The organism is Pseudomonas sp. GM48 (assembly GCF_000282335.1).
Taxonomy (GTDB): domain Bacteria; phylum Pseudomonadota; class Gammaproteobacteria; order Pseudomonadales; family Pseudomonadaceae; genus Aquipseudomonas.
Genome location: NZ_AKJM01000120.1, coordinates 1 through 57,671, shown reverse-complemented (window position 1 = coordinate 57,671; position 57,671 = coordinate 1). Strand labels below are relative to the sequence as shown.

47 protein-coding genes and 1 pseudogene (1 of these 48 running past the window's edge) are annotated in these 57,671 nt (G+C 60.9%); 18 read left to right on the top strand and 30 right to left on the bottom strand.

Annotated features, from left to right (window positions below; all coding sequences use genetic code 11):
• Positions 1 to 995, top strand: partial view of a molybdopterin molybdotransferase MoeA gene (locus tag PMI28_RS06755; protein WP_007990180.1) — the 3' portion only. The gene continues 232 nt to the left of window position 1, outside the view; the window shows 995 of its 1,227 coding nt (coding positions 233-1,227); the start codon falls outside the window, past its left edge; its stop codon occupies positions 993 to 995.
• Between the two features lie 64 nt (positions 996 to 1,059).
• Here the strand turns inward: PMI28_RS06755 and PMI28_RS31210 are convergent, their stop codons facing one another.
• Complete coding sequence (locus tag PMI28_RS31210) at positions 1,060 to 1,374, bottom strand: hypothetical protein (RefSeq protein ID WP_033063545.1); 315 nt, start codon at positions 1,372 to 1,374, stop codon at positions 1,060 to 1,062.
• A 184-nt stretch (positions 1,375 to 1,558) separates the two neighbouring features.
• Between PMI28_RS31210 and PMI28_RS31205 the strand changes: the two are divergent.
• Positions 1,559 to 1,789, top strand: a pseudogene (locus PMI28_RS31205) (lipid kinase YegS); the annotation flags it as partial.
• Here PMI28_RS31205 and PMI28_RS06760 read toward each other — a convergent pair.
• The 3 genes from PMI28_RS06760 to PMI28_RS06770 all read right to left on the bottom strand — a co-directional run bounded on the left by PMI28_RS06760 (position 1,773) and on the right by PMI28_RS06770 (position 4,282).
• A complete protein-coding gene (locus tag PMI28_RS06760) occupies positions 1,773 to 2,432 on the bottom strand; it encodes a response regulator (RefSeq protein WP_007990177.1) in 660 nt (219 codons plus the stop codon). The pseudogene PMI28_RS31205 and the gene PMI28_RS06760 overlap by 17 nt on opposite strands.
• The gene (locus PMI28_RS06765; RefSeq protein WP_007990174.1) at positions 2,429 to 3,322 is read right to left on the bottom strand and encodes a sensor histidine kinase; all 894 of its coding nucleotides are present in this window, start codon (positions 3,320 to 3,322) and stop codon (positions 2,429 to 2,431) included. The genes PMI28_RS06760 and PMI28_RS06765 overlap by 4 nt, the downstream gene beginning before the upstream one ends.
• A gap of 489 nt (positions 3,323 to 3,811) precedes the next feature.
• Positions 3,812 to 4,282, bottom strand: coding sequence for a hypothetical protein (locus PMI28_RS06770; RefSeq protein ID WP_007990172.1), 471 nt, complete (start codon positions 4,280 to 4,282; stop codon positions 3,812 to 3,814).
• A 463-nt stretch (positions 4,283 to 4,745) separates the two neighbouring features.
• On the opposite strand from PMI28_RS06770, the gene PMI28_RS06775 reads away from it, so the two are divergent.
• Together PMI28_RS06775 and PMI28_RS06780 are read left to right on the top strand one after the other, a co-directional pair.
• Positions 4,746 to 5,681 (top strand): chemotaxis protein CheV, encoded by a 936-nt coding sequence (locus tag PMI28_RS06775; protein WP_007990170.1) that lies wholly within the window; start codon positions 4,746 to 4,748, stop codon positions 5,679 to 5,681.
• A 191-nt stretch (positions 5,682 to 5,872) separates the two neighbouring features.
• The gene (locus tag PMI28_RS06780) at positions 5,873 to 6,679 is read left to right on the top strand and encodes an MOSC domain-containing protein (protein WP_007990169.1); all 807 of its coding nucleotides are present in this window, start codon (positions 5,873 to 5,875) and stop codon (positions 6,677 to 6,679) included.
• 85 nt (positions 6,680 to 6,764) lie between these two features.
• Here the strand turns inward: PMI28_RS06780 and ppnP are convergent, their stop codons facing one another.
• The 8 genes from ppnP to PMI28_RS06820 form a co-directional block, all read right to left on the bottom strand.
• Entirely contained in the window at positions 6,765 to 7,049 is a 285-nt protein-coding gene (ppnP, locus tag PMI28_RS06785; RefSeq protein ID WP_007940055.1) for a pyrimidine/purine nucleoside phosphorylase, read from the bottom strand.
• 69 nt (positions 7,050 to 7,118) lie between these two features.
• Positions 7,119 to 7,661: an exonuclease domain-containing protein gene (locus PMI28_RS06790; RefSeq protein ID WP_007990167.1), complete on the bottom strand. Its 543-nt coding sequence runs from the start codon at positions 7,659 to 7,661 to the stop codon at positions 7,119 to 7,121.
• A 71-nt stretch (positions 7,662 to 7,732) separates the two neighbouring features.
• The gene (locus PMI28_RS06795; protein WP_007990164.1) at positions 7,733 to 9,694 is read right to left on the bottom strand and encodes an acetyl/propionyl/methylcrotonyl-CoA carboxylase subunit alpha; all 1,962 of its coding nucleotides are present in this window, start codon (positions 9,692 to 9,694) and stop codon (positions 7,733 to 7,735) included.
• A gap of 117 nt (positions 9,695 to 9,811) precedes the next feature.
• Complete coding sequence (locus tag PMI28_RS06800; protein ID WP_007990162.1) at positions 9,812 to 10,609, bottom strand: enoyl-CoA hydratase/isomerase family protein; 798 nt, start codon at positions 10,607 to 10,609, stop codon at positions 9,812 to 9,814.
• Positions 10,606 to 11,763, bottom strand: a complete 1,158-nt coding sequence (atuD, locus tag PMI28_RS06805; RefSeq protein ID WP_007990160.1) for a citronellyl-CoA dehydrogenase — start codon at positions 11,761 to 11,763, stop codon at positions 10,606 to 10,608. Before atuD ends, PMI28_RS06800 begins: the two co-directional genes overlap by 4 nt.
• Before the next feature lie 24 nt (positions 11,764 to 11,787).
• The gene (gene atuC / locus PMI28_RS06810) at positions 11,788 to 13,404 is read right to left on the bottom strand and encodes a geranyl-CoA carboxylase subunit beta (RefSeq protein WP_007990158.1); all 1,617 of its coding nucleotides are present in this window, start codon (positions 13,402 to 13,404) and stop codon (positions 11,788 to 11,790) included.
• A 3-nt stretch (positions 13,405 to 13,407) separates the two neighbouring features.
• Complete coding sequence (locus PMI28_RS06815) at positions 13,408 to 14,277, bottom strand: SDR family oxidoreductase (RefSeq protein ID WP_007990156.1); 870 nt, start codon at positions 14,275 to 14,277, stop codon at positions 13,408 to 13,410.
• A 12-nt stretch (positions 14,278 to 14,289) separates the two neighbouring features.
• Complete coding sequence (locus PMI28_RS06820; RefSeq protein ID WP_007990155.1) at positions 14,290 to 16,092, bottom strand: acyclic terpene utilization AtuA family protein; 1,803 nt, start codon at positions 16,090 to 16,092, stop codon at positions 14,290 to 14,292.
• A 178-nt stretch (positions 16,093 to 16,270) separates the two neighbouring features.
• Between PMI28_RS06820 and PMI28_RS06825 the strand changes: the two genes are divergently transcribed.
• From PMI28_RS06825 to PMI28_RS06835, 3 genes are all read left to right on the top strand, one after another.
• Positions 16,271 to 16,897, top strand: coding sequence for a TetR/AcrR family transcriptional regulator (locus tag PMI28_RS06825; protein WP_007990153.1), 627 nt, complete (start codon positions 16,271 to 16,273; stop codon positions 16,895 to 16,897).
• A 93-nt stretch (positions 16,898 to 16,990) separates the two neighbouring features.
• The gene (locus tag PMI28_RS06830) at positions 16,991 to 17,809 is read left to right on the top strand and encodes a substrate-binding periplasmic protein (protein ID WP_033063544.1); all 819 of its coding nucleotides are present in this window, start codon (positions 16,991 to 16,993) and stop codon (positions 17,807 to 17,809) included.
• Positions 17,810 to 17,884: 75 nt separating this feature from the next.
• Positions 17,885 to 18,898: a GNAT family N-acetyltransferase gene (locus PMI28_RS06835; RefSeq protein ID WP_007990149.1), complete on the top strand. Its 1,014-nt coding sequence runs from the start codon at positions 17,885 to 17,887 to the stop codon at positions 18,896 to 18,898.
• A gap of 126 nt (positions 18,899 to 19,024) precedes the next feature.
• On the opposite strand, the gene PMI28_RS06840 is transcribed toward PMI28_RS06835, so the two are convergent.
• On the bottom strand, positions 19,025 to 19,573 hold the full coding sequence (locus tag PMI28_RS06840) for an RNA polymerase factor sigma-70 (protein WP_007990147.1): 549 nt from the start codon (positions 19,571 to 19,573) through the stop codon (positions 19,025 to 19,027).
• 380 nt (positions 19,574 to 19,953) lie between these two features.
• Here PMI28_RS06840 and PMI28_RS06845 point away from each other — a divergent pair, with 380 nt between their 5' ends.
• Entirely contained in the window at positions 19,954 to 32,952 is a 12,999-nt protein-coding gene (locus PMI28_RS06845) for a non-ribosomal peptide synthetase (RefSeq protein ID WP_007990145.1), read from the top strand.
• A gap of 151 nt (positions 32,953 to 33,103) precedes the next feature.
• Here PMI28_RS06845 and dsbG read toward each other — a convergent pair whose 3' ends face one another.
• From dsbG to PMI28_RS06865, 4 genes are all read right to left on the bottom strand, one after another.
• A complete protein-coding gene (gene dsbG / locus PMI28_RS06850) occupies positions 33,104 to 33,871 on the bottom strand; it encodes a thiol:disulfide interchange protein DsbG (protein ID WP_007990144.1) in 768 nt (255 codons plus the stop codon).
• Positions 33,847 to 34,701 carry a TlpA disulfide reductase family protein gene (locus PMI28_RS06855; RefSeq protein WP_007990142.1) on the bottom strand — a complete coding sequence of 285 codons (855 nt, stop codon included), beginning with the start codon at positions 34,699 to 34,701 and terminating at the stop codon, positions 33,847 to 33,849. Before PMI28_RS06855 ends, dsbG begins: the two co-directional genes overlap by 25 nt.
• Positions 34,701 to 36,443, bottom strand: coding sequence for a protein-disulfide reductase DsbD (dsbD, locus tag PMI28_RS06860; RefSeq protein ID WP_007990140.1), 1,743 nt, complete (start codon positions 36,441 to 36,443; stop codon positions 34,701 to 34,703). Before dsbD ends, PMI28_RS06855 begins: the two co-directional genes overlap by 1 nt.
• Before the next feature lie 139 nt (positions 36,444 to 36,582).
• Complete coding sequence (locus PMI28_RS06865) at positions 36,583 to 37,551, bottom strand: tetratricopeptide repeat protein (RefSeq protein WP_007990138.1); 969 nt, start codon at positions 37,549 to 37,551, stop codon at positions 36,583 to 36,585.
• Between the two features lie 197 nt (positions 37,552 to 37,748).
• Between PMI28_RS06865 and PMI28_RS06870 the strand changes: the two genes are divergently transcribed.
• The 4 genes from PMI28_RS06870 to PMI28_RS06885 all read left to right on the top strand — a co-directional run bounded on the left by PMI28_RS06870 (position 37,749) and on the right by PMI28_RS06885 (position 41,734).
• Positions 37,749 to 38,429: a response regulator gene (locus PMI28_RS06870; RefSeq protein WP_007990136.1), complete on the top strand. Its 681-nt coding sequence runs from the start codon at positions 37,749 to 37,751 to the stop codon at positions 38,427 to 38,429.
• Positions 38,426 to 39,751: an ATP-binding protein gene (locus tag PMI28_RS06875; protein ID WP_007990134.1), complete on the top strand. Its 1,326-nt coding sequence runs from the start codon at positions 38,426 to 38,428 to the stop codon at positions 39,749 to 39,751. Before PMI28_RS06870 ends, PMI28_RS06875 begins: the two co-directional genes overlap by 4 nt.
• 273 nt (positions 39,752 to 40,024) lie before the next feature.
• A complete protein-coding gene (locus PMI28_RS06880) occupies positions 40,025 to 41,425 on the top strand; it encodes an aspartate aminotransferase family protein (RefSeq protein WP_007990132.1) in 1,401 nt (466 codons plus the stop codon).
• A gap of 81 nt (positions 41,426 to 41,506) precedes the next feature.
• Positions 41,507 to 41,734 carry an MbtH family protein gene (locus PMI28_RS06885; protein WP_007990131.1) on the top strand — a complete coding sequence of 76 codons (228 nt, stop codon included), beginning with the start codon at positions 41,507 to 41,509 and terminating at the stop codon, positions 41,732 to 41,734.
• Positions 41,735 to 41,910: 176 nt separating this feature from the next.
• Here the strand turns inward: PMI28_RS06885 and PMI28_RS06890 are convergent, their stop codons facing one another.
• The 9 genes from PMI28_RS06890 to PMI28_RS06930 all read right to left on the bottom strand — a co-directional run bounded on the left by PMI28_RS06890 (position 41,911) and on the right by PMI28_RS06930 (position 49,013).
• On the bottom strand, positions 41,911 to 42,813 hold the full coding sequence (locus tag PMI28_RS06890; RefSeq protein WP_007990129.1) for a metal ABC transporter substrate-binding protein: 903 nt from the start codon (positions 42,811 to 42,813) through the stop codon (positions 41,911 to 41,913).
• Entirely contained in the window at positions 42,814 to 43,713 is a 900-nt protein-coding gene (locus PMI28_RS06895; protein WP_007990128.1) for a metal ABC transporter permease, read from the bottom strand. It abuts the gene before it with no gap.
• On the bottom strand, positions 43,713 to 44,561 hold the full coding sequence (locus PMI28_RS06900; protein ID WP_007990127.1) for a metal ABC transporter ATP-binding protein: 849 nt from the start codon (positions 44,559 to 44,561) through the stop codon (positions 43,713 to 43,715). Before PMI28_RS06900 ends, PMI28_RS06895 begins: the two co-directional genes overlap by 1 nt.
• A complete protein-coding gene (locus tag PMI28_RS06905) occupies positions 44,558 to 45,484 on the bottom strand; it encodes a metal ABC transporter substrate-binding protein (protein ID WP_007990126.1) in 927 nt (308 codons plus the stop codon). Before PMI28_RS06905 ends, PMI28_RS06900 begins: the two co-directional genes overlap by 4 nt.
• 35 nt (positions 45,485 to 45,519) lie before the next feature.
• Complete coding sequence (locus PMI28_RS06910) at positions 45,520 to 46,095, bottom strand: DUF6162 family protein (protein WP_007990125.1); 576 nt, start codon at positions 46,093 to 46,095, stop codon at positions 45,520 to 45,522.
• Entirely contained in the window at positions 46,092 to 46,418 is a 327-nt protein-coding gene (locus PMI28_RS06915) for a hypothetical protein (protein WP_007990124.1), read from the bottom strand. The genes PMI28_RS06910 and PMI28_RS06915 overlap by 4 nt, the downstream gene beginning before the upstream one ends.
• Positions 46,415 to 46,957 carry a hypothetical protein gene (locus PMI28_RS06920; protein ID WP_007990122.1) on the bottom strand — a complete coding sequence of 181 codons (543 nt, stop codon included), beginning with the start codon at positions 46,955 to 46,957 and terminating at the stop codon, positions 46,415 to 46,417. Before PMI28_RS06920 ends, PMI28_RS06915 begins: the two co-directional genes overlap by 4 nt.
• Positions 46,954 to 48,156, bottom strand: coding sequence for a PepSY-associated TM helix domain-containing protein (locus PMI28_RS06925; protein WP_007990121.1), 1,203 nt, complete (start codon positions 48,154 to 48,156; stop codon positions 46,954 to 46,956). Before PMI28_RS06925 ends, PMI28_RS06920 begins: the two co-directional genes overlap by 4 nt.
• 398 nt (positions 48,157 to 48,554) lie before the next feature.
• Positions 48,555 to 49,013 carry a VOC family protein gene (locus PMI28_RS06930; RefSeq protein WP_007990120.1) on the bottom strand — a complete coding sequence of 153 codons (459 nt, stop codon included), beginning with the start codon at positions 49,011 to 49,013 and terminating at the stop codon, positions 48,555 to 48,557.
• A 290-nt stretch (positions 49,014 to 49,303) separates the two neighbouring features.
• Between PMI28_RS06930 and PMI28_RS06935 the strand changes: the two genes are divergently transcribed.
• The 5 genes from PMI28_RS06935 (at position 49,304) to PMI28_RS29915 (ending at position 53,809) form a co-directional block, all read left to right on the top strand.
• Positions 49,304 to 49,573: a hypothetical protein gene (locus PMI28_RS06935; RefSeq protein ID WP_007990119.1), complete on the top strand. Its 270-nt coding sequence runs from the start codon at positions 49,304 to 49,306 to the stop codon at positions 49,571 to 49,573.
• 101 nt (positions 49,574 to 49,674) lie between these two features.
• The gene (locus PMI28_RS06940; protein WP_007990118.1) at positions 49,675 to 50,289 is read left to right on the top strand and encodes a LysE family translocator; all 615 of its coding nucleotides are present in this window, start codon (positions 49,675 to 49,677) and stop codon (positions 50,287 to 50,289) included.
• 206 nt (positions 50,290 to 50,495) lie between these two features.
• A complete protein-coding gene (locus PMI28_RS06945) occupies positions 50,496 to 51,653 on the top strand; it encodes a cysteine desulfurase family protein (RefSeq protein WP_007990117.1) in 1,158 nt (385 codons plus the stop codon).
• Between the two features lie 65 nt (positions 51,654 to 51,718).
• Positions 51,719 to 53,527 carry an aminopeptidase P family protein gene (locus tag PMI28_RS06950; protein ID WP_007990116.1) on the top strand — a complete coding sequence of 603 codons (1,809 nt, stop codon included), beginning with the start codon at positions 51,719 to 51,721 and terminating at the stop codon, positions 53,525 to 53,527.
• A 156-nt stretch (positions 53,528 to 53,683) separates the two neighbouring features.
• The gene (locus PMI28_RS29915) at positions 53,684 to 53,809 is read left to right on the top strand and encodes a hypothetical protein (RefSeq protein ID WP_274517544.1); all 126 of its coding nucleotides are present in this window, start codon (positions 53,684 to 53,686) and stop codon (positions 53,807 to 53,809) included.
• Here the strand turns inward: PMI28_RS29915 and PMI28_RS06955 are convergent.
• Both PMI28_RS06955 and PMI28_RS06960 read right to left on the bottom strand, forming a co-directional pair.
• Positions 53,806 to 54,396, bottom strand: a complete 591-nt coding sequence (locus PMI28_RS06955; protein WP_007990115.1) for a 2-hydroxychromene-2-carboxylate isomerase — start codon at positions 54,394 to 54,396, stop codon at positions 53,806 to 53,808. The two genes, PMI28_RS29915 and PMI28_RS06955, sit on opposite strands and share 4 nt — an antisense overlap.
• Before the next feature lie 36 nt (positions 54,397 to 54,432).
• Entirely contained in the window at positions 54,433 to 55,161 is a 729-nt protein-coding gene (locus PMI28_RS06960) for an SDR family oxidoreductase (RefSeq protein WP_007990114.1), read from the bottom strand.
• Positions 55,162 to 55,253: 92 nt separating this feature from the next.
• Here PMI28_RS06960 and PMI28_RS06965 point away from each other — a divergent pair, with 92 nt between their 5' ends.
• Positions 55,254 to 55,814, top strand: coding sequence for a TetR/AcrR family transcriptional regulator (locus PMI28_RS06965; protein ID WP_007990113.1), 561 nt, complete (start codon positions 55,254 to 55,256; stop codon positions 55,812 to 55,814).
• A 14-nt stretch (positions 55,815 to 55,828) separates the two neighbouring features.
• On the opposite strand, the gene PMI28_RS06970 is transcribed toward PMI28_RS06965, so the two are convergent.
• Together PMI28_RS06970 and rhtA are read right to left on the bottom strand one after the other, a co-directional pair.
• On the bottom strand, positions 55,829 to 56,110 hold the full coding sequence (locus PMI28_RS06970) for a hypothetical protein (protein ID WP_007990112.1): 282 nt from the start codon (positions 56,108 to 56,110) through the stop codon (positions 55,829 to 55,831).
• Between the two features lie 169 nt (positions 56,111 to 56,279).
• Positions 56,280 to 57,167, bottom strand: a complete 888-nt coding sequence (gene rhtA, locus PMI28_RS06975) for a threonine/homoserine exporter RhtA (RefSeq protein ID WP_007990111.1) — start codon at positions 57,165 to 57,167, stop codon at positions 56,280 to 56,282.
• Between the last annotated feature and the right edge of the window lie 504 nt (positions 57,168 to 57,671).

The following is a 57,671-nucleotide window of genomic DNA, read 5'->3' as shown; positions in this document are numbered from 1 at the left end:
GAGAGCCGTTGGTGGTCAGTCAGAAGGTGTTTGCCGGCCAGGCCCCCGATCCGTTGCAGCCAGGAACCTGTGCGCGCATTTTCACCGGGGCGCCCGTTCCCGCAGGTGCCGACTGCGTCGAGATGCAGGAAAACGCCGAGGTCCAGGCGGATGAGCGAGTGCGCTTCACCGAAACCATGACCCTAGGCCAGAACATTCGTCCGCAAGGCCAGGAAACGACCGTCGGCGAGTTGATTCTGCCGGCAGGTACGCGGCTGGGCCCGATCGAGCAAGGATTGGCTGCCTCCTTGGGGTGCGCCGAGCTGGAAGTGGTTCGCAGGGTGCGCGTGGCGGTGCTGTCTACCGGCGACGAATTGATTGAGCCCGGGCAGACGCTGGGGCCGGGACAGATCTACAACAGCAACCGGGTGTTGTTGTGTAGCTGGTTGCAGCGTTTGGGGTGTGAGGTCGTCGACGCGGGAATTCTTCCGGACAATCTGGAAACCACTCGCTCCCGATTGGGTGAGTTGAAGGATGTCGACCTGATCCTCTCGACCGGTGGCGTATCGGTAGGAGAAGCCGATTTTCTGGGCATCGCCTTGCGCGAAGAGGGCGAGTTGACCTTGTGGAAACTTGCCATCAAGCCTGGAAAACCGCTGACGTTCGGGCATTTTCGCGGCGTGCCGGTGATCGGCTTGCCGGGCAATCCGGCGTCGACCCTCGTGACCTTTGCATTGTTGACCAGGCCCTATCTCTTGCGTCGTCAGGGTGTGCAAGACGTTGAGCCACTGAAGGTGCAGGTGCCGGCAGGGTTTGACTGGCTTCAACCTGGCAATCGGCGTGAATATTTGCGCGGACGGCTGGAAAGCGGCAGGGCGACGATTTACAAAAACCAGAGTTCCGGTGTGCTGCGCAGCGCTGCCTGGGCTGATGGACTGGTAGAAGTCCTGGAAGGTCGTACGCTGGTACAGGGCGACAGTGTTTTCTTCATTCCGTTGAGCGAAGTCCTGAGCTGATGGCTCCAGCGGCTTTTTCACACAAGACCCGGTTGATTGAACCGGGTCTTGTGTTGATGGCCGTTCAATGCGCCAGAAGCAATGAAATAACCTGCTCGAAACGGCTATTGGCGATCCAGCCAAGCAAACCGAGGATCACGGCTGTTCCGCCGGCGGAATAGGCAAGCCTGTGCCTGATGGATTTGACGTCACCCCGGACTTCTTCCATGTCCCTGCGTATGTACTTGAGGTGTGTTTCCAGCTCGGTGACGCGAGGTTCCATATCAACTTCTCCCGTGGCTTTTATGCTGTTGCTGCATTCGGTTCGGTGGCCTGCACTTTTAATATCTGTGAGCGGCAAGGCTGAAATAGCGGGTGATGCGAGGTTTTGGGTTTGCATGGCACGTCCTTGTGATGTCCTGCTGCAGCCCAAGGTCTACCAATTCAGAATTCTGGTCAATTGAGCCGATTCCTCATGTTTTGTAAGAAAAATCCTGCCGTGTCTTTCTGTCAGGAAATAATTCATTTTCTTGCGACTTTTAACGGAGGCTTCGAGGTCAACGAGACGGGCAGGAGGTGGACGGACGTTGAAAATCCTGCTGGCCGAAGGCTTCGGCAACGACAGTAAATTTGTCCGTGCGCGCCTGCGTTGAGGAGAGATCAAGGTCTCGGAAGGGCTTTACATCAATCTGTACGGTGAGCCGCTGGAAGGGGACAACCTGCGTTTTTCAGATCGCCCAGTGGCGCTGCTCGTGCATTTGCCAGAGGATCCGCCGCGGGTGAATGCCAGTGAGGTGCCTAGTCATCGAGGCTGATGATTTGTTCTCGCACGGCAAATAGCACCAGGCCGGCTACATCGTAGATCTGCAAGCGCTTCATGATCTGCGAGCGGTGGGTTTCGACGGTCTTGACGCTCAGCCCCAGGCCGTTGGCGATCTCTCGGGTGGATTTTCCGCGAACGATCAACCGCAGGATTTCCAGCTGACGAGCCGTCAGGTTGTGCGAGTCGGCAGGTTCGGGCTGGTGTTTCTGGTTTCGGGTCAATGCCTGATTGATCACCGTGTGGGCAATGGCCGGGCTCAGATAGCGCTCGTTGTTGCGCAAGGCCTCCAGCGCGTGTTCGAGTTCGGTCGCCGTGGTGTCCTTGAGCAGGTAGCCATGGGCTCCGGACTCCAGCGCCTGCATGATGAGGGCCGGGTCGGTGTGCATCGAGAGGATCAGGACCTTGCTCTGCGGGCGTACGCGCTTTAGCTGCTGCAAGGCTTCGAGGCCGCCGGTGTGACGCATCGAAATATCCAGCAGGACAATATCCGGGGACAGATGCCCGACCATTTCGAGCAACTGCGAGCCGTCATTGGCCTCACCGATGACGGCATAGCCCGGCAGGTCCATTACCAGGGCGCGCACGCCAGCCCTGATCAGCGAGTGGTCATCCACCAGTAGTAAATTACAAGTCAATGCATAACCTTATTCGAACTGGCCCGTTCGAGCGCTCGGGGCGCCCAGGGAAAAAGAGCTTCGATTTGAGTGCCTTTGCCCGGCTCGCTGGTAACGGTCAATGTGCCGCCCAGTTGGTCGATCCGCTCCGACATCCCGGCCATACCGCGTTGCCCTTCACGACCTGGGTCTGTTGCGGGCGCGAAGCCCTGGCCATCATCGCGGATCTGCAGCATCAGGCCTTGTGGCAGGCGCTGCAGGCACACCAGCAGGTTCTTGGCGTGGGCATGTCGCAGGATGTTGGTGACCGCTTCCTGGGTGATACGGAAAGCGGCCACGGCCATTTCCTCCGGTATGCCGGTCAGGCGCTGTTGGCATTCCAGGCTCCAGTGTACCGGGGTGTTGGCCAGGGTCTTGAGCAGGTGCGCCCGCAGACTGGCTTCCAGCCCAAGGCTGGTCAACTGCCGGGGATTTAGAATGGCGGATACATCACGAACCTTGGCCAGGGTTTCTTCCAGCGTGTCGCAGAGGACCGAGCATTGCCCCTGAAGCTCTTCGGGCATCCGGCGTTTGAGCCAGTCACTTTGAAGTTTTGCAGCGGTCAGTAATTGACCGATATCGTCATGCAGCTCCCGGCTCAACCGGTGACGCTCGTTTTCCTGAACCTGCAACAGCCGGTCGGCCAGTTCCTGAGGCTGGAATTTGATGGATTTGCGCGAGAGGCGGTACTGCACCGCAACACTGGTCAGCGCCGCAACATTGAGCACCAGCAATGCCAGGGGCAACGGAATGGACAAGCCATAGGCCAGTGCACTGCCGAGCGTCGAGCAGGCACATAGCAACAGCGTGAATGTGCGTGCAATTTCTCGGGACGGTGGCCACATGGCGATTGACTTGAGGCTGGCGTGCATAGCGGATGGAGCCAATGGATGTTCGCTGTGGGCAGACCGGTCATGCTGGCTGACAGGCCCCTGTTTTTTAATGTGGAGCGTCGACTTCAACGGGATGCACTATTTTGTTGGAGAAATCAGCCCCAAACTGTCCGGCCGCAATCACACTGCCATTAATTGGCGCCAACTAACAGGCGGCATAGTAGCACTTAAGATACCGTTGGTCGCGTTTGTATACATGTCCGAAAAGTCAGGAATCCAGACATTTGGACAGTGGTTCCATAATGGAACAAGTTGGCTGTTGCCGTCGCAAGATGACGATTGTCCCTGGATTTTGTTGATGCCCAGGCAATACCCTGGTCAAGACAGGCACGCAACTGTCGATGGGCATTCGTGTTTGTGACACGGTGTCGTTTATAGCTATGAAATATTTATTTGCGACATGTGCGCACTCAAGTTACAGCGCGGTATTGATAACCAAAACACGCCATACGGCATAGTTTGGCAAGTTCAGGCCTGTCGCTCCGAATAGGACACGAGGGTGAACGGCCTGGAATTGACCGGTGGTTGAAACCGGCTTTGCCCGACCTGAAAGGCAAAAGCTTCGATAAGGGTGACCTGCTCGCTGTCGTCGAGACTGAGTTGCCCGGTGGTCTGGTCGATGAGTTCGAGTTGCCAGGCAATCAGGGTCAGGCAGTCTTTCAAGGCACCCAGCGCCTCGTCGTGCAGGCTCATCGTGTTCTGTGCGTGATTCAGCAGGCCATGAATATGCAGAGAGAATTCAGACACGGCCGCCAACGCCAGGGCATCGGCCTTGTTGGCCAGCTTGAGCAGGGTGCTGAGCATGCAGTCGATGGCGTCCTTGTCATTGCTGATCAACTGCAGATGACTCAGGCATTCCTCGGTTTTAGCCAGGAGTGTTTCAGCCTCGACGAGAAACTCCGGGAGCCGCCGGGCCCACTCTTTACGATCGTTCGGCATACTTATCTCCACAACGTCATGTCAAATGAGGGGATATCGTGTGTGTCGACGAGGGCAGTCGGGACCCCGGCATCGCCGAGTCGTCGAGTGAACGAACTGCGGCTGGCCTGGAGGCAGGCTGGGGAACACGAGAGGGTGGTTGGCCACTTACTTGCGATCGCACACAAAAGCCTGACTCCGTTCATGCAATGAGAATGGCGTCACATTAATGGCTATTGGATATTGCGAATATCAGGTTGCACCTGATTGTTGGTAGGGGAAACCCTTACGCAGAGGAACTTACCGCGTGAACTATGGTCGCGTGGCGCAGGCGGGCAGCAGATGTATTCACGGCGCCAGTAAAGCATGATGTTAATGTGACATCAATGCTCGGGCGTGGCATTTTAGAGAGGGTCAAGCTTCGGCAAAAACAGCCGATAAACTTCTTTAAGTGAATTCATCCGAACAAGACCAGGAGTCATTGATGGCCGGCATTCTCGACACGGTAGACCAACGCACGCAACTGGTGGGTGAGAATCGCCTGGAAATTCTCATGTTCCGGCTTGCCGGGCGGCAATTGTTCGCGATCAACGTCTTTAAAGTACAGGAAGTGTTGCAGCTGCCAAAGTTAACGCTGATGCCGCAGCGCCATCCTTTTGTGTGCGGCGTGGTCAACCTGCGTGGCCAGACCCTGCCGGTGATCGACCTGTCCCAGGCCATCGGCATGCGCCCGTTGGTACCGGGGCCAGGCAGCACGATTATTGTCACCGAGTACAACCGTTCGGTGCAGGCCTTCCTGGTCGGTGGTGTGGACCGGATCGTCAACATGAATTGGGAAGCCATCCTGCCACCTCCGAGCAGCGCCGGCCGCCAGCACTACCTGACGGCCATCAGCAAGGTCGATGATCAACTGGTGGAAATCATCGACGTCGAAAAGGTCCTGGCCGAAATCGTCCCGTACAACGCCAAAGTCTCCCGCGACAAGCTCGCAGATCCGGTGCTGGAACGTGCCCGTGGCCGTGAGGTGCTGCTGGTGGATGACTCGAACGTGGCCCTGGCGCAATTGCGCGATACCCTGGGACAGTTGGGGGTGAAGATGCACATCGCCAGCGACGGTCTGAAAGCCTTGAACATGCTCAAGGCGTGGGCCGATACCGGCGTACACATGACCGACAAACTGTTGATGGTCTTCACCGATGCGGAAATGCCGGAAATGGATGGTTATCGCCTGACGACCGAAATCCGCAATGACCCGCGCCTGCGTGGCTTGTACGTGGTTCTGCACACCTCGCTGTCCGGCAGCTTCAACGACTCGATGGTGAAAAAGGTCGGCTGCGACAATTTCCTCTCCAAATTCCAGCCGGACAAACTCGTCGATGTGGTGCGCCAGCGCCTGATGCTTGACGAAGTGCCGGCCTAAGCGGGGCCTGCACAACCTGTGGGAGCGGGCTTGCTCGCGAAGGCGGTGTGACAGTTGGCATTGTTATCGACTGACACACCGCCTTCGCGAGCAAGCCCGCTCCCACATGGGACGCGGTGTGTGATCGTCAGTCTTTGATTCGGCCTTCAAGCTCGTATAGGGTGGCGTTTTTGCCTACCAGGGAGCTGGCCATGTTGCGTCTGAGTGCGCTGTATCGTTATCCGTTGAAATCCGCCAAGGGCGAGACGCTGCAACAAATCGGTCTCGATAAACTTGGATTGGACGGCGATCGACGCTGGATGCTGGTGGATGAGGCCAGTGGACGCTTCCTGACCCAGCGTGCAGTGGCGCAGATGAGCCAGCTGTCGGCGTTGTGGAATGCCGAGGGTGGCTTGACCCTCAGCGCGCCGGGCCATTCGCCGATTGACATTGCCTTGCCTGGTAGCGATGCAGAATTGCGTGGCGTGACGATCTGGCGCGATACCTTGCGAGTCCCCGATGCCGGCGATGAAGCAGGAGCCTGGGTCAGCGAGTTTATTGGTAAACCGACCCGTCTGGTGCAAGTGCCGCTGGATCGGGCGCGGATGACGGAGGCCGGCTACGGCAAGGAGGACGATCAGGTGGCGTTCGCCGATGGTTACCCGTTGTTGCTGATTGGCCAGGCCTCCCTCGAGGACTTGTCGCAACGGGTCGGGCGTCCATTGGAGATGCTGCGTTTTCGGCCAAACCTGGTGGTTGAAGGCAGTGAAGCGTTCGCCGAAGACGGCTGGAAGCGTATCCGCATCGGCGAGGTCGAGTTCCGCGTGGTCAAGTCCTGTTCACGCTGCATCCTGACCACCATCGACCCGCAAACCGGGGAGCGCAGCGACGACCGCGAACCTTTGGCAACCTTGCAGAAATACCGTTCGCAGGCCGACGGAGCAATGTTCGGCCAGAACCTGGTCAACGATGGCAACGGTCGGCTTGAAGTCGGCATGCCGGTAGAGATCCTCGAATAATTTCCCGCAGAATAAAAAATGCCCGTGTCAAAAAACACGGGCATTTTTTATTTCGGTGACTTCTCTTTTGCTGAAGTCCGCGGGTTTAGCCGCGGTATTCGCACAGGTAAGCCGTGTCGACGGCCACTTTCAGCTGGAACTTGCTGTTGGCCGGCACGTTGAACTGGCTGCCGGCGGCGAAGGTTTCCCAGTCGCTGCTGTCCGGCAGTTTGACGGTCAGTGCGCCGCTGACCACGTGCATGATTTCACGCTGGCTGGTGCCGAATTCGTACTCGCCCGGAGCCATGACGCCGATGGTCGCTGGACCTTCTGCGGTGCCAAAGGCGATCGACTTGACGGTGCCGTCGAAGTACTCGTTGACTTTAAACATGGGCGATTCCTCGAAAAGGGCTAAAAAGGGCCGGCCAGTATGCACAAGGCCCTGGGTGTCGTCACCTGTCTAAAGCGGAAGAACCAGTGGCAGCAGTCGTGCGGTATTGCGTGCATCTTCCAGCGCCCGGTGTTGCTGGCCGGTGAACTGCAGGCCAGCCAGTTGCAGAGCGCCGTTGAGCCCCAGCGGACGTTCCAGTCGCCGGGCCTTGGCAAAGCGCTGCTTGAGGTTCATGTGCGGCACGTTGGCCAGCGCACTGGTTAGCCCCAGCCGCTGCCATTCCTGAAGCAGTTGTTTGCGATCGTAATCGCCCCAGCTGACCCAGCCTTCAAGTCGCGTGTGGTGTTGGCCGAGCCAGCGTTCAAACGCCGGCCAGACTTCGCCCAGCGGTTGCGCGGCATCGATGTTGGCTTGGGTGATGTGCGTGAGTTCGCGGCAAAACGGTGTCAGCAACGGCCGCCGCAAGGGGCGGACGAAGCGCTGGAAGTGGTCCAGTTCGCGTCCCTTGCGGTCCACCAGGGTGGCACCGATTTCAATGATTTCCATATCCGTTACGGGCCAACCACCCTCATCGGTGGTGGCCTCCAGATCAATGACCAGCCAGTGAGGCATTGCAGGGTTCCTGGTATCCGCGGCCTGTTAGGGTTTGAGCGTAGCCAAACCCGGCGGTTCCGCCTAGCCGCTTATTCGACCTCCAACAGAATCTGCCGGTTTTTCACCTGATCCCCTACTTTCACTTGCAAGCGCTTGAGAACACCGTCAATGCCCGATTTCAACGGGTGCTCCATTTTCATCGCCTCCAGTACCACCAGCAGTTGGCCCTTGGTCACCGGGCTGCCTTCATTGACCAGGACGTCGATAATCGCCCCATCCATCGGGGCCTTGAGGGTGCCGGAGCTGACACTGGCCCGGCCGCAGGCCTGAGCTTGAGTGCGATCCACGAACTGCAGGCTGCCCGGACGGGTAAACAGCCAGAGATGCCCGGTTTCCAGGTGGTAAGCGTGGCGTTGGCGAACGCCTTCGATTTCCAGAGTGGCCCAGCGTCCGTCGCTGTGGATGATCTTCAGCTCGAGGCTGCGCCCGGCGACCTGAATGCGCAACGGCTCGCCCGGGATCGCCTGCAACGCTACCGGCCAGTCCTGATCGTCAAGGCCAATGCGATAGTGCAGCGGCACACTGGCGTTGTTGCGCCAACCAGACAGCGGTGCCGGATGAGCCTGCGCCGACGCCTGATAGAACAGGGCGGCTGCGATGGCCAGGTGTTGCGCGTTTGGGATGTGAGGATGCAGGCAGGCATGCTCGGAAAAATGCTGCGGGATGAACCCGGTACTGAAATCACCGCGGGCGAACTGCGGGTGTTCCAGCAGGCTGGCCAGCAGGCGTTGATTGCTTTGCAGACCCAGCAGCACGCTGTCTTGTACCGCCCGCAGCAATTTGCGTCGGGCTTCTTCGCGGGTGGCGCCATGGGCGATGAGCTTGCCGAGCATCGGGTCGTAGAAGGGACTGATGAGTTGACCTTCGATCAGGCCGTGGTCGATCCGTACGCCGTCCCGTAACTCCGGTTCCCAGGCCACGACGCGCCCGGTTTGTGGCAGGAAACCCCGGGCAGGATCTTCGGCATACAAGCGCACTTCCATGGCATGGCCCTTGAGTTGCACCTGCTCCTGGCGCAGCGGCAATGCTTGCCCCTCGGCAATGTTGAGTTGCCAGGCCACCAGGTCCAGCCCGGTGACCAGTTCGGTCACCGGGTGTTCCACTTGCAGCCGGGTGTTCATCTCCAGGAAGTAAAACTGCCCGCGCGCATCCAGCAAAAACTCAACGGTGCCCGCGCCGACGTACTGCACCGCTCGCCCGGCCTTGAGCGCCGCTTCGCCCATGGCCTGCCGCAAATCAGGAGTCATCACCGGGCAGGGCGCCTCTTCGATGACTTTCTGATGCCGGCGCTGGACCGAGCAATCGCGCTCACCGAGGTAGATCAGGTTGCCATGCCGGTCACCGAACAGCTGAACCTCGACGTGACGTGGTTCGACCAGTGCCTGTTCAAGGATCAGTTCGCCGCTGCCAAAACCGTTCAGGGCTTCGGAGCGCGCGGTGCGAATCTGCTCCAGCAAATCGCCGGCGTCGTGCACCAGGCGCATGCCGCGTCCACCGCCGCCAGCGCTGGCCTTGATCATCAACGGATAGCCAATGCGCTCGGCTTCGCGGCTCAGGGTGGCGTCGTCCTGCTCGGCACCTTGATAGCCATTGATGCAGGGCACGCCTGCTTCGATCATGGCGATCTTCGACAGGCGCTTGCTGCCCATCAGTTCGATGGCCTCGGGGCTGGGACCGATGAAGGTGATGCCGGCGTCCCGGCAGGCGAGGGCAAACCCGGCGTTTTCCGAGAGGAAACCGTAGCCAGGATGGATCGCATCCGCGCCCGTGCGCCGGGCCGCGTCAAGGATCGCCGGGATGTTCAGGTAAGATTGTTGCACCGGGGCCGGGCCGATGTTGACCGCTTCGTCGGCCATCTGCACGTGCAGGGCATCGGCGTCGGCGTCGCTGAATACGGCGACCGTGCGATAGCCCAGCGCCTGGGCCGTGCGCTGGATTCGGCAGGCGATCTCACCGCGGTTGGCGATGAGGATTTTTTTCAGTCCGGGCATGGGTTGGCTCTCTTGTATTTGCGGTGTCTGTTCGGGCCTCTTCGCGAGCAAGCCCGCTCCCACATTGGATTTGTGTCGTTCATAACCCCTGTGGGAGCGGGCTTGCTCGCGAAGCTTTTAAATGGCCCACCCCGGTTTGCGTTTTTGCATGAAGGCCAGCGTTCCCTCGACGCCTTCTGCCCCGGTCACCGCTTCGCTGAACCATTCGGCAGCCTGATCCAGCATGGCATCCGACGGCTGGCTGGTACTCGCCAGCAACAGTTTCTTGGTCATCGCATTTGCCTCTGGCGCACAACACAACACATGGGCCAGGACCTCATCGAGACGTTCGGCCAAGGCTTGCGGATCATGTTCGACAAAATGCACCAGCCCCATGCGCCGTGCCTGGTGACCATCAAAACGGGCTGCGGTCAGGGTCAGGCGCCGGGCCTCGGTCAGGCCGATGCGCTGAACCACGAATGGCGCGATTTGCGCCGGCAGCAGACCCAGACTGGTTTCCGGCAGGCCGAATTGCGCCTGGTGATCGGCCAGGGCGATATCGCTGACACAGGCCAGGCCGAAACCACCGCCGAGCACCGCGCCTTGCAGCACCGTGATCACCACTTGCGGGGCGTGTTGCATCTCTTGCAGCAGCGCACCGAACAGCCGGTTCAGGTCGCGGTGCGCACTGGCACCTTGAGCGCGGGCGTTGGTCATGTCCTTGAGGTCGCCGCCGGCACAGAAGTGGCCGCCGGCACCGCCGATCACCAGAGCGCGCACCCCTCGGTCATCGCGCACGGCTGTCAGCACCGAGCGCAACTCGGTGACCATCTGCAAGCTCATCGCATTGCGGCATTCCGGGCGATTGAGGGTGATATGCAGCACGCCGTTGTGCAGTTCCAGCAGCAAGGTCTGGCAAACCGGCAGGCTGCTCATTTCTTTTTCCCCGGCAGAATGCCCATCAACTTGCAGATGATCCCCAGCATGATTTCGTCGGCGCCGCCGCCAATCGATACCAGCCGTACATCGCGGTAAGCCCGGGCCACCGGGTTGTCCCACATGAAGCCCATGCCGCCCCAATATTGCAGGCAACTGTCGCTGACTTCGCGGCCCAGCCGGCCGGCCTTGAGCTTGGCCATGGAGGCCAGGCGCGTGACGTCCTGGCCTTTGACGTATTGCTCGGTGGCCTGATAGACCAGCGCCCGCAGGCATTCGATTTCGGTTTGCAGTTCGGCCAGGCGGAAGTGGATCACCTGATTGTCGATCAGCGCATTGCCGAAGGTTTTGCGTTCCTTGCAGTATTCGATGGTGCTGTTGACGCAGTACTCCAGGCCCTTGATCATGTTGGCTGCGCCGAACAGGCGTTCCTCCTGGAACTGCAGCATCTGCATCATGAACCCCGCGCCTTCATGACCGATGCGATTGCGCTGCGGTACGCGCACATTGTCGAAAAACACCTGGGCGGTTTCCGAACTGCGCATGCCGAGTTTGTCCAGGTGCGAGCTCAAGCTGATGCCCGGTGTGTTCATCGGCACCATGATCAGCGACTTGTTGATGTGCGGTTTGTCGTCCGAGGTGTTGGCCAACAGGCAGATGAAGTCGGCGCTCGGCGAGTTGGTGATCCACATCTTGCTGCCATTGATCACGTAATCGTCGCCATCCTTGCGCGCAGTGGTTTTCAGCCCGGCAACGTCGGAGCCGGCGCCGACTTCGGAGACGCCGATGCAACCGACCTGCTCGCCGCTGATGGCGGGGCGCAGGAACTCGTCGCGCAGTTCATCGGAACCGAAACGTGCCAGCGCTGGCGTGCACATGTCGGTCTGCACGCCGATGGACATCGGGATACCGCCGCAATGAATGGTGCCGAACTCCTCGGCGGCAACGATCGAATAGCTGTAGTCGAGCCCCATGCCACCGAATTTTTCCGGTTTGGAAATGCCCAGCAGGCCGAGGTCGCCGGCCTTGCGGAAGATTTCGTGGATGGGGAAGCGCCCGGCCTTTTCCCACTCTTCGACGTGCGGGTTGATCTCGTGCTCGACGAATTGGCGCACGGTGCGGCGCAGTGCTTCGTGTTCCTGGGTGAAGATCATTTTTATTGTTCTCCTTGAGCCGGCCTAGAACCGGGCTACGCCAAAACTGTTGGCTTGCAATGGCCGCACCTCGGCCTCGTGACAGATATCCAGCAGATAACCCAGCAAGGTCCGGGTATCGCGCGGGTCGATCAAGCCGTCGTCCCACAGGTTGGCACTGCCGTAGAGCGCCGTGGACTGGCTGTCGAGTTTCTGCGCGGTGACCTGTTCCAGCATGTCGAGCATTTTCGGATCGGGCACCAGACCGTCCTTGGCCTGTTTGGCCTCGGTGACGATGCGCAGCACTTTGCCCGCTTGCGCGCCACCCATCACGGCGGTGCGGCTGTTGGGCCAGGCGAAGATGAAACGCGGGTCGAGGCCGCGCCCGCACATTGCATAGTTGCCCGCGCCGTAGGAGCCACCGACGACGATGGTCAGCTTCGGCACCCGGGCGTTGGCCACCGCTTGAATCATCTTCGCGCCGTGTTTGATCACGCCTTGTTGCTCCGATTCGGTGCCAACCATGAACCCGGTGGTGTTGTGGAAAAACAGCAGCGGCGTCTGGCTCTGGTCGCACAACTGGATGAACTGGGCGGCCTTGCTCGCACCCTTGGGCGTGATCGGGCCGTTGTTGCCGATGAAGCCACAGGCGCGGCCCTGGATTTTCAGGTGGCCGCACACGGTCTGCTGATCGAACTCGCCTTTGAATTCAAGGAAGTTCGAAGCGTCGGCGAGACGGGCGATGATTTCGCGTACGTCGTAAGGTTTTTTCGGGTCATCCGGGATCAGGCCCAGCAATTCGTCGATGGGGTAGAGCGGCTCTTCCCAATGCCGTTCGGGCAGGTGAGGCAATTGCTGGTTCCACGGCAACAGGCTGACGATCTCGCGCACCTGGCGCACGCCGTCGGCATCGCTCTCCGCCAGGTATTCGGCGGTGCCGGCGGTTTGTGCGTGCATCTCGGCGCCGCCCAGTTCTTCATCGGTCGCGACTTCACCGGTGGCAGCCTTGAGCAGTGGCGGGCCGGCGAGAAACAGCTTGGCCTTGCCGCGCACCACCACCACGTAATCGGACAACCCCGGCTGATAGGCACCGCCCGCCGTGGCCGAGCCGTGCACCACGGTGACCTGCGGCAACCCCATGGCCGACATCCGCGCCTGATTGGCAAAGCTGCGTGCGCCTTCGACGAAAATCTCCGCCGCGTAATTGAGGTTGGCGCCGCCGCTTTCGGCGAGGGTGATCACCGGCAGTTTGTTTTCCATGGCGATCTGTTGCAGGCGCAGGGATTTTTTCAAACCGGCGGGGGAAATGGTCCCGCCCCTGATTGCGCTGTTGTTCGCCACCACCAGCACGCGCACGCCGCAGACATAGCCAATGCCAGCGATCAAGCCGCCTCCGGCGGAGCTGCCATCCTTGTCGTCGTGCAGCTTATAGCCGGCCAGGCTGGCCAGTTCGAGAAACGGCGCGCCGGGGTCCAGCAGCAGATTGAGGCGCTCGCGGGGCAGCAGTTGGCCGCGCTTTTCGAATCTGGGCTTGGCTTCGGCAGCCTTGTTCAGCAGGTTCTGTTCGAGCGCGCGGACTTGCTCGATGGCGTTCAGCATCGCCGCACGGTTCTGGGCGAACGGCTCGCTGTGGGGGTCGAGTTGCGACTGAATCACCGGCATGGGTTATTCCTTGTCCTTCAACACGTCTGGCAAGTAGGCGCGGTGGAAACCGTTGTACGACTCGCTGTTGGTCGCTTTGTGAATCGGCCAGGCACGGCCACCGAGGCTGGCGGCGCCGTCGATGCGCAAGGTGCTGCCGCTGACGAACGCCGCTGCCGGGCTGAGCAGAAAAACAATCGCCGCGCTGACTTCCGATTCGGTGCCGATGCGCTTGAGCGGCACGTGTTCGCGCAAAGTCGGAATCGCAGCCTTGAATGCGCCTTCGTAAGTGTCCATGCCGCTGGAGGCAATCCAGCCCGGCGCCACGGCGTTGACCCGCACCCCGGCATAACCCCATTCGTACGCGGCGGTCTTGGTCAGGTTGTCCATGCCCGAACGTGCCGCGCCGGAGTGCCCCATGCCGGGCATGCCGCCCCACATGTCGGCGAGCATGTTGACGATGGCGCCGCCGTGCTTGCTCATGGACTGGTTGAACACTTCCCGGGCCATCAGGAAACCACCCACCAGATTGGTGCGCATCACGGTTTCGAAGCCCTTCTGATTGATCGAGGCCAGGGGCGACGGGTACTGCCCGCCCGCATTATTGACCAGGCCATGAATGGGGCCATGTTTGCGGATCAATTCGCTGACCAGGTGCTGCACCGGTTCTTCCTCGCGGATGTCGCAAACCGCCCAATCGGCCTTGCCGCCGTCTTCGGCGATCTCCGCCGCAACGGTTTTCAGCTTGTCGGCCTTGCGCCCGACCAGCAGCACATGGGCGCCGAGGGCTGCCAGTTCGTGGGCGGTGCAGCGGCCGATGCCACTGCCGCCCCCGGTGACGATGATGTTTTGGCCGGCAAACAAATCGGCTTTGAAAATCGAATCGTAGGCCATGGCGGCAATCCTCTAGTTGAGCTGGTCGGCGATGCGCTGGGGCACCGGAATCTGGATTTCCAGCAGTTGCTGGGCGAAGGCCTTGCCTTGCGGATCGATTCGCAGGCTGGCGACACCGCCGCCGCCGAGGGCGTTTTCCAGCAGGAAATTCAGGCTGTGGCTGGCGGGCAAGTACCAGCGTTCAACCCGCCCGTGGATTGGATCGAGGACGTGGCCCATCCAGTCGACGATCACTTCCGGCGTCAGGGCTTCGGCAATCCATGGCAGATATTCGGGAGCGCGGGCCATGACCCCGATGTTGCTGTGGTTGCCCTTGTCACCGGAACGGGCGACCGCCAGTTTGACCAGGGCCACGCTGGCGTCGGCCTGGCCAATCGGTTTCGGCGCGGCGAGCGGGACTGGCAGGTCCAGCGGGTCGAGCACATCGAGGGCGGGCAGGGCACACCGGTGGCGCCGGCCCATGAAATCAATGTCCAGCGTGCAGGCGGTTTTGTCGATGAGGAACGAGAACAGCCGGATCAGCGGATACACCGTCGGCCGCCCACCGACAATCCCGGTCAGCCCCGGCGCCATGCCGGTGGCGGCCTGGGCGATTTCCCGGGAGAACACGATCAAGGCCTGCTTGTCCGGATGGCGCACGGCGAGTTTGATCACCACTTCGCGGCTGTCCTGACGCTGGCCGTGAGGGCCGTAGGTGGCCTCGCTGCCCAGTAACTCGATATTCACATCGCTGTACGGCGCCCAGCCGCGCTGGCGGAACATTTCCGAAGTCTTGTTGATGATCGCATCGCTGACGCGCCGTGCCTTGTCGACGGCATCGATGCCGGCAATCAGGCAACTGGCGGTGCAGCGAAAACCATCGGGGTACGTCGCGCTGACCTTGTATTGAGCCGTCGGTGGCAGGCCTTTGGCACCGTGCACCTGCACTGCGTTCTTGCCTTGTTGCAGCAGTTTGACCTGAGTGAAATCGCACACCACATCGGGCAGCAGATACGCACGCGGGTCCCCGATTTCGTACAACATCTGTTCGCCCACCGTCAGCGGTGTGACCAGCCCGCCGGTACCTTCGGGTTTGCTGACGATGAACTGGCTGTCGGCGCTGACTTCGACGATGGGAAAGCCGATATGTTCGTAGTCGGGGACGTCGCGCCAATCAGTGAAGTTGCCGCCCGTGCACTGGGCGCCGCATTCGATGATGTGCCCGGCCAATGCTGCCTGGGCGAGCTTGTCGTAGTCGTGCCACGACCAGTCGAACTCATGCACCAGCGCAGCGCTGACCACGGCACTGTCGACCACGCGCCCGGTGATTACGATGTCCGCCCCCAGACGCAAGGCTTCGACGATGCCGGGTGCACCGAGGTAGGCATTGGTCGAGACGCACATCGATGGCAGGGGCGCGCCGCTGAACATTTCATGAATGCCCAGGTTGCCCAGCTGTTTGAATTGCGGTTGCAGGTCGTCACCCAGCAGCACGGCGATCTTCAGGGCCACCCCGGCCTTGTCGCAGGCCGCTTGCAGGGCGGCGGCGCAGGCTTGGGGATTGACCCCGCCGGCATTGCTGATGACCCGGATATTGTGTTCCGCGAGCTGCGGCAACAAGGGCGCGAGGACTTCGATGAAGTCGCCTGCGTAACCGGCCTGGGGATCTTTCATCCGCGCACCTGCCATGATCGACAGGGTGATCTCGGCCAGGTAATCAAAGACCAGATAATCCAGATGCCCGTGATTGACCAGTTGCGCGGCAGCGGTCGAGGTATCGCCCCAGAAGGCGCTGGCGCAGCCGATGCGAATTGTTTTTGGCGCAGTCCATTCCATAGCCATCTCCAACCGAAGTGCGTCGACATTACCAAGCAAGCGCTTGGTTTGTAAATGACTTGATTATCTTCTGCCCAAGCGCTTGCTTGGTTGCATCCATGAGCTTAAATTGCCCGCGCAATCCCGCTGTTTTCGGGGGGATCGGCGTTATTGATTGATCGACTGTAGGAGAGAACGGGTGGACGAGCAAAAAGCCCTGAGGGTCATGCGCGAATTGGTGGACAGCGGCCAATTGACCGACCCGGACAGCGCCCGTGGCAAGCTGCTGCAAGTGGCGGCCCACCTGTTCCGCAATAAAGGCTATGAACGCACGACCGTGCGCGATCTGGCCGGCGCCGTGGGCATTCAGTCCGGGAGTATTTTCCATCACTTCAAAAGCAAGGACGAAATCCTGCGCGCCGTGATGGAAGAAACCATACGCTACAACACCGCGTTGATGCGTGCGGCCATCGCCGAGGCCGGCAATGTGCGCGAGCGGGTGCTGGCGCTGATCCGGTGTGAATTGCAGTCGATCATGGGCGGCAGCGGCGAGGCCATGGCCGTGCTGGTCTACGAATGGCGCTCGTTGTCTGAAGACGGCCAGGCCAAGGTCCTGGCGCTGCGGGACATCTACGAAGACATCTGGCTGCAAGTACTGGGTGAAGCCAAGGCCGCCGGGTTTATCCGCGGTGATGTGTTCATCACCCGAAGGTTCCTGACCGGCGCATTGTCCTGGACCACGACGTGGTTTCGCGCCGATGGCAGCATGAGCCTCGATCAGTTGGCCGATGAGGCATTGATTCTGGTGCTGGAAGAGCGGCAATAAGCTAGTGTTGGCCAACATTAAACTGGCTATTCGGACGAAACCGCCTAGCTTGAATGCATTGATGCCGTTTTATTGGGGAGTGGGGTCGTTTTGATGGGTTTGCCAATTCGGACAGCCTCGCAGCTTTTGCTGGCGATGCTTGCAGCGTCAACGGTGATACCGTCCCAGGCTGCGCAACAGGTGCGCATTGGTGCCGCGCACTTTCCGCCCTACACCGTGCGCCCGGAATCCGGGGCCGATACCGGGTTGCTACCGCAACTGGTCGAGGCGCTGAACGCATCGCAAAGTGACTACCAGTTTGTCCTGGTACCCACTTCCATTCCCCGACGCTTCGGTGACTTCAAGCAGGACCGGGTCGACATGGCCATCTTCGAAAATCCCGCCTGGGGTTGGGAGGATATTCCTCACACGGCCGTCGACATGGGGCTGGAGGACGCCGAGATTTTTGTCGCGCAACGCCTGCCCGATCGACAGCAAAGCTATTTTGCCGACCTGAACGGCAAGCGTCTGGCATTGTTCAGTGGCTATCACTACGAATTCGCCAATTTCAATGCCGACCCCCAGTACCTCGCGAAAAACTACAACGCCACGCTGACCTATTCCCATGACAGCAATCTGCTGATGGTATTACGCGACCGGGCCGACATTGCCCTGGTCACGCGCTCTTACCTGAACGACTATTTTTTGCGCAATCCGGATGTCGCCAAGAAGTTGTTGGCGTCCGATCGCATCGATCAGGTCTATCACCACTACGCAATTCTGCGTCCGACTGCGCCCATCAGCGGCGAGGCCTTCGGCAAGTTGTTGCAAGGCTTGCGGGACAACGGCCAGATGCTGAGGATTTTCGATCCGTACAAGATTGCGATTGTGCCGATCCCGCACAACGAACCGGCTCAACAGGTCGCGAAGTGATGGTCTTTTCCTAAATTTCCCGCCGTGGCTCACGTCACCTCGTTGAACTGTCGACGATTATCGTGAGCCTGATCCATGCCCAATCTGAATGACCTGACTGCCCTGTGTCTGCCGACAGGCAGTCGTCTTGCCGCTGATGAAACGCCAAGTCGCCTGAGTCTCAGCCTGGAGGGGCAACCGTTGCTCACCCTGCGGCTGATGCGTGGCCCCGAATTGCACGTGCAACTGCAAGAGCGTTTCGGTCGCCCTGAAGGGCAGGCGTTGTGGGCGGCCTGTTACTGGCTGTTCGCCCGCGACCCCGACTGTCAGCGCCTGGTCTGGCAACTGCAAGACGTGCCGAACGAAGCCGTGTTCAGCGGCTTGCTGATTCCGACCTCCATCAGCGGCCAGTATCACTGCGAGCGCACCTTGTTCTGGCAGTTGCCGCAGCCGTGGCTGAGGCATTCACTGACCGGCAGCTATCCGCAGCAAATGCTCATGAGCGACGGCAAGCGTCATCCACGGCGGCCGGTCAAACCCCGTGGTGAAGTGTATCGACGCTTCGATGCGCGGCTAGGCACCTGGGTTTCCCTGCGCACGCTGGAAATCGAGCAAGACCTGGCACGCTTCAACCGTTGGCAGAACAGCCCGCGCGTCGCCAGTTTCTGGCAGGAGGAGGGCAGCCTCGAACAGCATCGCGAATACCTGAACAAACTCGAGGCCGACCCGCACACGTTAACGCTCATCGGTAGTTTCGACGATCAGCCGTTTGCTTATTTCGAGGCTTATTGGGCCAGGGAAGATCGCATCGCGCCGTTCTATGAGGTCAACGACTACGACCGTGGCATTCACATGCTGGTGGGTGAGGAAAATCATCGCGGTCCGCACAAGGTGGCGAGCTGGTTATCGGCGCTGGTGCATTACCTGTTTCTCGATGATCCGCGCACGCAGCGCGTGGTTGCCGAGCCTCGTGCCGATAACGCGAAGATGATCGGGTACATGCAAAACCAGTGCTTTCACTGCGAGAAAGAGTTCGACTTCCCGCACAAGCGCGCGGCCTTGATGGTGTTGGGGCGGGAGCGGTTTTTTGATCGCTGCGCACTGGCTTGATGCTTGAGGCTCAAGATTCGTTGCGGTCTTGAGTCAGCCTTCGCGAGCAAGCCCGCTCCCACAGGTTCAGCGCACACCCTGTGGGAGCGGGCTTGCTCGCGAAGGGCGCGACGCAGATTTCAGATCTTATTGGCGGGAAGCCGCATCGCCACGCTTGCCCGACACCTTGCGGCAGTGCACCAGCGCATCACGAATCATGAAGTTCACCAGGGTCGGCGAGACGCCGAGTTCCCTGGCGATGTCTTTTTGCGGTACGCCGTGCAGGCGATACATCTCGAAGGCGTAGCGGGTGCGGCTCGGCAACTCCGTCAACGCATCGGCAATGTGCTCCAGCGTCGAGAAATTGATGTGCGAAGTTTCCGGTGACGCACCCTGGATCACCACATTCAGACCTTCCTCTTCAGGGCCGGAATACTTCTGTTCCAGCGCCTGCTTGCGGTAATGGTCGATCGCCAGGTTGCGCACGATCTGGAACAGGTAGCTGAGCTGGGCCTTGATCGAACTGGTGATGGGCGGGGCCGATTGCAGCCGGAAGAATGCGTCCTGCACAACATCTTCGGCACGTGAGCGGCAACCGGTAATTCGGGCGGCAATCTTCACCAGAATCAATCGATTGTCGACGAATGCCTGAAGTAGCGGTGTATCGCACCTGCTTGTGGATACTGGTTCCATCATGGAAATCACCCTGCTGCCAAAAGGTTGGTGGGACGGCGAATAAACCGGGGGGGCCGTCCTACACATCGAGCGACAAATTAGGCGTAATGATAATGATTGTCAAATGAGAAGAAGAACTAGTGCGCTACAAAGATGCAGAGCGAGAACTGCGACACGCTGACTCACTTCAGTCCGCTTTGTGTTCCGGTCTGGCGACTAATTAATTCAAGACGTCATCCGTTCTCATTGGTGAATGGAACAGCGCAATTCTCATAACCCTGTAGGAGCGAGCTCGCTCGCGATGGTCGTCAACGATGGCGATGGGCGCCTGACACTCCGCGGCGTTCTCCTTTTTTCGCGAGCAAGCTCGCTCCTACAGCCGAAATCAGGCAGGAAACCTCATGACCGACGCGTTCGAACTCCCCAGCACAATGGTCCAGGCCCTTCAGCGCCGTGCGGCACTGACACCGGATCGGGTGGCCTTGCGTTTTCTCGCCGAGACTCCGGAACAAATGGTGGTGCTCAGCTATCGCGAACTGGATCAGCGGGCGCGAACGATAGCCGGCGCGTTGCAGGCTCAAGCGGATGTTGGCGACCGCGCCGTGTTGCTGTTCCCCAGCGGCCCGGATTACGTCGCGGCGTTTTTCGGTTGCCTGTACGCCGGGGTGATTGCAGTGCCGGCCTATCCGCCGGAGTCGACGCGGCGTCATCACCAGGAACGCCTGTTGTCGATCATCGACGATGCCCAACCGCGCCTGCTGCTGACCAGTGCCGGACTGCGCGATGCATTGCAGCCAATCGACGGGGCGCCGCCGTTGCTGTGTGTCGATACCCTCGACGGTGCACTGGCCGAGCGCTGGGTCGCGGCGGATTTGCAGGACGATCACATTGCTTTTCTGCAATACACCTCCGGCTCCACCGCATTGCCCAAAGGCGTGCAAGTCAGCCACGGCAATCTGGTGGCCAACGAACTGCTGATTCGCCACGGTTTCGGCATTGACCTGAACCCCGATGACGTTATCGTCAGCTGGCTGCCGCTGTATCACGACATGGGTCTGATCGGCGGCCTGTTGCAGCCGATTTTCAGCGGCGTGCCTTGCGTGTTGATGTCCCCGGCGTACTTCCTTGGCCGGCCGTTGCGCTGGCTGGAAGCGATCAGCGAGTACGGCGGCACCATCAGCGGCGGGCCGGATTTTGCCTATCGCTTGTGCAGCGAACGGGTCAGCGAGACGGCTCTGGAGCGGCTCGATCTGAGTGGCTGGCGCGTGGCGTATTCCGGTTCCGAACCGATTCGCCTCGACACCCTGGAACGCTTCACGGAGAAGTTCGCGACCTGCGGCTTCACCGCAGACAGTTTCATGGCCTCCTATGGTCTGGCCGAAGCCACATTGTTCGTGGCCGGCACAACGCGTGGCCAAGGCATCGGCAACCTGCGGGTGGACGATCAGGCCCTGGCGCAGAACCGTGTCGAAGCGGGCGAGGGCAGCCCGATCATGAGTTGCGGTATCAGCCAACCGGCGCACGCCGTGCTGATCATCGACCCGGTCACGCTCACCGAACAGACCGACAACGCCGTCGGTGAAGTCTGGGCCAGCGGGCCGAGCATCGCCCTCGGCTACTGGCGCAACCCCGAGGCGTCCGCCAGGACCTTCGTCCGGCACGCCGGCCAGACCTGGCTGCGAACCGGTGACCTGGGCTTCATGCGCAACGGCGAGCTGTTCATCACCGGGCGCCTGAAAGACCTGCTGATCGTGCGCGGGCACAACCTGTACCCGCAAGACATCGAGCAGACCGTCGAGCGCGAAGTGGAAGTGGTGCGCAAGGGGCGGGTTGCCGCCTTCGCTGTCTCGATCGAGGGTCAGGAAGGCATCGGCATCGCCGCCGAAATCAGCCGCAGCGTGCAGAAAATCCTGCCACCCGAGTCCTTGATCAAAGCCATTCGCCAGGCCGTCGCCGAGGCGTATCAGGAAGCACCGAGCGTGGTGGTGCTGCTCAATCCGGGCGCGCTGCCCAAGACATCCAGCGGCAAAGTGCAACGCTCGGCGTGCCGCAGCCGCCTGGCGGACGGCAATCTCGACAGCTACGCGGTGTTCCCGTCGGCCAACACCGAGAGCGCAGGCCAGATCGAGTCGGGCTCCGAGCTGCAAAGCCTGATCGGTCGCATCTGGTGTGAGCAGTTGCAGGTCGGGCGGGTGGACGCCGACGATCATTTTTTCCTGCTCGGCGGCAACTCCATTGCGGCGACGCAAGTGGTGGCGCGCCTGCGCGAAGAACTCGGTCTGGAGTTGAACCTGCGCCTGCTGTTCGAAGCGCCGACCCTCGGCGCATTCGCCGATGTCGTGGCCAATCTGCAACAGGACGGTGGCCTGGCCCAGGGTGCGATCACCGCGCTGTCGCGCCTGCAACCGATGCCGCAATCCCTGGCACAAAACCGCCTGTGGATCACCTGGCAACTCGACCCCCAAAGCAGCGCCTACAACATTCCCGGTGCCTTGCACCTGCGCGGCGAGCTGGATGAGGACGCCTTGCGCAGCAGTTTCCAGCAGTTGATCGAGCGCCACGAATCCCTGCGCACGCGATTCTTCGAGCGTGATGGCGTGGCGCTGCAACAGGTCGATGCGGCTGGCCAGTTCAATTTGCACATGATCGACATCAGCGACCGGCCTGCTGCCGAGCGTGAATCCCGCGCGCAGCAAATCCGCGAGGATGAAGCGCGTACCCGGTTCGATCTGGAGAAAGGCCCGCTGCTGCGGGTGACGCTGGTACGCCTCGACGACGAAGATCATCAGTTGTTGGTGACGATGCACCACATCATCGCTGACGGCTGGTCGCTGAATGTGCTGATCGACGAGTTCTCGCGCCTGTATGCGGCCGCCTGCCAGGGGCAGCAAGCGGTGCTGGCGCCGTTGCCGACGCAGTACGCCGATTACGCCAGCTGGCAGCGCCAATGGCTGGCGCAAGGGGAGAGCGAGCGGCAACTGGCTTACTGGAAAGCACAGTTGGGCGAGGAGCATCCAGCGTTGAGCCTGGCCACCGATCATCCGCGCTTGGCGCAGCAACTGCGTAGCGCTGCACGACACACGGTGCGTCTGGGCGCCCCCCTCAGCGAAGCCATTCGCCAGACCGCCCAGGCCCATGAATCCACACCGTTCATGCTGCTGCTTGCAGTGTTCCAGAGCCTGTTGCACCGCTACAGCGGCCAACGGGACATCCGCATCGGCGTGCCCAATGCCAACCGCCCGCGCCTGGAAACCCAAGGGCTGATTGGCTTCTTCATCAATACCCAGGTGTTGCGCGCCGAGGTGGATTCGCGCCTGCCATTCGTTGAGCTGCTGGCGCAAACCCGACACGCCGCATTGGGCGCCCAGGCCCATCAGGACCTGCCATTCGAGCAACTGCTGGAAGCCTTCCCGCAGGCCCGCGAGCAGGGCCTGTTCCAGGTCATGTTCAACCATCAGCAACGGGACTTGAGCGCCTTGCGCCGGCTGCCGGGATTGTTGGCCGAAGAGCTGCCGTGGCACAGCCGCGAAGCCAAGTTCGATTTGCAGTTGCACAGTGAAGAAGACCGCAATGGTCGCCTGACCTTGTCCTTTGACTACGCCAGCGAGTTGTTCGACGTCACGACCATCGAGCGCCTGGCCGAACACTTCAGCAACCTGTTGCGGGCGGTCTGCGAGCAACCGAAAACTGCCATTGGCGACCTGCAACTGATGACGGTTACCGAGCAGCAGCAACAATCGGGGTGGGCCATCGCACCGTGCACAGCAGCCAGTCAATGGCTGCCCGAATGGCTCAATGAGCAAGCGCGCCAGACGCCGCAGCACACCGCGCTGGTGTGGGACGGCGGCAGCCTGGACTTCGCCGAACTGCACGCTCAGGCCAACCGTCTGGCCCATTACCTGCGCGACAAAGGCGTCGGCCCGGACGTCTGCGTGGCCATCGCCTGCGAACGTTCGCCGCAACTGCTGATCGGCCTGCTGGCGATCATCAAGGCTGGCGGTGCTTATGTACCGCTGGACCCGGATTACCCGGCCGAGCGCCTGGCCTACATGCTCAGTGACAGCAGCGTTGAATTGCTGCTGACGCAAACCCGATTGCTCGAGCGCTTGCCGGCCTGCGAGGGCGTCAGCGTGATCGCCATGGACACCTTGCATCTGGACCGCTGGCCAAGCCACGCGCCGGGGTTGCGCCTGCAGGGCGACAACCTCGTCTACGTGATTTACACCTCGGGATCCACCGGCCAGCCCAAAGGCGTCGGTAACACCCACGCGGCGCTGGCCGAGCGCCTGCAATGGATGCAGGACACGTATCACCTGAACGAAACCGACGTGCTGATGCAAAAGGCGCCGATCAGTTTCGACGTGTCGGTGTGGGAGTGCTTCTGGCCGCTGATCACCGGCAGCAAGCTGTTGATCACCGGCCCCGGTGAACACCGCGATCCGTATCGCATCGCGCAGCTTGTGCAAGAACACGGCGTGACCACGTTGCACTTCGTGCCGCCGCTGCTTTCGTTGTTCATCGATGAACCGCTCAGCGCTGAATGCACTAGCCTGCGTCGGCTGTTCTCCGGAGGCGAAGCCTTGCCTGCGGAGCTGCGCAATCGTGTGCTGGCACAACTGCCGGCGGTGCAACTGCACAACCGCTACGGACCGACTGAAACCGCGATCAACGTCACGCATTGGCAGTGCTCCAGCGCCGACGGCGAACGCTCGCCGATTGGCCGGCCGCTGGGTAATGTGATCTGCCGCGTGCTCGACGGCGATCTCAACCCCGTTCCGGCCGGCGTGGCGGGTGAGCTGTGCATCGGCGGCATTGGTTTAGCCCGTGGTTACCTCGGTCGCCCGGCATTGACCGCTGAACGATTCGTGGTCGACCCATTGGGCGAGCCGGGCACGCGCCTGTACCGCACCGGTGACCGGGCGCGCTGGACGGCGGACGGCGTGATCGAATACCTCGGCCGTCTCGATCAGCAGGTCAAACTGCGCGGGTTCCGGGTCGAACCAGAGGAAATCGAAGCGCGCCTGCTGGCCCGGGAGGGGGTTGCGCAAGCCGTGGTGCTGGTGCGCGAAACCGTGGCCGGTGCGCAGCTGATCGGTTACTACACCGCTGCGGACAATGCCGGGGACGAAGCCGACCAATCTGCGCGCCTGAAAAGCGCATTGGCCGCCGAACTGCCGGAATACATGGTACCGGCGCAACTGATGCGCCTGGACGAAATGCCCCTCAGCCCGAGCGGCAAACTCGACCGTCGCGCCTTGCCGGAACCGCAGTGGCAGGTTCGCGAACACGTTGAACCCGTGACGGAGCTGGAACAACACATCGCCGGTATCTGGCGCGAAGTGCTGGGTTTGACACAAGTCGGCCTGCGCGATGAATTCTTTGCACTCGGTGGCCACTCATTGCTGGCCACGCAAATCATCTCCCGCACCCGCCAGGCCTGCGACGTCGAGTTGCCGCTGCGGGTGCTGTTCGAACACAGCGAACTCGCTGCGTTTGCCGAACAGGTTCGCCTGAACCAGGCCAGCGGCCGCACCAATAAACAGTTGCCGATTGAACAAGTCGACCGCCGCCAAGCGGTGCCGCTGTCCTATTCCCAGCAACGCATGTGGTTTCTCTGGCAGCTGGAGCCGGACAGCCCGGCGTACAACGTCGGCGGCATGGCGCGGCTGCGCGGCGTGCTCGACGTCGCATGTTTCGAAGCCGCGCTGCAAGCCCTGATTCTGCGCCACGAAACCCTGCGCACCACGTTCCCGAGCATTGACGGCGTCGCCCGCCAACACGTGCACGCGCAATCCGGCGTGCACATGGCGTGGAAGGATCTCACCGCGCTGGATGCCGAAAGCCGCGAGTGGCAGGTTCAGCAACTGGCCGACGACGAAGCGCACCAGCCGTTCGATCTGGAAACCGGACCGTTGCTGCGCGCCTGCCTGGTCAAGACCACCGAACAGGAACACTACTTCGTTCTGACCCTGCACCACATCGTCACCGAAGGCTGGGCGATGGACATTTTTGCCCGGGAACTCAGCGCGCTGTACGAAGCGTTCGTCGATGATCGTGAATCACCACTGGCGCCGTTGCCAGTGCAGTACCTGGATTACAGCGTGTGGCAACGTCAGTGGCTGGAGTCCGGCGAGCGTCAGCGCCAGCTCGATTACTGGACCACGCAGCTGGGCCGCGAACACCCGTTGCTGGAGTTGCCGGCCGACCGTCCGCGTCCGCCGGTGCAAAGCCATCAGGGGGAGTTGTACCGGTTCGACCTGAGCGACGACCTCGCGGCACGGGTCCGCGCCTTCAACGCACAACACGGCCTGACTCTGTTCATGACCATGACCACCGCCCTGGCGACGCTGCTGTACCGCTACAGCGGCCAGACCGATTTGCGCATCGGCGCCCCGGTAGCCAACCGCATTCGTCCGGAAAGCGAAGGGCTGATCGGCGCGTTCCTCAATACTCAAGTGCTGCGTTGCCAGCTCGACGGGCAGATGTCCGTGGGCGAGCTGTTCGAGCAGGTCCGGCACACGGTGATCGAAGGCCAGTCCCATCAGGACCTGCCATTCGATCATTTGGTGGAAGCCTTGCAACCACCGCGTAGCGCGGCCTACAACCCGTTGTTCCAGGTGATGTGCAACGTGCAGCGCTGGGAGTTCCAGCAAAGCCGAACCCTGGCCGGTATGACGGTCGAGTACCTGGTCAACGATGCCCGCGCAACCAAGTTCGACCTCAACCTGGAAGTCACTGACCTCGACCATCGCCTGGGTTGCTGTCTGACCTACAGCACCGATCTGTTCGACGAACCGCGCATCGCCCGCATGGCCGGGCATTGGCGCAATCTGCTGGAGGCACTGATTGCCGATCCGCAACAGCGCTTGAGCGAGCTGCCGCTGCTGGACGCCGGGGAACAACAACATCTGCTCGACAGTCTTGGCATCGAACCGGGTGAGCATCGACTCGATCAGTGCATTCATCATCTATTCAGCGAACAGGCCCAGGCGCGTCCGGATGCTCCGGCGCTGACCTTCGCCGGACAAACCCTTAGCTACGCCGAACTCGACCGCCGCGCCAATCGCCTCGCGTGGATGCTGCGCGAGCGCGGCGTCGGACCGCAGGTTCGTGTGGGCCTGGCACTTGAGCGCTCGCTGGAAATGGTCGTCGGCCTGCTGGCGATCCTCAAGGCCGGCGGCGCTTATGTGCCGCTGGATCCGGAATACCCGCTGGAACGCCTGCACTACATGATCGAAGACAGCGGCATCGGTCTGCTGCTCAGCGATGCGACGATGTTCAAGGCCCTGGGCGAGTTGCCGGCGAGCGTCGGTCGCTGCTGTCTTGAAGAGGACGCCGCTGCACTGGCCGGCTATCCGGCCACCGAGTTGCCATTGACCAGCCTGCCGCAGCATCAGGCCTACCTGATTTACACCTCGGGCTCGACCGGCAAGCCGAAAGGCGTAGTGGTGTCCCACGGCGAAATCGCCATGCATTGCCGCGCCGTGATCGAGCGTTTCAGCATGCGCCCCGACGACTGCGAGCTGCACTTCTATTCGATCAACTTCGACGCCGCCACCGAACGTTTGCTGGTGCCGCTGCTCAGCGGTGCGCAAGTGGTACTGCGGGCTCAAGGGCAGTGGGATGCGGAAGAAATCTGTGGCCTGATCCGTCGTCATCACATCAACGTCCTCGGTTTCACGCCGAGCTACGGCAGCCAGTTGGCGCAATGGCTGGCAACGCAAAATGAAACCCTGCCGGTGCGGATGATCATCACCGGCGGCGAAGCGCTGACCGGTGAACACCTGGCGCGGATTCGCGCAGCGTTCCAGCCGAGCCAGTTCTTCAACGCCTACGGCCCAACCGAAACCGTGGTCATGCCGCTGGCCAGCCGCGCCCCTGAAGTGCTGGAAGAGGGCGCCGGCAGCGTGCCGATCGGCAGCGTGATCGGTAACCGCGTGGCCTATATTCTCGACGCCGATCTGGCGTTGCTGCCGCAAGGTGCGACGGGTGAGTTGTACGTCGGCGGCGCGGGTCTGGCCCAGGGGTATCACCAGCGTCCGGGGATGACCGCGGAGCGGTTCGTGGCCGATCCGTTTGCCGCCAGCGGCGGGCGTATCTACCGCACCGGCGACCTGGTGCGTCAGCGGGCCGACGGCCTGGTGGAATACCTCGGGCGGATCGACCACCAGGTGAAGATTCGTGGTTTCCGTATCGAATTGGGCGAGATCGAAACCCGTCTGCTGGAGCATGCGTCGATTCGCGAGGCCGTGGTGCTGGCACTCGATGCACCGAGCGGCAAGCAACTGGTCGGCTATCTGGTAACGGATTTCGCTGAGCAAGACGAAGCGCAGCAAACCGCTTTGCGTGAATCGCTCAAGGCCCGTTTGAAAGCGCAACTGCCGGATTACATGGTGCCCACGCACCTGATCCTGTTGGCCAGCATGCCGCTGACCGCCAACGGCAAACTCGACCGCCGCGCACTGCCGGCGCCGGATCCGGAGCTCAATCGCCAACACTACGTGGCGCCCGGCAACGAGCTCGAAATCACGCTCGCGCAGATCTGGTGCGAAGTGCTCAACGTCGGTCAGGTTGGCCTCAACGACAACTTCTTCGAACTGGGCGGTGACTCGATTCTGTCGATCCAGGTGGTCAGCCGGGCACGGCAGCAGGGCATTCACTTCAGCCCGCGTGAGCTGTTCCAGCACCAGACCGTGCAGACCCTTGCCGCCGTGGCCACCCGCAGCGAGCAGGTCAGCGCCGAGCAAGGCTTGATCATCGGCGAGTCGCGTCTGACGCCGATCCAGCACTGGTTCTTCGACAGCGATATCCCGCAACACCAACACTGGAACCAGGCGTTGGTGATGCAACCGGCCGTGACGCTGGAACCCCATCGTCTGGAGCAAGCGATGCTGGCGGTGATCGAGCAGCACGACGCCTTGCGCCTGCGATTCAGCAACCTTGCCGGCCAATGGCAGGCCATGCACCCATCTGTTTTCGATGCACCGGTACTGTGGCAGGTGCGCGTTTCGTCCATGGACAAATGCGCGGCGTTGTTCGCCGATGCCCAGCGCAGCCTCGACCTGGAAGAGGGGCCGTTGCTGCGCGTGTTGCTGGTCGATGGTCCCGCAGGTCAGCAACGCTTGTTCATCGCTATCCACCACTTGGTGGTGGACGGTGTGTCGTGGCGGGTGCTGCTGGATGACCTGCAAACCGTGTATCGCCAACTGGACGCGCAACAGTCGGTGAAACTGCCGGCGAAAACCAGTGCCTTCAAGGATTGGGCCGCACGCTTGCAGGCCTACGCCGGTAGCGAATCCCTGCGTGAAGAACTGGGCTGGTGGCAAGCGCAACTGGCCGGGCCAAGTGCCGAATTGCCGTGTGATCGTCCCGAGGGCGCACGGCAGAACCGGCATGCGCAAACCGTCAGCGTGCGCCTCGACAGCGAGCGCACCCGGCAACTGCTGCAACAGGCGCCGAGTGCCTATCGCACCCAGGTCAACGACCTGCTGCTGACCGCGTTGGCCCGCGTGCTGTGCCGCTGGAGCGGTCAGCCATCGGCGCTGATTCAACTGGAAGGCCACGGCCGCGAAGTGCTGTTCGACGACATCGACCTGACCCGCACCGTCGGCTGGTTTACCAGCGCCTATCCGCTGCGCCTGACGCCGTCGAACATTGAAGAAGCCGCCGGGCAAGGCGCGTCGATCAAGGCGATCAAGGAACAACTGCGTGCCGTCCCGCACAAGGGCCTGGGTTATGGCGTGCTGCGCTATCTCGCCGATGATCAGAGTCGCCACAGCATGGCGGCGTTGCCGGTGGCGCTGATTACTTTCAACTACCTCGGCCAGTTCGACCAGAGCTTCGGGGCGGACGCGCTGTTCCATCCGCTGGATGAAGCCATCGGCGCGGCCCATGATGCCAATGCACTATTGCCCAATGAGCTGAGCGTCGACAGTCAGGTGTATGGCGGTGAACTGGTGCTGCGCTGGACCTTCAGCGCTGAACGCTTTGACCCGCAGACGATCAACGAGTTGGCTGACGCGTACCTCGGCGAACTGCAAAGCCTGATCGGGCATTGCCTGCGCGACGATGCCGGTGGCCTGACACCGTCGGACTTCCCGCTGGCGCAGCTCAATCAGACACAACTGGATGCGCTGCCGGTCCCGGCCGCCGTCATCGAAGACGTCTACCCGTTGACCCCGATGCAGGAAGGCATGCTGTTGCACACTTTGCTGGAACCGGGCACCGGCCTGTATTACATGCAGGACCGTTACCGCATCAACAGCGAACTCGACCCGCAGCGTTTCGCCCAGGCCTGGCAAGCGGTGATCGCCCGCCATGAAGCATTGCGCGCCTCGTTCTGCTGGAACGTCGGTGAAGCCATGTTGCAAGTGATCCACAAACCGGGCAGCACGCCGATCGAATACCTCGACTGGAGCGATCTCGCCGAAGCCGAGCAAGAGTCGAAATTGCAAACCTTGCTCAAGACCGAACGCGAGGCCGGGTTCGATCTGCTCAACCAGGCACCGTTCCACTTGCGTCTGATCCGGGTCGGCGCGGCGCGCTACTGGTTCATGATGAGCAACCACCACATTCTCATCGATGCCTGGTGCCGTTCGCTGCTGATGAACGATTTCTTCGAAATCTACAGCGCCCTCGGCGAAGGCCGGGAAGTGCAGCTTGGGCTTGTGTCACGTTATCGCGACTACATCGGCTGGCTGCAGCATCAGAGCCTGGCCGAAGCGCGCCAATGGTGGAAAGCCAACCTGCAAGGTTTCGAACGGACCACACCGATCCCAAGCGACCGGCCATTGCTGCGTGAACATGCCGGCGACAGCGGCGGCATGATCGTCGGCGACCGCTACACAAGGCTCGATGCCCGTGACGGCGCGCAATTGCGCGAACTGGCCCAGGCGCATCAACTGACGATCAACACCTTCGCCCAGGCGGCATGGGCCCTGGTGCTGCGGCGCTTGAGCGGTGATCGCGACGTGCTGTTCGGCGTCACCGTGGCCGGGCGTCCGGTGGACATGCCGCAAATGCAGCGTACCGTCGGCCTGTTCATCAACAGTGTCGCGCTGCGGGTGAAAATGCCTGAGGATGGCCAGCGTTGCAGCGTGCGCCAGTGGCTCAGCGGTCTGCTCGACAACAACATGCAACTGCGTGAGTACGAATACCTGCCGCTGGTGGACATCCAGGAACAGAGCGAATTGCCCAAAGGCCAGCCGTTGTTCGACAGCCTGTTCGTGTTCGAAAACGCCCCGGTGGAAGTCTCGGTGCTGGACCGTGCGCAGAGCCTCAACGCGACGTCGGATTCGGGCCGCACGCATACCAACTTCCCGCTCACGGCCGTGTGCTATCCGGGTGATGACCTGGGCTTGCACCTGTCCTACGACCAGCGCTACTTCGATGAGGCCACGGTCGAGCGCATGCTCGGTGAGTTCAAGCGATTGCTGTTGGCGTTGGTGGAAGGTTTCCATGGCGACATGGCCGACCTGCCGTTGCTGGGGGCCGAAGAGCAGGACTTCCTCATCCATGGCTGCAACCAGAGCGAACACCCGTATCCGCTGGAGCAGAGCTACGTTGCATTGTTTGAAACGCAGGTCGCCAGGCACCCGCAGCGGATTGCCGCCAGTTGTCTTGACCGCCAACACAGTTATCTTGAGCTGAACCAACGCAGTAACCGTCTCGGTCATGCGTTGATCGCCGCCGGTGTCGGGCGCGATCAACCGGTGGCGTTGCTGGCCGAACGCAGCCTCGATTTGCTGGGCATGATCATCGGCAGCTTCAAGGCGGGTGCGGGTTACCTGCCGCTGGACCCGGGTTTGCCGAGTCAGCGCCTGAGCCGGATCATCGAACTGAGTCGCACACCTTTGCTGGTGTGCACGCAAGCGTGCCGTGAACAGGCGCAGGCCTTGCTCGACGAGTCTGGCTGCTCCAGCCGGCCACGGCTGCTGGTCTGGGAGGAGGTTCAGGCCCTTGCGCTGTCAGTGGACAATCCTGGCATCTACAGTGCTGCGGATAACCTCGCCTACGTGATCTACACCTCCGGTTCCACGGGGTTGCCGAAAGGCGTGATGGTCGAACAGCGCGGCATGCTCAATAACCAATTGAGCAAGGTGCCGTACCTGAACCTGAGCGACGCCGACGTGATCGCGCAAACCGCTTCGCAAAGCTTTGATATTTCGGTCTGGCAGTTCCTCGCCGCGCCGTTGTTCGGCGCACGGGTGGACATCGTGCCGAACACCATTGCCCACGACCCACAGGGCTTGCTGGCCCATGTGCAGAGCCAGGGCATCACTGTGCTGGAAAGCGTGCCGTCACTGATCCAGGGCATGCTCGCCCAGGAACGCATGAGCCTCGAAGGCCTGCGCTGGATGTTGCCAACGGGTGAGGCGATGCCGCCGGAGCTGGCGCATCAATGGCTGTTGCGCTATCCGCAGATCGGCCTGGTCAATGCATATGGCCCGGCGGAGTGTTCGGATGACGTGGCGTTCTTCCGCGTTGACCTGGCCTCGACTCGCGGCAGTTACCTGCCGATCGGCACGCCGACCGACAACAACAGGTTGTACCTGCTCGACGGAGCGCTGGAACTGGTGCCGCTGGGTGCGGTGGGTGAACTGTGCGTGGCGGGGACCGGAGTCGGTCGTGGCTATGTCGGCGATCCGCTGCGCACGGCACCGGTGTTTGTGCCGAACCCGTTCGGCGCACCGGGTGAGCGCCTGTATCGCACCGGCGACCTGGCCCGCCGTCGCAGTGACGGCGTGCTGGAGTATGTCGGGCGCATCGACCACCAGGTGAAGATTCGCGGCTATCGCATCGAGCTGGGTGAAATCGAAGCACGCCTGCACGAACAACCGGAAGTCCGCGATGCGGCGGTCGGTGTGCAGGACGGCGCGAACGGCAAGCATCTGGTGGGTTATCTGGTGGCGGTCGATTCAGCGCTCAATTGCGCTGAATGCCTGGAGCGCATCAAGCAACGCCTGCGCGCCGAACTGCCGGAATACATGGTGCCGCTGCACTGGCTGTGGCTGGACAAGCTGCCGCTCAACACCAACGGCAAACTCGACCGCAAGGCCCTGCCGGCGCTGGAGATTGGCCAGATGCACAGCCAGGATTACCAGGCACCGCGCAATGACCTGGAGCAAACCCTGGCGGGCATCTGGGCCGAGGTGTTGAAGGTCGAGAAGGTGGGCGTTCGCGACAATTTCTTCGAGTTGGGCGGGCATTCGCTGCTGGCCACGCAGATTGCCTCGCGGGTGCAGAAAACCCTGCAACGGGATGTGCCGTTGCGGGCGATGTTCGAGTGCAGCACGGTGGAGGAGTTGGCCCAGTACATCGACGGGTTGATGGTGAGCGAGATCACCGAGGAGAAGGTGGATCGCTTGAATGATCTGATGGCGGAGCTGGAGGCGCTGTGATTCTCTAGTGTTTGTACCGGCCTCATCGCGGGCAAGCCCGCTCCCACAGGGAGTTCTGGTGTGCACAAATCATATGTTCACCACTACCCCTTGTGGGAGCGGGCTTGCCCGCGAAGGCGTCAGTACTGTCATCGCAAATCTGTAGGTAAAACTACTTCGGCCCGAGAATCTTCACCAACTTGTCCGGCGAGGGCGCGCCTTGCTGCTGTTGCAGATTGCCCTTGTCGTCCATGTAGAAAATCGCTGGCGTCGCCTGCAGCTCCAGCTCTTCCATCAATTGCATGTTGGCCGCGAATTTTGCCTGAATCGCTGGCGGCACATCTTTCAAGGCCTTGAGCGAACTGTCCTTGCCAGCGGCTTCGTGATCCTGCAGGGCTTTTTCCGGGTCTTTGGCCGCTAGCAGTGCGGCGGATTTCCCCGGGCTGTCTTCGCGGATGATGCCTACCATGATGTGACGCAGTTGCACCTTTCCAGCCTTGACCCACGGCCGGGCCTGTTCCCAGAACATATTGCAGTACGGGCAGTTCGGGTCACTGAACAGGTACACCACGCGCGGCGCATCCTTTTTGCCGTCGCCGATCCAGTTGCTGGTTTCGAACTTGGCCCAGACTTCCTTGGCCATCGGTGCGTACACCAGTTTCTGCAATGGCGCGCTGCTCAGGTCATTGCCTTCGGCGTCATACAAGTTGCCCAGCAACACGTGTTTGCCATCCGGAGTCAGGTACAGCGCCATGCCGCGGCTCTGGTATTGCGCGGCATAACCGCGCAAGCCGTCGGGGGCATCGAACTGACCGACGATTTTCGCACCCTTGGCCTCGATTTTCTTGATGGCATCGGGCAACTCTTCGGCCTGTACCGACGGCAGGTGCAACAGGGCAGCACCGAGGCTCAGGGTCAGCAGGTGGCGGAGGCGGGGCATGGCAGTTTCCTTGAAGAGGTGACGGGAACGGTGTCGAAGTTTTCCAGTGCGCGGGCCAGGCTGGCTTCCGACAGCTCGCCCAGATGACTGCCCAGCAGACGACCTTCGGGGCTATAGAACAGCGTAGTCGGCAATGCCATGGAACCGACGGCCTGGCTCAGACGCCCGCCGCCGTCGAACAGCACGTTGGTCAGGCTCAGGCCCTGGGTTTCCAGAAAGGTCGCAACGCTTTGCATGCTTTCCGCCTGATTGACGAACAGGAACGTCAGGTCCGGCCGGTGTTGCTGGGCGTTTTCCAGCACCGGCATTTCACGGCGACATGGCGGGCACCAGGTGGCCCAGAGATTGATCACCAACGGGCCCCCCTTGTAGTCGGCCAATTGCACGACTTCTCCGGCGGCGTTTTTCAAGGTGATTTCCGGCAGGCGTGTGCCTTGTTCATAAATCGACAGTGAGAACGTCGCCAACAGCCAGAACGCCAGGCCGCTGACCACACCAAAGCCCAATGGACGGCGTAAACCCGGGCGACGCCAGCCGCGATACAGCGTGGCAAGCAAAACGACAATCACCCCCGGCCAGGCGAGGAAACCGCCATCGCGCAGGTCGATGACCTGCCACGGATTATTGCGATAGTGCGCCCAATAGACCGCCACGAAGCTGACTCGGGCTGCCAGCATACCCAGCAGAAAGAGGCTGAACAGTACCGACTCGGGGTTTTCACCCCCACGCCTGGCCACCCGCCAGCCAACAAAAGTGGCCAGCGCCAGCGCACTGATCAACAGCAGGTGATTGAGCGCGATGGCAAAGGTGCCGAGGGTGAAGGTCAGCATTAACGGGCGTCTCGGGTGATGGTCCAGCGTTGCAGGAAAGTTTGCGCATCGACCTCGCCGGTGATGCGCTGGCTGCGCCGCTCTTCGCCGTCAGCGCCAATCCACAGCAGGCTCGGTGGCCCTGGCACTTTGTAACGAGCGAGCAGTTCGCGGCTGGCGGCATTGTCGGCGGTGACGTCCAGCCGGAGCAAGCGCACATCGCTCAAGGCTTCGAGGACACGGGTTTTGCCGAAGACCTGTTTTTCCATGACCTTGCACGACACGCACCAGTCGGCATAGTAGTCGAGCAGCACCCACTGGCCCTGAGCCTGCGCGGCGTCGAGTTCCCGTTGCAGTGCCTGCGGATCCTTGATGGTGGTGAAGGCATCGTGGCCAACCGGTACGGCGGCCGCAGCCTGGTTCGAGGCGCGGTAGACCTGCAATGGCTTGAACGGATCATCGCTACCACCGGCCGCACCGACCACCAACATTGCGCCCCATAAACCGAGCAGCAACGAACTGGCGCCAAACAGGTGCGCGGTGCGGCCGAAACCTTCCGACTGTTTCCAGGTGCTGTAGGCCGCGATCAACAGCAGCGCACCACACACGCCGACCCACAGGGATTCGTCCAGCACCGGGCGCAGCATCAACAATGCGGTGGCGAGGAACAGGAAGCCGAAAATGCCTTTGACCAGGTTCATCCAGGCGCCAGGCTTGGGCATGAAGCGATTGCCGACGGTCACCAGCAACAGCAGCGGCACACCGATGCCAATGCCCATGGCGAACAGAATCAATCCGCCATGCAGCGCGTTACCGCTTTGCGCGATGTAGAGCAGCGCGCCGGCCAGCGGTGCGGTCATGCACGGGCCGACCAGCAGACCCGACAGGGCACCCAGTGCCCCGGCGCCGATCAAACTGCCGCCGCGTTGATTGCGCGAGACGTTTTCCAGGCGATCGCGCAAGGCCACCGGCAGTTGCAGTTCGAAGAAGCCGAACATCGGCAGTGCCAGCAGCACGAAAATCGCCGCGAAACTCCCCAGCAGCCAGGGGTTCTGCAACCAGGCTTGCAGGTTCGCCCCGAGGGATGCGGCCAGGACACCCATCGCCGCATACACCAGCGCCATGCTGACCACGTAACTGCTGGCCAGGGCGAAAGCACGCTTGGGCGTGGCGCCACTGCCGACAATCAACCCGGCCAGAATCGGCAACATCGGCAAAGAACAAGGCGCGAAGGCCAGCAACAGGCCCAAGCCGAAGAACAGCAAAAGGCTCCAGCCCAGCGCCCGTTGTTGCAGGCTGCTGGCCAGCGCCTGGTCGGGTGCTTCGGTGGTCGTGTTCAACGCATTGGTATTGCTCAGGTCCACGACTTTGGTTTGCGGCGGATAACACAAGCCGGCATCGGCACAGCCCTGGTAACTGACCTTGATCTGACCGCTGGCACCCGCCGGAATCTTCAGTTCCAGACCCTGGCGATAGACTTGCTGTTCACCGAAAAACTCGTCGCTGTGGGCTTCACCCTGCGGCAGCGCAGGATGCTGCCCGGCAGGCAATCCATCGAACTTCAGCCGCTGCTGATACAGGTAGTAGCCGTCGGCGATCTGCCAGAACAATTGGGTTTCACCGGATTCAAGGCGTTCCGAGGTGAAGACAAAGGCTTTTTCGACGGGCAGAAAGTCGGGCTTGCTCTCGAAAGGGTTATTCCCGGTGGCTGCTTGAGCAAAGCTGGCAAACAGCCAGATCATAAAAACAAAAATACCGCGCATCGACAGAGCCTTGAAAATTGCTATTGTCGGGCACGATGATGGCCGCCGATTAACCGGGTGTTAACGAACCGGACACATTTGGTTGCTGGATTGATTCGCGCTGAAATCCTGAATAGCAGCGCGAATCGCCCTCGCTGGATTAATTAAGATCGCTGTAGGTCAATCGGCATTCCCACATTGGGGGATGCGTACCCTTCCACTCTTGCGCAAACGCCTTGCCCGCTTCCATGTCTGCGCTGGACATGTCTTTCGCAATCTCGGAAAGGTTATTCGACGCCTCGTTGTATCGCCAAAATTCTCGAGTGGTGTCCAGCACCAGCCAAATGAGACCGTAACCTTTGATCAGGTCCTTCTCAAAGCCATATTCGGTGTCGACTCCGTCCTCATCCTCGTAGACACCACCGAGCCCATACCCGTACTCGAGCACAGCGTTTACATCGTTAAATTGCGCCCGTTTTATCACCCACTCTCTCCTGGCAGGAAGATCCTGGCTGATGGGTGGACGATTGCTGTACCAATGCATCGCTTTGGAAAAGCCTCCCTCGGCGGCACGTTTGAGCCAGCTGTCGATAGTGGTCCTGCGTTCAACCGCATCCGGAATGAGGGTGTGGTCCTTGTCATACACGAGTGCCAGTATGTATTGCCCTTCCAGAAAATTTGCTTCAGCCGATTTTTTAAGCCAGGCGATATCCTTGGTCATTTCATAAAGTTGCAGCATGGCTTGGCCGTCGCCACTGTCGGCACGTGCTTGCGCAAGTGTTTTGGCTTTTTCAAGAGACGCTTTATCTGCCAATCGCAGCAGGGCGTAGATGTCGCCTTGAGCCGCTGCCCGCGCATACCAGTCTTTGTCGGCGTGGGTTTTATCTTTCTCATCGAGGCTTTTTTCCCGGCGTCTGATGACTTCTGCGAGTGCGTACTGCGATTCACTATCCCCTGCGGTCGCGGCAATCGTCAGATAGGCCTCCGAACTGCGGAATTCTCCCAGATTATAAAGTTCCAGGCCCTTTTTCCGGGCGGAGTCTTGCTGATCGGTAAATCGGCCGATCAGCCTGCCAAGCGTATTGAGCAAGCCGAACAGCGTCGTCAAAGCGGATGAATGTGTATACATAATCGATACCTGTGTTGATGATTGATTGGGGTGGTTCGATACACAGGTTATTCAGGCGAACAGGCGCGAGTGCGGTACATATGTATCGCGCACTCGACGGGCCACCTGTCTTGAGAACGACAGCGGTTACCGGGTCAAGGCATAATCCTGAGTTAACCCGGTGGCCTTTTAATCAACACTTTTCTACAGGTTTCCCCATGCACGTACTGGTTTGCGAAGACGATGAGCTGATCGCCAGCGGCATCGTCGCCGGCCTGACCGCCCAGGGTCTGACCGTGGAGCACGTGGCCACGGCGTCTGCGGCCCGGGCGATGCTCAAGGTGGCGGAGTTCGACGTGATGGTGCTCGACCTCGGGCTGCCGGACGAAGACGGGCTCAAGCTGCTGCAGCAGCTACGCCAACAAGGTCTGGAGTTGCCGGTTTTGATCCTCACCGCGCGTGATTCGGTCACCGACCGCGTCGATGGCCTGCAAGCCGGTGCCGACGACTATCTGCTCAAACCGTTCGACTTGCGTGAACTGGCTGCACGGCTGCATACGCTGTTGCGACGGGTGGCGGGGCGTAGCGTCAACCTGATTGAACACGGAGCCCTGACCTACGACCCGAGCAGTCGCGAAACCACACTCGCGGGGCAACCGGTGGACCTGTCGCGTCGCGAGCAGTCATTGCTGCAAGCCTTGCTGCATAACCGTGGCCGGGTGCTGTCCACCGAGCAACTCAAGGACAGTGTCTACGGCTTCAACGACGAGTTGGAGAGCAACGCCCTCAACGTCCATATCCATCACCTGCGGCGCAAACTCGGCAATGGCATTGTCGAGACCGTGCGCGGCCTGGGCTATCGCCTGGGGCCGGCTGATGGCGGAGAAGAATCGAAGTGATGAGTCTGCGTTTGCGCCTGAGCCTGACGCTCGGCGCCGCGTTTACGTTGATCTGGGCCCTGGCCGCGGCCTGGATGCTCAGCGATTTGCGCAATCAAATGATGTTTTCCCTCGACCAGCGCCTGGTGGCGTCGGCGCGCATGGTCGCCGGCCTGATGGAGCAACTGCCGCCCGTGTCGAGCAAGGGCGAGGGCACCCACTTCAGCGCCGAACAACTGAACATTCCGGGTGGCATGGCGTGTCAGGTCAGCTCGTTGCGTGGTGAAATCCTCGCCCGCAGTCACACCGATCCGCAGCAGGCACTGGAAGCCGAGAAACTCGGTTTTCACGACCAAATGATCGACGGCGCGCCGTGGCGCAGCTTCACATTGGCCCGGGGCGATCTGCGCATCACCACCGCCGACCGGCAGATTGAGCGCGAGGCCTTGAACATGTCGATCCTGCTGGCCGCTTCGGTGCCGGTGGGCGTGGCGTTGCTCGGATGTTTGTGCCTGCTGTGGCTGGGCATCGGCCAGGGGTTGGCGCCGCTCAACCGCATGCGTGATGCCTTGATGCGGCGCAGTGCCGACTCCCTCGAACCGTTGCAGATTCAGCCGTTGCCCAGCGAGTTGCAACCCCTGCTGGAAACCCAGAACCAGTTGCTCCAGCGCATTGGCAAGACCATCGAGCGCGAGCGTCGCCTGACCGGTGATGCGGCTCACGAACTGCGCAGCCCGCTGACCGCGATCAAGACCCACCTGCAAGTGGCACGGATGACCGACGGCAACGCCCGGGATCAGTCCCTGGCCCGGGCCGAAGAGGGGGCGGACCGCATGCACCGGACCCTCGAACAATTGCTGCTGCTGGCGCGCGTCGAGGGCAGCCTGTCGTTCGACGACGGTGTGCAATGCAACGCCGAACAAGTGGCGAAACTGGCGATCCAGGACGCGGCGAGCGGCGATCGTCAGCGCATCAGGTTCCAGGCGCCGGGCAAGGTCTCCGCTGCGCCGGTACAAATGCCCGCCGTGCTGTCGATTGCCGCGCTGCGCAACTTGCTCGACAACGCTCTGCGGCATACTCCCGCCGACAAAGCGGTGGAGTTGAGCCTGGAAACCACCGGCAATCGTGTGCAGTTCGTGGTGCGCGACCATGGGCCGGGGATTGCCGAAGAAGATCTGCAACACCTGACCCAGCGCTTCTGGCGCAACGGCCAGAGCACCGGTTGTGGTCTGGGGCTGGCGATTGTCCAGGCCATCGTTCAGCGTTGCGGTTGCACGTTGCATTTCGATAGCCGGCCGGACGGCTTGCGGGTCGAGCTGACGATGCCATTGCAACCGGCCTGAAAAACACCACCATCCCCTGTGGGAGCGGGCTTGCTCGCGAAGAGGCCATTACATTCGACATCTATGTCGACTGTAACGCCGCCTTCGCGAGCAAGCCCGCTCCCACAAGGGATTGCAGTTACCTCTGAGAAAACCGAGCCAAAGTCTAAATCCTCTCGACGCTGATGCGTTTCCAGAACAGGAAAACCTGACAAGTGCGCCCCGTGACCGGAACGCGTACCTGCCCGGTGTGCAGTTTTGGTCACTATCTACAGCGTATTGAGGGGTCGAGAGATGTCAGTCGCTACCAGCCTTATCGAAGAGCAGCCGGCGACGTCCGCCGAGACGCTTTATCAATTCAACGAATCACCATTGCTCGCCCGCCAGAGCCGGCAGGAATCCAATGCCCGCAGCTATCCGCGACGCATTCCCCTGGCGCTCAAGCGCGCCAGGGGCATATACGTCGAAGACGTAGAAGGCCGCACGTTCATCGACTGCCTGGCCGGTGCCGGGACCCTGGCCCTGGGACACAACCACCCGGTGGTGATCGAAGCCATCCAACAAGTGCTGATCGATGAATTGCCGCTGCACACCCTGGACCTGACCACACCGGTCAAGGACCGGTTCGTCCAGGACCTGTTCGGCTTGCTGCCACCTGCCTTGGCCGCTGAAGCGAAGATCCAGTTCTGTGGCCCCACGGGCACCGACGCCGTGGAAGCCGCACTGAAACTGGTGCGTACCGCCACCGGCCGCAGCACCGTGATCTCGTTTCAGGGGGGGTATCACGGCATGAGTCAGGGCGCGTTGAGCCTGATGGGCAGCCTGGGGCCGAAAAAGCCCCTGGGCGCTTTGCTCGGCAGCGGCGTGCAGTTCATGCCGTACCCTTACGATTATCGCTGTCCGTTCGGGCTCGGCGGCGCGCAAGGGGTCAAGGCCAATCTGAGTTATCTGGAAAATCTGCTCAACGATCCCGAGGCTGGCGTGCAATTGCCGGCGGCGGTGATTGTGGAAGTGGTGCAGGGTGAGGGCGGGGTGATCCCGGCGGACCTGGACTGGTTGCGCGGTGTGAGGCGGATCACCGAAGCGGCTGGCGTCGCGCTGATCGTCGATGAAATCCAGAGCGGTTTCGCCCGCACCGGCAAGATGTTTGCCTTCGAGCACGCCGGGATCATTCCCGATGTCGTGGTGATGTCCAAGGCCATCGGCGGCAGCCTGCCGCTGGCGGTGGTGGTCTATCGCGACTGGCTCGACACCTGGCTGCCGGGCGCCCACGCCGGGACGTTCCGTGGCAACCAGATGGCCATGGCCGCCGGGTCCGCGGTGATGCGTTATCTGGTCGAACACAAGGTCTGCGAGCATGCCGCCGCGATGGGCGAACGCCTGGCCGGGCACCTGCGCATCCTGCAACGGGATTTTGCGCAACTGGGGGACATTCGTGGGCGTGGCTTGATGCTCGGCGTCGAACTGGTCGACCCGACTGGCGCGCTGGATGCCCAGGGTCACCCGCCGGCCTTCGCCCGCCTGGCACCGCTGGTACAGCGCGAATGCCTCAAGCGTGGCTTGATCCTGGAGCTCGGTGGCCGGCATGGCGCGGTGGTGCGCTTTTTGCCGCCACTGGTGATTACTGCTGCACAAATCGATCGCGTGGCTGAGATTTTCGGCCGGGCCCTGGCCGCCGCCACGGCCAATCCTTAAATTTTCCGCCTTGCGCAACGTTCCTTCTACATAACGGCTGCGCACACAGCGCAGTCCGCCCGATAACGATGGAGAGACACCATGACGTCAGTATTCGACCGCGAGGACATCCTCTTTCAGGTCGTGGTCAACCACGAAGAGCAATACTCGATCTGGCCCGACTACAAAGCCGTGCCACAAGGTTGGCGCACCGTGGGTAAAAGCGGGCTGAAAAAGGAATGCCTGGCCTACATCGAAGAAACCTGGACCGACATGCGTCCGCTGAGCCTGCGGCAGAAGATGGAAGAGCAGGCGGCTGTGGCGCACTGAGTTGTTGCCTGCAAAGAAGCCCGCTGGACTGGTGACAGGCAGCGGGCTTTTTCAGGTCTGGAGTTTGTGTTGTCTGTCCGGCCGCCTTCGCGAGCAAGCCCGCTCCCACAGGTGACCGCATTCCAAATGTGGGAGCGGGCTTGCTCGCGAAGAACGATAACGCGGTCCAACTGAGGTCACGCCCCGCCAAGCCCCTTGATCAGCAAATCCACATTCCTTTCCAGTTCAGCCACCGGATCCTCGGCATCGGTACTCAACACCACCCACCGGCTACCCGACCCGGCAATCACCGCTTTCAGTGCATCCGACGGCTGCCGATGATGCAGCACCACCGCCACGTCATTGTCCTTGAGTGTTGTGGCCAACTGCCTGAGCGCTTCGGGTGTCCACTCGGCATCGGGGCGTGCGTCCTGGCCGATCAATTCCAGATTGAGACTGCCAATCAGGTAGCCAAAGTGATCGCTCAGGCTCATCACATTGAGGTTATCCGCGTTGGCCAGGCGCGCCTCGCTGGCAGCGCTGAGTTTGAGCAAGCGCTGCTTGAGCGCTGCCAGGTTGGCGTCGATTGTCGGCTTGGCTTCAGGGGCCAGGCGCACCAGATCCGCCGCCATCACGTCGGCCATCCGCCCCATGTTATTGCTGGAAAACCACGGCTGACTGTTCAGCCCGTCGACCTTGTTGCCGGGTTGCACGGCAATACCGGGCAGGGCGCCGTCCACGGGGCGGGCGGCGTCGACTTCGACGATACGGATATTGCTGCGGCGCGCGATCGGGTACAGCGGGTCATCCGGCCACAGTGAGCGCAGGCCGATCACCGCATCGGCATCGTCCGCCAGTCTGGCCAGCGCCGGGGCACCGCGGCCAGTGAAATAGGCGGTCTGGCGGCTGCCGGGCAGGTTGGCCGGCGCGGCGCGTTCGAGGTTGACATCGGTGCCTTTGAGCAGCACTTCACCCAGCCCATACGTAATCGGCAAAGAGGCCAGCACGCGCAGCGGTTTGCCGTTGTTTGCGGCGAAGGTCGTGGCGGCCAGCCCGCACAGGGCCACCGAGAGGGTCAGTTGACGCAGTGAAAAAATCATTTATCCAAGGTTCCCTTTCAGGCTGGGGACGATGCCGCGCGCAATGGCGGCCAGGGCGAAGGCGATACCGGCCACGAGGATGATGGCGGCGCCGGACGGGATCGGCAGGTCGAAGACAATCGGAGCGAGAATCCCGCCTAGCGTGCTGACAGTGGCGATCAACACCGAACAGCAGAAAAAGCCCTTCAGCGATTGGCTGAGCAAACGCGCCGCCGCTGCCGGAATCACCAGCAGCGCGCCAACCAGAATCGCACCGATGACCTTCACCGCGGCGACGGTGATCAACGTCACCAGGATCACGAACAGATAATCCAGAGCCTTTACCGCGACCCCGCGCACCGCCGCCAGTTGCGGATTGAAGCTGGCGAGCATGATGCGGTTGTACAGCGGCAAGGCCAGGGCCATCACCAGCGAACCGACGATGGCCAGCACCAGCAGGTCATTGCCGTTGACCGTCAGCACCGACCCGAAGAGCACGTTTTCCAGAATGTGCACGTTGATTTTGCCCGCCAGAATCAGCAGCAGGCTGGCGCCCAAGGCGAGCGACACCGAGAGGAACACGCCGATCAAGGTGTCCGGCGCCAGGCCGGTGCGGTTGCGCAGGTAGTTGAGCAAAATGCCGAACAGCAGGCAGTAGCCGAACAGGCTGCCGTAGGGGCCGGTGTAGGGCTCGCCGAGCAAAATGCCGATGGCCACGCCGGTCAGCGCAGCATGGCCGACGGCTTCGGAGAAAAACGCGAAGCGCTTGACCACCACCAGCGTACCCAGGCCGCCCAGTACCGGGCCGATCAATAGGCCGGCGAGCAGGGCGTTGACCACAAATCCATAGGCCAGCGCCTCGGGCAGATAACCCGACGAGGCCCAACCCTGGACCATCAGGCGAAAAGCTTCGTAACTCATCAGGCAAGGCTCCGTGGGTGAGTCGAGAACAGCATCAGCAGGCGCTCCGGCGTCAGTGCCTGTTGCGGCGTGGCGTCGAACAGCACTCGGCGATTGAGCCCGGTGACGTGATCGGCCAGGCGCCTGACCGCTTCCAGGTCGTGCTCGATCCACAGCACGGTGGTGCCCGCCGCTCGCCAGTCGCCGAGCAGGCGTTCGAACACCTGAATTCCGGCCTCATCGAGGGCCGACATCGGTTCGTCGAGTACCAGCAGTTGCGGAGGCGGGATCAGCCCCTGGGCCAGCAACACCCGTTGCCGTTCGCCGCCGGATAGCGCGCCCATGCGTCGCTTGCGTTTGTCCTGCATGCCGACCCGTTCCAGCGCCTCGCCAATCGCCGCCGCGTAGTGTTTGCTCAAATCTAGAAAGGCCGGGCGACGCTGGCACATGGCGGCCATGAAATCGTCGACGGTCATCGGCAAGCCCCGGTCGAACTCCAGCGCCTGTGGCACATAGCCGATGGTCCCTGGCTCGGCCGACCATTGCAGGCTCAAGCGGCCCTGATGCGGCATTTGCCCGAGCAAGGTCTTGATCAGAGAACTCTTGCCGCCGCCGTTGGGGCCGACCAGTGCATGCACGCTGCCGGGGCGGACCTGAAAGGTCACCTTGTCGAGGATCGTCGTGCGCCCGAGGGTCAGGCTGACTCCGGCAAAATCCAGCGTCGGCCCGGGAACCTGTGGGAGCGGGCTTGCTCGCGAAAGCGGTGTGTCATTTGGCAATGATGCTGACTGACCCACCGCATTCGCGAGCAAGCCCGCTCCCACAGGGTATTTGGCGCTTGGGGTGGTGAGCGTTTCTTTCGATGTCATGCGCCGGACTCCAGAATCGCCCGCACCACGGTGTCGAGGTTGCTGGTCATTTCCTTTTCGTACTTGTCGGCGGCGTATTCGCCGTAGGAAATATGCGACAGCGGATACAGCTTCACCCCGGATTCGCGCTGGATGGTGTCGACGTAAGTGGACGGGAAATCCATCTCCGAGAAGATCACCTTCACGTCCAGCTCACGCAGTTGGTCGATGGTCTTTTTCAACTGGCTCGGGCTTGGTTCGATACCGTGGGCCGGCTCGACCACGGCCGTCACTTCCAGGCCGAACTCGCGCAGCAGGTAGTCGTAGGCCGCATGCACCGTGGCCACCCGCAGTTCGGCGTTCGGCGCCTGGGTCAGTTTGGCCAGGGCGTCGGCGCGCATCTTGCGCAGGCGCTTGCCGTAGGCGCGGGCGTTCTCGGTGTAGGTTTTGGCGTTGGCCGGGTCGAGCTTGCCCAGCTCCCGGGCGATGTTGTTGACCTGGGCAATCGAGGCGCTGATTGACAGGAAGGTATGCGGGTTCACAACTTTGCCGGCACCACGGGCGGCAACACCGGTGGCGGCGAGCAGCGGCACGTTTTCATTGGCTTCGATCACCGCGACATTTGGGGTTTCGCTGGCGGCGATCATGCGGTCGGCGAAATCATCATGGCCGACGCCGTTGAGCACAATGACGTCGAGGCCGCTGATGCGCTTGATGTCTTCGGCGCGGGGTTCATAGGCATGCGGATTGAAACCGGCCGGAATCAGCGGCACTACGTCGGCCTTGTCGCCGACGATGTTCGCCACATAGCTGTAATAAGGGTGCAGGGTGATGCCGATGCGCAGGCGTTTGGCTTCGTCGGCGCTGGCCAGTGATGGCAGCAGGCAGGACAGAAGCCCCACCAGCAGCAGTCGCAGGAAAGATCGTTGAGATGAAATAGGCATGGGAAAGCGGTCTTCTCTCGGGTGAAGGCGAGGGTTCAGTGCCGGTGCTGGCGGGTCACGCCGGCATCGAATTGCGCGACGACCTGCTGCCAGCCGGCGCTTTCGAGCGTGGCGTCGCTGAGGTCGGCCGGTGCCGTGAGCTTGCCGGCGCGGTTGAGCCAGATGTCCGGTGCGGCATCGTCGGTTGCGTTCATGCGCATCAGGAATGAACCGGCGACAGTCGGCGACTGGCTCAGGCCGAAGTAGGCCTTGGCGTCGAGCAATTGCCAGGTATGGCCGCCCCGGCTGACAGAACTGGCGTCCTGGGCGAACGGGGCAAAACCTTCCTCGGCGAGAGCTTCGGGCGTCGCCAGCGTTTGCTGTTCCTGACGCAACAAATGAATCTCGTCCAGCGTCACGCGCAAATCGGCGTAGATGCCTTGCTCGGCAGCACTGAGGTCACGGCGGGCATCCAGTTGGTGGCTGTTGACGCTGTTCACCTCATACGGTTCACCGCGCCAGAGCACCACAGTCCCTGCGACCGCGAGGATCACCAGGCACAGCAGCAGAACGTAGAGGGATTCGTGACCTGCACCGGCCGGGCGCACGACTTGGGTCGTTGGAGTGCTCATGGCGCCTGGATGTCCGCTTGGTCTATTTCCACGACGTGACCGGGGCCGGCATCGAACAGCACATAGAACTCGGCGCCGGGCTTCTTGAAGGTCAGGGTCGAATCAGGTCCGAGCTTGCCCGGCACCAGAATGGTTTCGTCGTAGCCGATCACGTCGAGGGTCACGCCCGGCGCGCCGCTGCCGTCGGAAAAACCGCCGGTGCACTGGATCTGGTCGGCGTCGATGGCCTTGCATTCGCACATCGGGTTGTGGGCCAGGGCGCTGGCGCTGAAGCCGGCGCAGAGCAGCAACACGGTGTTGAGCGGGCGAAGCGGGTTGATCATGGTTTGCCTCCTTGTTTGTTCAGCCAGGCGATGGTGGCGGGAGAGGCCTGGCGCAAAGGAATGGATGCCTGATGCATGGCGCCGTCCCAGCCTTCCATGGTGATCCACAGCTCGGCGTCGGCCGTGGTCTTTTCCGGGACGGGCAGCGAAGCGCCCATGCGGTACGGCGTACCGAAGAAAATCACCCCGGCGGCGCGCAGGCTGCGGGGCTTGCCGATACGCAGGTAAGTGGCCTTGACCTGTCCGATACAGGCATCGCACAGCGCGGCGTTGAAGCCTTTCATGTAACCGGCCGGTCCTTCGAGCATCGGGGCTGAGTTGCGCAATTCCGCCAGGCGCAGGCTCCAGGGGCCGACCTGTACTTCGCCGACGTCGCGTTCGCCCAGGCCGCTGTCACCACGCATCAACGCTTCGTCGGCGAAATACTTGGGCATGAAACCCAGTGGAATCAGCAGCAACAGGACATTCAGGTGAAAGCGCCATTTGTGCCAGAACACGCTCAGGCGCGAGGGGGGAGAGGCCGCAGTGACTTTGCTCACAGGTTGGCCTCCGACGTTTCGTTGCTTGTGGCTGGTTGCTCCGCGGTGCCGCGCTGTTTCTTGTGGCTGCGCTTGAAGGCATTGGCCGTGGCCAGTGCCGTGCGTTTGGTCCAGATCAGCAAACCGCTGAGCACCATCATGCTCAGCAGCAGACCGAAAAATGCCCAGATCAGCTTGATCCACAGTCCGCCGAAGTCTCCGGTGTGCAACGGGCGCATGGACTCGGTGACGAACTCCAGGGCCGAGCGGTCGGAGATCAGGCGCGAGGCGGCGATTTCGCCGTTGTACGGGTTGATGGTGGCGGTCTGGAACATCAACGGATACCAACCGCGTCCACCGACATCCAGATGGCTGTAGGCATTGCCCGGCAGGCTGACGAAACTGGCCTCCAGACCGGAGATTTCCTGCGTGGCGATTTCAATCGCGCGGTCAAGGTCAATACGGGGTGGGGGCGACCCATCGGGCGACAGCGGTACCGCTTCGCGGGAGATCGCCGGGATGATCTTTTCCGTGGAAATGGAAATCTGGTTATCGGACAGCAATGCCTGGATCAGGAACCATGTGCCGGTTATGGAAATCACTGCGATGAACCAGATCGACCAGATGCCGCTCAAGCGGTGAAAGTCGCCCCAGAAAATCCGTGCACCGTGACGAATGCGCAAGGTCGGGCGGAAAAAACCTTTCCAGAAGCGCTTGTAGACCACCAGTCCTGTGATCAGCGAAGCCAGCAATGGCAAGCCGAGAAACGACACCAGGTACCAGCCCCAGCTATAGCCATTGGTAAACGGCACCAGCCACCAGGCGTGCAAGGCGCGGGTGAAGGCGCGGAAGTTGAATTCCGGCGCAACACCCTGGATCACACCGCTGTACGGATTGACATAAATCACCACCGAGCGCCCGTCGAGGTAGCTGACTTCGACATCCAGGGCAAAGTGCGATTCGTCGGGGCGGCTGATGCTCTGCACCACGGTCTGCGGTTCAGCCTTGTTGATGGCCTCGATGACCTGCTGATAGCTGAGCAGCGGGGCATCGTCCGTGGGTTGGGTGGCACGCATTGGCGGGTTGGCCAGCCAGACGATTTCCTGACTGATGACGGCCAGGGTGCCGGTCACACACACGATCAGTACGAAAAACCAGATCGGCAGCGCCAGCCAGCTATGGACCAGGAACCAGATTTTTGAACGGGACTTCTTTGACATGTTGGAGGTCTTGCCTGGATGAGTGGCCGCTCGGCTGCGGGCTTCGCAGGGAGGAGCGCCATGAAGGTCCAGTCGTGGCTTTTGCCTACGCGAAAGGACTGCATCTAGGTAGGACGGATGAGCAGGGGAAATCCCGAAAGGGGAAATGAAAGAAAATGTTTCGCGAGGGGCGGAGAGGCAGAGCAATCCGCGCACCGCCGGCCGCAGGATTTACATTTACTGAAGATCAAACGGTGGGAGCGGGCTTGCTCGCGAAGGGGCCGGCACATTCAACATCCACGTCGCCTGACACTCCGCTTTCGCGAGCAAGCCCGCTCCCACAGGGTCCTTCAGTGATCACAAGTCCGGCGTAAGATCGGGGACCCACTGTGGGAGATTCTATGGTTGGGAAAAAGCCCTCAACCCTGACTGAACATCTCCTTCGCCCGTTGTTCAATCTGTTCCTGGGTCAGGTCTTCCTTGCGCGTGGCCAGGAACCACACGTGCCCGAAGGGATCCTTCAAGGTGCCCGTACGGTCGCCGTAAAACTGATCCTTGACCTCGGATACAACGGTTGCGCCGGCATCAATGGCTTTTTTGTAGGACTTGTCGACATCAGTCACGTACAAATGCAGACCCACGGACGACGAATTGTCCGGATTACTCAGCGGTCCTTGATCGCACGGTGTGCCTAGCATGATCGGGCAATCGCCAATGCGCAGTTCGGCGTGACCGACACCGCCATCGGGCATGGCCAGGCGCATGACTTCAATGGCGCCGAAGGCTTTTTTGTAGAAATCGATGGCATCTGCAGCTTTGTTGATGCCCAAGTAAGGGGTGATGCTGTGATATCCCTCTGGAATGGGTTTGACGCTCATGATGGATCTCCCTGTTCCTGTTTTGTGAATAGACAGTGCCTGCGCCGTTATTCGGCCGAATTAATATAGGTCAGCCTCTTTCGTCTCACCGAACACCCGACGAGCAGTCGCGCCACACAAGTGCCATCAAGTCGGCTCCAACCAGTGCGCTCCCGGCCCGCGTTCCCCCAGCACATCGACAATGATCGCCATTTCCTGATAGCCACTATTGAAAGCGTTGATTTCTGCTGCCCGGGAGGCGCGGGTAGCCTGTGTTCATTGCCTCGAACCCAGTCGCCAGGACGCCAAAAATGAAACCGATGATTGCCACTTTGCTGATGCTCGCCGTCTCCGTACTCGCCGGATGTGCCAGCCATGTTTCCCCGGAACTTCGCCCTTACACGGCTGAAGAGACCAAGGAACTGGCGCTGGAGGCGCTGAACCGCCGCGGATTGTCCTTCGACGAATACCATGCGAAAAAAGCCGAACTGCTCGGCCAGCCGCAGAAGGCGTTCGGCTTCGACAACCAGGGTGAAATGAACGCCGGGCGATCTGTACAGCTTCACGGTCGTCCAAGCTGAAGCAAAACTGTACTGCTTCAAGTTTCACACAACTGTCCGTGGGTTTCGCCCAAGGTGTGCGGTAGGGTCAATACCTGACCGACCCTGACGGACTGCCACCCATGACGCTCTCACTCGACCTGCTGCTGGGCTTCGCCCTGTTTGCCCTCGTCACCTCGATCACGCCCGGCCCGAACAACACCATGTTGCTGGCATCCGGGGTGAACTTTGGTTTCAACCGCACGATTCCGCACATGCTCGGCATCACCTGTGGCTTCTTCGTACTCGTGGTGGCAGTCGGTTTCGGCCTTGGCGCGGTGTTCCAGGCTTACCCTTTGCTCTACACCGTGCTGCGTTACGTGGGGGCGGCGTACTTGCTGTATCTGGCCTGGAAAATCGCCCATTCCGGACCAATGTCGGAGAGCCAGCAGGGCGAGGCGAAACCGATCAGCTATTTGGGCGCCGCCGCGTTCCAGTGGGTCAATCCCAAGGCCTGGATCATGGCCATTGGCGCCATCAGCACCTACACGCCGATGCAGGGTTACTTCACTAATGTGATCGTGATTGCGGCCGTCTTTGCGATCATCAACCTGCCGAGCGTCGGTGTCTGGGCCGCTTGTGGCACGCTGTTACGCAACGTTCTGAAGGACCGCCGCTGGCTGCGCCTGTTCAATTGGGGCATGGCCGCGCTGCTCGTGGGGTCGCTGTATCCGTTGTTGCTCGAAAGCTTTAGCTGACGCATTGCTTCAATCGGTTGCCCGATGCCTGTTAAGCTGACTTTTCAGGAGCGTTCCTACGCACTATTAAATGAAGTAGTTCTTCTTTAACGGCATCCGATCAGGTATTGGTAACGTTCTGAAAACCGCGCGCAGCTCACAAGGCTGCGCTTTGCCGTTTGCAGTCACGAGCTTCCTGATCCCGGAACACGCTCTGCGAGTCTTTTATGAATAAACGTCCGTTGTATTTCGACTACGCCGCCACCACGCCGGTGGATGAGCGAGTCATCAAGGTGATGGTCGAGTGTCTGGGCTTTACCGGCAATTTCGGCAACCCGGCCTCCAGTTCCCACGCATTTGGCCAGCAGGCCCGGCAATCGGTGGAACAGGCGCGACGCCAGGTCGCCGAACTGGTCGGCGCGACGCCCGAGCAGATCATCTGGACCTCAGGCGCCACCGAGTCCAACAACCTCGCGCTCAAAGGCGTGGCTCAGGCCCGGGGCGTTGGCGGCGGCCATATCATCACCAGCCAGATCGAACACAAGGCCATTCTCGATACCGCGAAGCAACTGCAGGATGCCGGTGTAGCGGTGACTTATCTGGTGCCGGACGCCGATGGCCTGATCACCGCGCAAGCGGTCAGCGAAGCCATGCGCGAGGACACCTTCCTGGTCTCGCTGATGCTGGTCAACAACGAACTGGGCACCCTCAACGACATTCCCGCCATCGGTCAGGTCGTGCGTGATCGCGGGGCGTTGTTCCATGTCGACGCCGCACAGGGCGCGGGCAAAGTGGCGATCGACCTTGCACAGTGGGCGGTGGACCTGATGTCGTTTTCCGCGCATAAACTGTACGGCCCAAAAGGCATCGGTGCGTTGTACGTCGGTCCGCGTGCACAACAGCGCCTGCAGGCGCAGATCCATGGCGGCGGGCATGAGGGCGGTTTGCGTTCCGGAACACTGGCGACCCATCAGATCGTGGCCATGGGCTCGGCCTTTGCACTGGCGGCGGCTGCATTCGATGAAGAGAAAGCCAGCATCGTGCGTTTGCGTGAACGCTTGCTCGAGCAATTGCAGAGTATTCCCGGTGTACGGCTCAATGGCAGCCCGACCCGGCGCATTCCCCATACCCTGAGCCTGACCTTCAGCGAAGGCGAGTTCAACCCGGCAGCATTGCTGGCCTCGATCGCGTTTTCCGCGACCTCGGCCTGCAATTCCGCCAGCAATACCCCATCCCATGTACTGCTGGCCCTGGGGCATGATGCCCGCTCGGCGAGTCGCACCATCCGCTTGAGCCTCGGGCGTTTCACCACCGAGCAGGATATCGACCAGGCGGTTCAACTGATCAAGGCAGCCTGCGCCAGTGCTCCGGCATTCTGGCAATAGGGCGACGAAGTGCCGACGTTGATCGGCCCTCAACAATAATGATGAAGTGGTTAGCAGGAGACACGATGAATACGCAGCTTTCGATCAACGGATCGGTGCCCCAGCGCCTGGCGCAAACCCGCGAACTGATGAGCCGGGAGGGCATTCATGCCCTGCTGGTGCCGTCGGCCGACCCGCATCTGTCCGAATATCTGCCGGGTTACTGGCAGGGGCGCCAGTGGTTGTCGGGTTTCCATGGTTCGGTCGGTACCTTGATCGTGACCCCGGATTTTGCCGGCGTCTGGGCCGACAGCCGTTATTGGGAGCAAGCGACCAAGGAGCTCAAGGGCAGTGGCATTGACTTGGTCAAGCTGCAACCGGGTCAACCCGGGCCACTGGAATGGCTCGCCGAGCAAACCCCCGAAGGTGGCGTTGTCGCCGTCGATGGCGCGGTCATGGCCGTGGCTTCGGCACGGACCCTGGGCGGTAAACTTGAAGAGCGTGGCGCCCGCCTGCGCACCGACCTCGATCTGTTGAGCGGGGTCTGGAGCGACCGCCCAAGCCTGCCGAACGAACCGATCTATCAGCACTTGCCACCACAGGCGACCGTCAGCCGTGGCGAAAAACTTGCCAAACTGCGTGAAACCCTTAAGGCACGGGGTGCCGACTGGCATTTCATTGCCACCCTCGATGACATCGCCTGGCTGTTCAACCTGCGTGGCGGCGACGTGTCATTCAATCCGGTATTCGTTTCTTTCGCCTTGATCAATCAGCAACAGGCCACGCTGTTTGTCGCCTTGAGCAAGGTCAGCGCCGAGCTGCGCGCCATCCTCGAACAGGACGGCGTGACTTTGCGCGATTACAGCGAAGTCGCTGCCGCACTGCGCGCCGTGCCGAGCGGCGCGAGCCTGCAAGTCGACCCGGCGCGGGTCACGGCGGGGTTGCTGGACAACCTCGACTGCGGGGTGAAACTGATTGAAGGCCTGAACCCGACCACCCTGGCCAAATCGCAAAAAAGCCTGGCCGATGCCGAACACATCCGTCAGGCCATGGAACAGGACGGTGCAGCGCTGTGCGAATTCTTCGCCTGGCTGGACTCGGCGCTGGGCCGCGAGCGCATCACCGAACTGACCATCGACGAAAAACTCACCGCCGCCCGTGAGCGTCGTCCGGATTACGTGTCACTGAGCTTCAATACCATCGCCGCGTTCAACGCCAATGGCGCGATGCCGCACTACCACGCCACCGAAGAAGAACACGCGGTGATTGAAGGAGACGGTCTGTTACTGATCGATTCCGGCGGTCAGTACCTGGGCGGCACCACCGACATCACGCGGATGGTTGCGGTGGGCACACCGACCGATGAGCAAAAACGCGATTGCACCCGCGTACTCAAGGGCGTGATTGCCTTGTCCCGCGCGCAGTTCCCGAAGGGCATTCTGTCGCCACTGCTCGATGCCATCGCCCGCGCGCCCATCTGGGCAGAAAGTGTCGACTATGGTCACGGCACCGGTCATGGCGTCGGTTACTTTCTGAATGTCCACGAAGGTCCGCAAGTCATCGCTTATCAGGCTGCGCCTGCGCCACAAACGGCGATGCAACCCGGCATGATCACGTCCATTGAGCCGGGCACCTATCGTCCGGGTCGTTGGGGGGTGCGGATCGAAAACCTGGCGATGAACCGTGAGGCAGGCAAAAGCGAATTCGGCGAGTTCCTGAAGTTCGAAACGCTGACCCTGTGTCCGATCGATACACGCTGCCTGGAAACCTCACTGCTGTCCGAAGAGGAAAAACAGTGGTTCAACGCCTATCACGCCGAAGTGCGTGAACGCCTGAGTCCGCTGGTCGAGGGGGCCGCGCTGGAGTGGCTGAACACTCGTACCGCGGCTATTTGATCGGGTGCAGCTACTGGTTCCTGCGTAGCTATTTGTCTCTGTGCAGCTCAGGCGCTTTTTCAAGCACCTGAGCCACATAGTCGACAAACGCTTTGACCCTGGCGGATTGGCGACGATTCGTCGGGGGACACGCCATGAATCGCCGAGGCGGCGCCGTTGATTGAGGCGGGTAAGCTCCTGCCGTTGCTTGACCCGCACTCGTTCACATTGCAGACCGCAGAAGCCGCCCATGTACTGCTCTTGTCGGGAGCGGCAAAGGGGCGGTTGGTGGTCGAGATTTAACTCAAGGCTTCGAGCACGAAGTCCAGTCGATCCTGGCCGAAGTACAACTGGTTGCCGACAAACATGCTCGGCGCTCCGAACACCCCTCGCTGCACAGCTTTTTCGGTATTGTCCTTGAGCACGGCTTTGACTTCTGCATCAGCGGTCAGGGTCAGCACCTCTTGCGGGTCGAAAGCGTTTTCGCTCAGCACTGCCGCGACAGTTGCCGGTTCATCGAGATTCCGACCGTCGACCCAAATGGCCTTGAACAGGCAATCGATGAACTCGGCAAAACGTTCAGGGTGGCGCAACTGCATGCCTGTTACGGCACGCATCAGCATCAAGGTATTGATCGGGAAGTGCGGATTGAATTTCAGAGGCACGCCGTAGCGTCTGGCGTAGCGGTCCAGATCCTGAAACATGTAGCGGCCCTTTGCCGGGACAGTCACCGGAGAGGCGTTTCCGGTGGCTTTGAATACCCCGCCCAACAAGAGCGGAATGTAGACCAGCCGGGTATCGGTCTGTGCACAGATTTTCGGTAGCTGGGTATAGGCCAGATAGGTGGCGGGGCTGCCGAGGTCGAAGTAGAACTCCACGGTTTTGCTCATGTTCAAGGCGCTCGTCTTGTTGTTATGTGTGGGGAGTTACCAGCGCTCGCTCCAGGGGCGAAGGTCCAGCTCGAAAGTCCAGGCATCGCGGGGCTGGCTGTGCAGGTACCAGTAGTTTTCGGCTATATGCTCGGGATCGAGGATGCCATCCTGATCCTTGGTTGCATATTTTTCGGGGAAGCTTTCACGGATGAAGTCGGTATCGATGGCGCCGTCGACGACGATATGGGCAACGTGAATGTTCATCGGCCCGAGCTCCCGGGCCATGCTTTGCGCCAGTGCACGAATACCGTGCTTGGCACCCGCAAATGCGGCGAATCCGGCAGCGCCACGCATGCCTGCGGTGGCCCCGGTGAAAAGGATCGTGCCCCGCTGGCGCTTGGCCATGCGCTTGGCCACTTCACGCGCGTTGAGAAAACCGGAAAAACAGGCCATTTCCCAGATCTTGAAATACTTGCGGGCGGTTTCTTCGAGAATACTGCACGGCACGTTGGCGCCGATGTTGAAGACAAAAGCTTCGATGGGGCCGATCTGGGTTTCGATCTGCTCGACCAGCGCGATCACGTCTTCCTCTTTACGTGCATCACAGGCAAAACCATGGGCCTCGCCACCATCGGCCTGGATGGCATCCACCAGTGGCTGGAGCTTGTCCGCACTGCGGCGGGTGACGCAGGCGACAAAACCCTCCTGCGCAAAACGCTTGGCAATGGCGCCACCGGTGGCATCACCTGCACCGACGACCAGTACGACCTTCTTGTTATTCATGGGTAGATCCCTTTGGTAAACGATCGTTAACTAAACGAACGTTATGCTACGATTCGACAGGCGTCAAGGTGAGCAATCAAGGGAGAAGGGCAATGCGTTATTCCGCCAGTCATAAGCTGGAAACCAGGCAAAGGCTGCTGGAAAGCAGTGCGGTATTGGCCAAGAAATCCGGATTTTCAACGGTGGGCGTGGACGGCCTTATGAAAGCGGTTGGCTTGAGTGGCGGCGCTTTCTACAGCCACTTCTCGTCGAAAGACGAGTTGTTCGCAACCATTGTCGAGCGTGAGTTGTGCCAAAGCCTGGCGCGACTGGGGGAAGGGCAGGACCGTGACAAGCTTGAGCGCTGCTTGAAACTGTATCTGAGCATGTCGCATGTCGAGAATCCGGAAACCGGCTGTGCGTTACCGGTATTGGGGGCGGAAATTGCCCGATCCGACATTTCTGTCCGTCAACAGGCAGAGCTCTGGATTTGTCGGCTTCAGGAAAGTTGGGCGGGTGTTCTGCAAAGCGACAGCCTGGCATGGGCGATTCTGTCGCAATGCATTGGCGCGCTGGTTGTAGCGCGTATGCTCGCTAGCCCGGATATTCAGCGCACAGTGCTTAAGTCCAGCCACGAAGAGATTGGCCGTCAGATCGCAACTCCAAGAGCGTGACGCGACGGCCCTGACTATTTGCAGATGACAATCATGCTGCGGCTGGTATAGCCGGCAGGATTGAGGCCAAACGGATAATCGCCGGGCTCTTCCACTGCATCTCCCGACTTGGCAATGACCTTGTAACCCTTGGGGGCGCAGGAGTTGGCCGCGCTGGCGTAGCACTTGTCCCAGGACGAAGACAGTCCGGAACAGTTGATATGTAGCCCTTTCTTGCCGTGTTTGATCTGTGTTTTTGATGTCGCTGCGCAGCCCGCAATTGCAAGTACGGCGATCAGTATCAAAATTCGTTTCATTACTGTCCTTAAAGCGTCCCCGGATCTTGTGCCCGGGTCTGGCTGCATTCGCTTGCGCTTGAAGCTTACTGATATCCCTATCTGGAATTGTCCATGGTATGACTCTGGGTCGCGGGGCTAAACATGGCCTAATTGAGCGTCAAATACCAGACCTACGTCATATCTGCTCTCAATCTGCCGCTACTGCCGGCTTGGCGGCAGTGCTCATAGTCATGGTTGCGCCGACGGATGCCAGGATGATGCACATGATAGCCATCCACTGTGACAGCGAGAGGTATTCATGAAGGAACAGCAAGCCCGATAAGGCGCCGAAGGCGGGCTCGATACTCATCAGTGTGCCGAAGGTTCTGGCCGGCATGCGGGTTAGAGCGACCATCTCCAGGGTGTAGGGGAGGGCAGTGGACAACATGGCAACGCCGAGGGCCACAGGGATCAATGACGGGGTCAACAGAGCGGAACCGGCATGGACAATGCCGATAGGGGCTACGAACAGTGCAGCGATCATTACCCCCAGCGCGGCGGTTTGCACGCCATTGTCAGCCCCGGCTTTTTGGCCGAACAAAATGTACAGCGCCCAGCAGACACCTGCACCCAAAGCATAACCGGCGCCTATCAGATCGATTCCTGCGGTCGCTTCTCCTGTCGGTATCAATAACAGTAAGCCGACGGCAGCCAGGGCAATCCACAAAAAGTCGATCGCGCGACGGGAGGCGTAGATTGCCACAGCCAACGGGCCAGTGAATTCCAGAGCCACCGCGATACCCAGCGGGACTGTTTGCAATGACATATAGAAGAGGAAGTTCATGCCGCCCAGCGCCATCCCGTAGACGATGACGGTGCGCAGAGATCTTGCGGTTAATTTCGCCCGCCATGGACGCAGTATCAGCATCATGATCACGCTGGCAAAAATCAGTCGTAATGTTGTCGTCCCCTGAGGGCCAACAACGGAGAACATGCTTTTGGCCAGGGAGGCTCCGGACTGAATCGATGCCATGGCTATGAGTAGCAGCCCCACCGAGAATAAGGTAGAGGCTAGGCTGCGAGGCTGATCATTCATTACGTGGCATCGTCCGAAAATAGGAAGTAAGGGCGTTTCTCTTCGTGATGGGCAATATACTGCGCATTCACTGCGGGCGCGTCTATATATAAGCGGCGTTTTTGCATATGTCGGTAGAAAACCAAAATCAGTGCTTGACGGCAGATTCTGGAGGCCTATAATTCGCCCCACTTCCGGCGCAGTCGAAACGGAAAACTCCTTGGTAAACAAAGAGTTACGCAGTTTTCGGCAGCGGGTTGCTTCAGGTCATCGAAGCCAAAAGGAAGTTGAAAAAGAGGTGTTGACAGCAGCGTGTAGCGCTGTAGAATTCGCCTCCCGCTGATGAGAGATCGGAGGCGCAAGTGGTTGAAGTTACAAAGGAAACTTTGAAAGCTTCGGAAAAAAATCACTTGACAGCAAATGAGGCTGCTGTAGAATGCGCGCCTCGGTTGAGACGAAAAGCTCTTGACCAACCGCTCTTTAACAACTGAATCAAGCAATTCGTGTGGGTGCTTGTGGAGTCAG

Bases quoted from the DNA above. Each gene is read 5' to 3' on its own strand.
- PMI28_RS31210 (WP_033063545.1), bottom strand. From the start codon at position 1,374: ATGCAAACCCAAAACCTCGCATCACCCGCTATTTCAGCCTTGCCGCTC.
- PMI28_RS06765 (WP_007990174.1), bottom strand. From the start codon at position 3,322: ATGCACGCCAGCCTCAAGTCAATCGCCATGTGGCCACCGTCCCGAGAA.
- PMI28_RS06770 (WP_007990172.1), bottom strand. From the start codon at position 4,282: ATGCCGAACGATCGTAAAGAGTGGGCCCGGCGGCTCCCGGAGTTTCTC.
- PMI28_RS06775 (WP_007990170.1), top strand. From the start codon at position 4,746: ATGGCCGGCATTCTCGACACGGTAGACCAACGCACGCAACTGGTGGGT.
- PMI28_RS06780 (WP_007990169.1), top strand. From the start codon at position 5,873: ATGTTGCGTCTGAGTGCGCTGTATCGTTATCCGTTGAAATCCGCCAAG.
- ppnP (WP_007940055.1), bottom strand. From the start codon at position 7,049: ATGTTTAAAGTCAACGAGTACTTCGACGGCACCGTCAAGTCGATCGCC.
- PMI28_RS06790 (WP_007990167.1), bottom strand. From the start codon at position 7,661: ATGCCTCACTGGCTGGTCATTGATCTGGAGGCCACCACCGATGAGGGT.
- PMI28_RS06795 (WP_007990164.1), bottom strand. From the start codon at position 9,694: ATGCCCGGACTGAAAAAAATCCTCATCGCCAACCGCGGTGAGATCGCC.
- PMI28_RS06800 (WP_007990162.1), bottom strand. From the start codon at position 10,609: ATGAGCAGCCTGCCGGTTTGCCAGACCTTGCTGCTGGAACTGCACAAC.
- atuD (WP_007990160.1), bottom strand. From the start codon at position 11,763: ATGATCTTCACCCAGGAACACGAAGCACTGCGCCGCACCGTGCGCCAA.
- atuC (WP_007990158.1), bottom strand. From the start codon at position 13,404: ATGCCGGTGATTCAGTCGCAACTCGACCCCCACAGCGAGCCGTTCGCC.
- PMI28_RS06815 (WP_007990156.1), bottom strand. From the start codon at position 14,277: ATGGCCTACGATTCGATTTTCAAAGCCGATTTGTTTGCCGGCCAAAAC.
- PMI28_RS06820 (WP_007990155.1), bottom strand. From the start codon at position 16,092: ATGGAATGGACTGCGCCAAAAACAATTCGCATCGGCTGCGCCAGCGCC.
- PMI28_RS06830 (WP_033063544.1), top strand. From the start codon at position 16,991: ATGGGTTTGCCAATTCGGACAGCCTCGCAGCTTTTGCTGGCGATGCTT.
- PMI28_RS06835 (WP_007990149.1), top strand. From the start codon at position 17,885: ATGCCCAATCTGAATGACCTGACTGCCCTGTGTCTGCCGACAGGCAGT.
- PMI28_RS06840 (WP_007990147.1), bottom strand. From the start codon at position 19,573: ATGATGGAACCAGTATCCACAAGCAGGTGCGATACACCGCTACTTCAG.
- PMI28_RS06845 (WP_007990145.1), top strand. From the start codon at position 19,954: ATGACCGACGCGTTCGAACTCCCCAGCACAATGGTCCAGGCCCTTCAG.
- dsbG (WP_007990144.1), bottom strand. From the start codon at position 33,871: ATGCCCCGCCTCCGCCACCTGCTGACCCTGAGCCTCGGTGCTGCCCTG.
- PMI28_RS06855 (WP_007990142.1), bottom strand. From the start codon at position 34,701: ATGCTGACCTTCACCCTCGGCACCTTTGCCATCGCGCTCAATCACCTG.
- dsbD (WP_007990140.1), bottom strand. From the start codon at position 36,443: ATGCGCGGTATTTTTGTTTTTATGATCTGGCTGTTTGCCAGCTTTGCT.
- PMI28_RS06865 (WP_007990138.1), bottom strand. From the start codon at position 37,551: ATGTATACACATTCATCCGCTTTGACGACGCTGTTCGGCTTGCTCAAT.
- PMI28_RS06870 (WP_007990136.1), top strand. From the start codon at position 37,749: ATGCACGTACTGGTTTGCGAAGACGATGAGCTGATCGCCAGCGGCATC.
- PMI28_RS06880 (WP_007990132.1), top strand. From the start codon at position 40,025: ATGTCAGTCGCTACCAGCCTTATCGAAGAGCAGCCGGCGACGTCCGCC.
- PMI28_RS06885 (WP_007990131.1), top strand. From the start codon at position 41,507: ATGACGTCAGTATTCGACCGCGAGGACATCCTCTTTCAGGTCGTGGTC.
- PMI28_RS06890 (WP_007990129.1), bottom strand. From the start codon at position 42,813: ATGATTTTTTCACTGCGTCAACTGACCCTCTCGGTGGCCCTGTGCGGG.
- PMI28_RS06895 (WP_007990128.1), bottom strand. From the start codon at position 43,713: ATGAGTTACGAAGCTTTTCGCCTGATGGTCCAGGGTTGGGCCTCGTCG.
- PMI28_RS06900 (WP_007990127.1), bottom strand. From the start codon at position 44,561: ATGACATCGAAAGAAACGCTCACCACCCCAAGCGCCAAATACCCTGTG.
- PMI28_RS06905 (WP_007990126.1), bottom strand. From the start codon at position 45,484: ATGCCTATTTCATCTCAACGATCTTTCCTGCGACTGCTGCTGGTGGGG.
- PMI28_RS06910 (WP_007990125.1), bottom strand. From the start codon at position 46,095: ATGAGCACTCCAACGACCCAAGTCGTGCGCCCGGCCGGTGCAGGTCAC.
- PMI28_RS06915 (WP_007990124.1), bottom strand. From the start codon at position 46,418: ATGATCAACCCGCTTCGCCCGCTCAACACCGTGTTGCTGCTCTGCGCC.
- PMI28_RS06925 (WP_007990121.1), bottom strand. From the start codon at position 48,156: ATGTCAAAGAAGTCCCGTTCAAAAATCTGGTTCCTGGTCCATAGCTGG.
- PMI28_RS06930 (WP_007990120.1), bottom strand. From the start codon at position 49,013: ATGAGCGTCAAACCCATTCCAGAGGGATATCACAGCATCACCCCTTAC.
- PMI28_RS06935 (WP_007990119.1), top strand. From the start codon at position 49,304: ATGAAACCGATGATTGCCACTTTGCTGATGCTCGCCGTCTCCGTACTC.
- PMI28_RS06940 (WP_007990118.1), top strand. From the start codon at position 49,675: ATGACGCTCTCACTCGACCTGCTGCTGGGCTTCGCCCTGTTTGCCCTC.
- PMI28_RS06945 (WP_007990117.1), top strand. From the start codon at position 50,496: ATGAATAAACGTCCGTTGTATTTCGACTACGCCGCCACCACGCCGGTG.
- PMI28_RS06950 (WP_007990116.1), top strand. From the start codon at position 51,719: ATGAATACGCAGCTTTCGATCAACGGATCGGTGCCCCAGCGCCTGGCG.
- PMI28_RS06955 (WP_007990115.1), bottom strand. From the start codon at position 54,396: ATGAGCAAAACCGTGGAGTTCTACTTCGACCTCGGCAGCCCCGCCACC.
- PMI28_RS06960 (WP_007990114.1), bottom strand. From the start codon at position 55,161: ATGAATAACAAGAAGGTCGTACTGGTCGTCGGTGCAGGTGATGCCACC.
- PMI28_RS06965 (WP_007990113.1), top strand. From the start codon at position 55,254: ATGCGTTATTCCGCCAGTCATAAGCTGGAAACCAGGCAAAGGCTGCTG.
- PMI28_RS06970 (WP_007990112.1), bottom strand. From the start codon at position 56,110: ATGAAACGAATTTTGATACTGATCGCCGTACTTGCAATTGCGGGCTGC.
- rhtA (WP_007990111.1), bottom strand. From the start codon at position 57,167: ATGAATGATCAGCCTCGCAGCCTAGCCTCTACCTTATTCTCGGTGGGG.